This window comes from Bradyrhizobium sp. IC4059 (assembly GCF_020193615.1).
Classification (GTDB): Bacteria; Pseudomonadota; Alphaproteobacteria; order Rhizobiales; family Xanthobacteraceae; genus Bradyrhizobium; species Bradyrhizobium yuanmingense.
This window is the reverse complement of record NZ_JADYVH010000005.1, coordinates 451,434-506,419: the sequence shown is the minus strand read 5'-3', so window position 1 is coordinate 506,419 and position 54,986 is coordinate 451,434. Positions and strand designations below refer to the sequence as shown.

The window sequence follows — 54,986 nt, the reverse complement described above, 5'->3', positions numbered from 1 at the left end:
GCTGCTCCGGCGTCAACTCCTCCCAGTCGCTGGCCCATAAATCGGCCCCGAACACAATGATGCCGCGCGACTGGAGCAGGTCGAGCTGCGCTTGGGTCGACTCGAAATAGGGAAAGCGGAAGAACGGCGTCGAGGGTGTCGTCGTCGAGACTCCGTGTAGCGCCATTTCGTCTGCGGCAATGCCCCGATCGATGTCGGCCATGGCCTTCTCGAACGGAATACGCCCCATGAACGGATGCGAGTAGGAGTGATGCCCGACGGTGTGGCCCTCGCGGGCGATGCGCTTGACCATGTCCGGGTGCTCGGAGGCGTGCTGGCCGATCAGGAAAAAGGTCGCGCGCACGCATTCCTGTGCCAGCGCCGCCAGCACTTTCGACGTCGTCGGCGGGTTCGGCCCGTCGTCGAAGGTCAGCACGACCTCGCGATCGGCCAGCGGCAGCGTCTGCGGAAAGCTCTTCAGGCCCACGCGCGGATAGGTCTTGGGATCGACGCTGAAGACGCGCGAGGTGCCGAGCGCGTCCTTGCGCGGGCACTCGGCGGCCTCCGTCTCGGCGGCGCCGATGACGGTCGCGGCATTGCCGATGACGGTTGCGACAAGCGCGCCCGCCATGGTCGAGGTCCACCTTAGTCGCAGCATCTTTGCCATTGCGCTCGGCTTTGCCTTGTGGGTATTGCCTGAAGCCTCAGCTCACACCACCGGTTCCAACCTGTCAAACGGCGAGGCGCGCCATGGATGAACATCTGGACGTTGCCCCATCGGCTGCGGATTCGGTACTCGACCACGTGCCGATGCGCAATGAAGACGGCGATATCAGGCACGAATTCGTCGAGGAGGTCGCCCGTGCGATCGAGGCCGGGGACAGCGCGGCGCTGCGTGCCTGCGTCGCGGAGCTGCACGAGGCCGATCTCGGCGATCTGATCGGCGCCCTCGAGCCCGACGACCGCGTCCGCCTGGTCGAGCTCACCGGCCGCGATTTCGATTTCTCGGCGCTGAACGAGGTCGATGAGACCGTCCGCGAGGAGATCCTCGAGGAGCTGCCGCCGGAGACGGTCGCCGAGGGCGTCCGTGAGCTCGAATCCGACGATGCGGTCGAGCTCTTGGAAACCCTCGGTGCCGAGGAGCAGGAAGAGATTCTGGAGAAGCTGCCGCTCAAGGAGCGCGTCGCGCTCGAGCGCAGCCTGCTGTACCCGGAGAACTCCGCCGGCCGCCGCATGCAGACCGAGTTCATCGCCGTGCCCCAGGATTTCACGGTCGGCCAGGCGATCGACTACATGCGCGAGACGCCGGATCTGCCCGACCGCTTCTACGAGATCTACGTCGTCGACAAGGAACAGCACTGGCAGGGCGCGGTGCCGCTCGACGTGCTCCTGCGCACGCGCCGGCCGGTGGCGCTGACCGAGCTCACCGACGAGGACCGCCGCCGCGTCTCCGTCCTGGAGGACCAGGAAGAGGTGGCGCGCATGTTCGGCAAATACAATCTCGTCGCCGCGCCCGTGCTCGACACCCAGGATCGCCTCGTCGGCGTCATCACCGTCGACGACGTCGTCGACGTCATCGAGGAGGAGGCGGACGAGGACCTCAAGGCGCTCGGCGGTGTCACCAGCGACGAAGAGCTGTCGGACACGTTCCTCACCATCGCCCGCGGCCGCTTCAACTGGCTGCTGGTGAACCTCGCCACCGCGTTCCTGGCGTCCTCCGTGCTCGGCCTGTTCGAGGGCCAGCTGGAGAAGATGGTCGCGCTCGCGGTGCTGGCGCCGATCGTGGCGAGCCAGGGCGGCAATGCCGCGACCCAGACCATGACGGTGGCGGTGCGGGCGCTGGCGACGCGCGAGCTCGGTTCCTCCAACGCCTGGCGCGTGGTGATGCGCGAGGCCCTGGTGGGCCTCGTCAACGGCCTCGCCTTCGCCGTGATCACCGGCATCGCCGCGGTGGCCTGGTTCAAGATCCCGGGCCTCGGCATCGTCATCGGGCTCGCCATCGTCTGCAACCTCGTGGCCGGCGCGCTCGGCGGCATCCTGATCCCGATGGCGCTGGATCGCGTGCGGGCCGACCCGGCGGTGGCGTCGGGCACGTTCGTGACCACCGTGACCGACGTCGTCGGCTTCTTCTCCTTCCTCGGGATTGCGACGCTCTGGTTCGGGTTGAAGTAGGTCTCACCCCATCGTCATTCCGGGGCGCCACTTGGCGCGAACCCGGAATCCATTTGTCCGCGTCGACGCTGCACAATAGATTCCGGGCTCGGGCTTCGCGCGCCCCGGAATGACGACAACCGTCTTTAATCCGACTTTAAGCGACCTGCCGCATCATCGCCTTTGCTTGGGGGAATGGGCATGCGGTTGCGGCTGAAGGCGGACGGACGGATCGTCGAATTGCGGAATGGGCAGGAATTTCCGGTCCAGCCGCTTTCGGTTCAGCCGACGGCCAATGCCGCCCCGGCTGACAGCGGCCCGCTCGCGGTGCGCGATCTGCGCCGGCGCGCCTGCCTGACCCAGATGGAGTTCGCCGCCAGGCTCGGCGTTCCCGTCGAGACCATCCGCAACTGGGAGCAGGGCAAGCGCGCCCCGCGCGGCCCGGCCCGCGCACTGCTCACGGTGATCGCGCATGCCCCCGACACGGTGTTCCAGGCGCTCGCCAAGACCTGACGCCAAGACCTGACGCCAAGACCTGACGCCAAGGCCTGACGCCAAGGCCTGACGCCGAGGCCTGACGCACAACCTCCCGTTAGGCCTGCATCGAATATTCTGCCTGGCTGCCGCGGCTTCCGTTGGCAGCATCATCGACCGGGTCCATAATGACGTCTGGGGCTGTCGCAACGGAAGAGATTCCTCATGCTGTTCGTCGAGGGCAATGGCGCAAGGATTCCGGCGATCGGTCTCGGAACCTGGGAGCTGAGCGGAAGGCCGGCCGCGCGCGTGGTCGAGCAGGCGCTACGGTTCGGCTATCGCCATATCGACACCGCGCAGGTCTACGACAATGAGCGCGAGGTCGGCGACGGCTTGCGCGCCTCCGGCGTGCGCCGCGACGACGTATTCCTCACCACCAAGGTCTGGACCAACCATTTCGCACCCCATGATCTCGAACGCTCGGTGAAGGAGAGCCTCGCTCGTATGCGGCTTCCCTCGGTCGATCTGTTGTTGCTGCACTGGCCCAATTCTCATGTGCCGCTCGCGGAGACGCTGGGCGCGCTGTCGCATGCAAAGACGATGGGCCTGACCCGCCACATCGGCGTCTCCAATTTCACCGTGGCACTGATCGAGCAGGCGGTCGCGCTGTCGGCGGAGCCGCTGGTCTGCAACCAGGTCGAGTATCACCCCTATCTCGATCAGGCGAAGGTGAGGGCAGCCTGCGACCAGCATGGCCTTGCCCTCGTCGCCTACAGCCCGATCGCCAAGGGCCGCATCAAGTCCGACCAGACGCTGGCCGAGATCGGTCGCGTCCACCGCAAGACGGCGGCGCAGGTCTGCCTGCGCTGGCTGGTGCAGCAGAATGTCGCTGCGATCCCGCGCACCTCGCGCATCGAGCGCCTGTCGGAGAACATCGAGATCTTCGATTTCGAGCTGTCGGAAGACGAGATGGACCGGATCGCCGCGCTCGCCAATCCGAAGGGACGCCTGACCGACTTTGGCTTCGCCCCGAAATGGGATTGAGAGGGACCCGGGGTATGCTAGGACCGCGGCGGCAACCCAAGATCGGTCGATGGAACTGGGGAAGATCATACGGACGGACATTGCCGCCTCGGCAATCGCCCATCTGACGCTGGTGGCGCTGATCATCGTGATCAGCGAGGTCCGTCCGTTTCATAGCCAGCCGCCCGAAACCGTCGCGGTCGACATCGTCACGCCGGAGCAGGTGAAGCAGGAGGAAACCAAGGCCGAGGAGAAGAAGGAAGAGGCGAAGCCGCCAGAGCCGCTCCCCGATCTGAAGCTGCCGAAGCCGGATATCACCGACAAGGCGGAAGCATCGAAGCCTGCGGCCAGGCCGCAGGCGGCAGCACCATCGCCATCACAGCAGGCCTCGCCCGAGCCGCAGCAGAAGCAGCCGCAGGCCTCGAAGGAGCGTGAGGCCAACGCGCAGCCGCCGCCGCAGGCCGCGCCGCCGCCGGCCTATCAGACGCCGCAACCGGACGTCACCATCAAGTACGGGGTCATGCTGGGCTTGCCGCCCGAATTGCCGGTCGAGCCGAAAGGCGCCAAGGACGACGGCGGGGATGCCAACGATTCAATCGCTGCGAAGCTTCCGCCCGAGGTCATCGCGGAGCTTCGCCGTCACTTGCGCGGCTGCGCCAAGCTGCCGCCCGGCGTCGCACCGACCGACAACGTTCATGTCAAGCTGCGCACCGTGTTCGCCACCGACGGCACGCTGGCGCGCGAGCCCATCCTGATCGAGGCGCCGCCGTCCGCCAAGGGCGTGGCCATCGTCAAGTCCGCAACGAGCGCGCTGCAGAACTGCCAACCCTACAAGATGTTGCCGGCCAATCTGTACGGGGAATGGAAGGTGCTGGATCTGCCGTTCAGCCCGAAGGATTTCGGCGGATAGCGCGTCGTCGTGTAGTCGTGTAGCCCGGATGGAGCAAAGCGTAATCCGGGGCTGCTCGCCCGGCAGCTCGAATTGTCCCGGATTACGCTCGCGCTCCATCCGGGCTACGAGAGCAGGGTGTTTCGCTTCTCTGTCAACCTGCCCGCTCTAAAATATTCCGCTTTACCGAAATTCGGAAATGACGTATGTGTCGCCCAACCCGGCTCAATCTCGAGGGGCGACCATGAGGTCGTCATTGTCGCGAGCCGGGCTTGCGGTGGACGCGGCAGCGTCGTGTACGAGAGCTGAGGGCAGGGCGGATTGCTCTCCGTGAGCCCCGAGGCTTCGTACGGACGAGCGGCGCTGTCAGGTTCGTCGCGCCGGCATTTCGATGGCAACGTGCACAACGCCGTCGAACCCTGCGGCGCCAACGAACCGCGCGTACGGCAAAACCGTGTGGTCCTGGCCGTCGTTGCTACGGTCAAGCTCTGGCGAATGCGGCCCTCGCGTCAACCGGCGCGGTGCCGGTGACTTTCGCGGGAGTGAGGGAGGCCAAAGGGAACTCGGCTCCCGGGAGAGCGCGGCATAAGCCGTCCGACCATCGCGCAGGGAAGGCCGTGTGTTGGGCTTCACCTGTATGCTGCTGTGCGGTTCTTCCTGCGTGTGCTCTAGCGCAGCGGACCGCGGGTGCCGCCGGCACCCGGCCTTCCCTGCGCCCTCTTGGCTATGAGGGCGGCGAGACGAAGCAAAGCTCGGGCGAAGCAGCCGCGAGATCGCGAAGGCCTGTCTGTGATCTGATCTCGTGCCCCGGACGCAGCGCAGCGTCCCCCCGGCGATGCGAAGCATCGTCCGGTTCGACGATGCGCTGCAGAGCCGGGGCCCATGCCTCCGAGCAATCCGTGTGGCGCTGGGTCCCGGCTCTGCGCCGCAACGCTTCACGCGTTGCAGCTTGTCCGGGACACGTGGCTCAATGCCCTCGCTTCCTCCCCTCACCACCATCCACCGCCCCGGTGCCATCGCGGCCCAGGCGCTGGACGCGAACTGCCGCCGCCAGGTCACGACCACGACCGCTGCCGTGGTCACGAACAGCACCCAGGGGCTGACGAACCAGCCGAGATAGCCGAGCGCGAAGAAGAAGGCACGCTGGCCGCGGTTGAAGTGGCGGCCGGCGGATTCGAACAGGCGCGAGGTGCGGATGACGTGGGCTTCGGCCTCGGGGGTGTCGCGCTGTGAGGCTGGCGGCATACCGCCGAACAGGATCGCGACATAGTTGAACAGGCGATAGGCCCAGGCGAATTTGAAGAAGGCGTAGACGCAAATCAGCACGAGGCCGACGCATTTCAGCTCCCACAAAGCGGGCGAGCAACGATTGATTGGCGGCAGGCGATGGCGCTAAAAGCGGCTGCAACTGCAGGACTCAACGAAGGACCAGTGACATGGCTGCGCTGAAACTCGCGATCGGCAACAAGAACTACTCGTCATGGTCGATGCGGCCCTGGCTCGCGCTCCGCGCCAACGACATCCCGTTCGTGGAGACGCTGATCCCGCTCTACACCGACGATCCCGCCGACAAGGCGCAGATCCTGTCCTTCAGCCGCGCCGGCAAGGTGCCCGTGCTGGTCGACGGCGACGTCACCGTGTGGGATTCGCTTGCCATCATCGAGTACGTCGCCGAGCGCTATCCGGAAGCGAAGCTCTGGCCTGACGACGTCGCCGCGCGCGCGCATGCCAGGTCGGTATGCGCCGAAATGCATTCCGGCTTTGTGGCGCTGCGCAACGAATGCGGCATGAACCTGCACCGGCCGATCCGCGCCGTGGCGCTGTCGGCGGATGCCAAGGCGAACATCGCGCGCATCGAGGAGATCTGGCGCGAGTGCCGCACCCGCTATGGCGCACAGGGACCGTTCCTGTTCGGCCGCTTCGGTGCGGCGGACGCCATGTATGCCCCCGTCGTGCACCGCTTCCGCACCTATGCGATCGAGGTGGCGCCGGACACCAGGGCCTACATGGAGACCATGATGGCGCTGCCGGCGTTCCAGGAATGGACCCGGGATGGACTGGCCGAAACGCTCGTCATCGCCAAGTTCGAGGACGCCTGAGCGGCAGTCCGACCGGCGCCGGCCGGAGGCGGGGACGCCAGCCGATCGGGAGGAGGGTGCGACAGGCCTGCGACAGGTCGGCGGAATAAGCAGCTCCGCCGGTACCATCGCCCCACCGGCTGTCCCGTTATCATCCTGAAATAACTGCAAAAATTGTGCGCGGGCCATGCCGGCATGGCGCTGGCCAAAAGCATCGGACGCGTGCTATACAGCCGCCCGGGTTTCCGGCCGGCCCTCGCAGTGGGACACTGGGCGAGGCGGGCGCTGTTTGAGTAATGGAGAGGGTGTTGAAGCACAAATTCCCCGTGGGAACGCGCGTCCTATTCACGGCCAGCAATGTCGCGCGTCCGGCTGCGAGCGGCGCGTATGAGGTCATCCGTCTGCTCCCGACCGAAGGCGACGACTGCCAGTATCGGATCAAAAGCTCGACCGAAGCCTTCGAGCGCGTCGCCAAGGAAAGCCAGCTCGCGCTCTCCTGAAGGCCGACGCCGTCAGTGCATAGGCGCCTCCCGGGAATTGTACTCTGCCGCCGTCAAAAGGCCCGCTTCACCTTCACAAGGGTGGGCGGGGCAGTTGCCGACTCGCGGTGCTCGCTTGACCATCCGCTCTTTGCTCGCGTGAGGGGACGTCGCGCATGAACTGGGCATGGGCCACTTCGCTCGACCAAATCTGGCTCTCGCCGGCCTTCCCGATTTGGATGACGCTGGCGGCTGCCGGATTCTTCGGATTGATTCTGCTGATCACGCTGTTGCGCGCCGACAGATCGGTCGCGAACGGCGCGCTGACCGTCATTACCCTGCTATCCATCGCGATCGCCGGCGCAGCCACGGTGCGTCTCTATGGACCGGACGCGCCGTCCGCTCCGGCCGAGGCGCGCGCGCAGGCTGTGGTGAGCGCGAGTCTGCCTGCGCTGTCCTGTCTCGACGATCTCGCCGGCGATGCCGTTGGCGCCGGCTGCGAGAAGGCCCTGTTCGGCGCGCCTGACGCTGCGGCCGCGGCGGTCTCCTACACCGCCGCCAGGATCGACCGCCTGACCGCGCTCGGCGATGTCGCCACGGCGGAGAAGAGCCTGACCCTCGACATGAAGGTGCTGCGCAAGTCGCTCGAGCGAGATCGTTACGGTCTCGTTGCACATGTGCTGGTGGCGCGTGACGGCTGCACGCAGTTCGATTGCGCCGCGTTCCGCTCGCTGACCGACCAGCAGCAGGTTGCCGCCAACATGGACTCCCATCTCTACGAGACCCTGGTCGCGCGCTATGCGCCGACCTGGAACGCGCCCGCAGCAGCCGCAGCGGCGATGCCCGCCAACGCCGCGCTCGCCGGACTGCCGCCGTCAATGCCGACGGGCAGGCCGACCAATGCCGAGTTCCCGAGCGCGTCCTCGACGCCGCCGGTGAGCATCATGAATCCGGAGCCCACGGCGGCGACGCGCCAGGCCGCGCCGGCCGCAAATGCGGTGGCAGCACCGCGTGCGCCGGCCGCGGCCTCCGCACAGGCCGCAGCGCCTCCGGCATCGAGCCCGCCGGCTGCGAAGAAGCCGCCGCCCCAAAAGGCTGCGCGTGCGCCTGCGGCGCCGGTTCCGCTCGCGCCGCCGCCGGCCTCGACCGCCGCTCCCGCGCCTGCGGATAACGAGTAGATCGGCATTCCAAATGCTGGGTTGCCCGGCTAATGCTTGGGCATGCCACTCCATCTGATCAAGCTCGCCGTCGGCTGCGACTCCGTCAAGGAATTGAAGGAGTGGGTGGCCGAACGGATGCAGACCGCCAAGAAGAAGGGTCTGCCGCAACATCACATCCACATCACGCGCATGGTGCCCAAGCGCGACGCCGAGATCCTCGCCGGCGGCTCGCTCTACTGGGTGATCAAGGGCGAGATCGCCGCGCGGGAAAAGATCATCGGCATCGAGCCGTTCCGCGACAAGGACGGCATCGGGCGCTGCCGGATCGTGATGCAGCCGAAAGTGATCTCGGTCTCGCCGCGGCCGATGCGCCCGTTCCAGGGCTGGCGCTATCTGACCGACGATTCCGTGCCGGCCGATCTCGGCAAGTCAGCGGCCGGCTCGATTGCGGCGATGCCGGAGCCGATGCGGCGCGAGCTGCGTGACCTCGGACTGCTCTAAACAGCCATATTGTCGATCAGCCGGGTGGTGCCGAGCTTGGCTGCGACCAGGATCCGCAAGGGGCCGTCCTTGCGCGAGGTGACCGGTGTCAGCGTCTCGGCATGGCGGACCTCGTAATAGTCGAGCACCAAGCCGGCCGCCTTGACCATGTCCGCACCGCCGGCCATCGCCGGTGCGATCGAATCGCCGGCACGGATGCGCCCGGCGCTCTCTCTCATGGCGCGGTAGAGGACAATGGCGGTCTGGCGCTCCTCGGGCGAGAGGTAGACGTTGCGCGAGGACATCGCGAGTCCGTCGCGCTCGCGCACGGTGCGGGAGCCGATCACCTTGACACCGAGGTCGAGGTCGCGCGCCATCTGCGTCACCACGCGCAATTGCTGGAAATCCTTTTCGCCGAAGATCGCGACATCCGGCCGGACTTGCGTGAACAGCTTGCCGACGACCGTGGCGACACCGCCGAAGAAGTGCGGGCGGAAGCGGTCCTCGAGGCCGGCGAGCGCCGGCCCCTCCGGCGCGATGCGGGTGGCAAACCCCTCCGGATACATGGCCGCGACCCTCGGGTGCCAGACGATATCGACGTCCTCGGCCGCGAGCTTGGCGATGTCGGCCTTCCAGGTGCGCGGATAGGCGCCGAAATCCTCGGTCGGAGCGAACTGGGTCGGGTTGACGAAGATCGACACCACGACGCGGCTGGCGCGCCGCTTGGCGAGGCGAACCAGCGACACATGCCCGTCATGGAGGGCCCCCATGGTCGGGACCAGTGCGATCGTGGCCTTTCGCTTGCGGAGATTGTCGACGGCGCGTCGCAGGGCGGGGACCGTGCGGGCGATCAATGGGCTTGCTGACATTGGGACTCGACGATTGGGAAGCGGCGCAGGTGCGGGCGTCGCGCCCGGCGGCTAACCTTAACAAGCGGAGATCGTGGACGCCATGCATCCGGATGCGGCACAGCATCCCGCGCAAGGCGGCGTAGAACGTCGCGACATTGTGGGCTGGATCACAGACGAAAGACGGCGCCGCGACACATCGTGAGAACGGCGCGTTGCAATTTGCATTTCCTGTCACGCATTTCACTTGACCGCTGACGCGGTCAACTCGAAGATATTCGCAAGGGGTGTTGAGGATCGCCATGCTTGTGCAGGCTAGCCAAGGCCAATCCGGCTCGGCGCACGTGGTCGTGCTCGGCAACGAGAAGGGCGGCTCCGGCAAATCGACCACGGCCTTGCACATCGCCGTTGCACTTCTGAAGGCCGGCCAGCGCGTCGCCACCATCGACCTCGATTGTCGCCAGCAGAGCTTCACGCGCTACATCGGCAACCGGTCCGCCTGGGCGCAACGTACCAAGCTCGACCTCGAGCTGCCGGTGCATCGCTGCATCAAGCTCGGCGAGACCATGCAGATTGCCGAGAACGAGAATTCCGAGTTCCAGCAGTTCATGGAAGCCGTCTCCGCGGTCGAGAGCAGCTTCGACTTCATCGTCATCGATACGCCCGGCACCGACAGCTATCTGATGCGGCTCGCGCATTCGATGGCCGACACCCTGGTCACGCCGATCAACGACAGCTTCCTCGATTTCGACGTGCTCGGCACCGTCGATCCCGCGACTTACGCAGTGACGGGCGAGAGCCACTACGCCGAGATGGTTCGTGACGTCAGGCGCAAGCGACGCCAGCTCGACGGCGCAACCACAGACTGGATCGTCGTGCGCAACCGCCTTTCCATGCTCGGCTCGCGCAACAAGCAGCTCGTCGCCGAGGGCCTGAAGGATCTGTCGCTGCGGCTCGGCTTCCGCTACGTCGACGGCTTCGCCGAGCGCGTCGTGTACCGCGAATTCTTCCCACGCGGCCTGACCGCCCTGGACGATATCGACGAGGCCACGCTCGGCATGCGGCCCAATCTCGGCCATCTCACTGCGCGGGAGGAGGTGACGAGCCTGCTCCGCCAGCTCAAGCTCCCGCTCGACGAGCGCGGCCGCCGCCGCGCGGCCAACCGGGCCGAGTGGTTCAGCCAGGTCGACAAGCCGCTCGAGGTCCACGATATCCTCGGCGCCTGACCTCGCGGTATAGCGCTACTCCCGGCCGATCCGGGCCTTCGGCTGGCGCGGGAACCGGGACTGCGCCGCGCGCGTTTTCACCCTGCGCGAGTCGAACCCGATCAAGACCGGTTGCGTCGAATAGGGACCTGCACCCTCACGTAGCGGTATGAGAATGGGGTGCTCACCGAACGAGTGCAACGCACAATGAAAGGGCTGCCGATTCACAACATTTAGCCTTCCTGTCACGCTGCTGTGACATATATTAGGGAATAGGCGACAAGGGGACGAAGAGCCCCGGAGAACACGATTTTCAACAGGGATTCAGGCCGCTTAGGCCTGAGGCTGAGGACGAAAATGAAGCGTGGAATTGCCGTTCTGGTTTCGGTCAGTGCCCTCTGCGGCATCGCCTATTTCACGGCGAGCAAGTGGGCGATCAAGCACGAGACCATCACATTCTACGATGCCTCGCGCGATAACCGTCCGGTGCCTGTTTCCATCGCGGTGCGCCGCGACAAGGAAATGCAGGCCAATGCCGGCATGATCAAGCTGCCCGTCGCGGTGATCAATCACGGCAACACCGTCAAGAACACCGAATACGGCTTCCTCGCCAACATCTTCGCTGCGCGCGGCTACATGGTCATGAGCCCGCAGCACGATCTGCCGACTGATCCTCCGATGGTCACCAAGCCCGGCGAGCTCTATGTCGGCCGGCTGCCGCAGATCCTGCGCGGCGTCGCCAACATCCATCTCGCCGTGCACGAGATGAAGAAGGTTCAGCCCAACGCCGATTACGACAAGGTTACGATGGTCGGCCATTCCATGGGCGGCGACATCACCATGTACTTCGCCAAGCAGTATCCGGATGAGGTCAAGAAGGTCGTCACCCTCGACAATCTGCGCGTGCCCTTCGTTACCGCGGGCAAGTTCAAGATCCTGTCGTTCCGCTCCCAGGATCCGCAGTTCAAGGCCGACGCCGGCGTGATTCCAACCGACGAGGAATGCGAGCAGGCAGGCATTCAGGTCGTGAAGACCGAGTTCCAGCACAACGACATGCGCGATACCGGTCCGGATGTGGCGAAAAGCTCGATCCAGAGCATGCTCGACAAGTTCCTGAGCGCGACCGACAGCGAGATCGCACCGGTCGACACGCAGTCCGCCCCGCCCAAGATCCTGGAGCCGGGCCCGGTCGCCCTGATGGCTCCTGCCAAGAGCTGACGTCCAAGAGCTTACCGAGCTGACGTCGTCGCAAGGCTGCACCAATTGGCAAAGCCTCCGCCGGCGCCCGCCTGCGGAGGCTTTGCGCATTGACCGGGCCGCATGCGCTGACCACATTAGCTGTTGACGCAAGGTGTAGCTGCGATGTCGGGCGAACCCATCAAACCGCGCGGCCGCGATGCCGTCTCGGCGCGAGCAGACGGCGTGCTGCCGCAAGCGCAAACCTCGACCTCGGAAGACATCGCCGCGTTCGTTGCCAAGGCGCGGACCCTCTCGCCGCATGCCCCGGGCGCAAGGGGGCGGCTGATCTTCGCGCTGGATGCGACCATGAGCCGGCAGCCGACCTGGGACTTGGCCTGCGCGCTCCAGGCCGACATGTTTCGCGAGACCGCAGCGCTCGGCAGTCTCGACATCCGGCTGGTCTATTATCGCGGCCTCAACGAGTGCCGAGCCACGGCTTGGATTTCCGACAGCGCCAGGCTGGCGACGCTGATGAGCAAGATCGATTGCCGCGGCGGCGATACCCAGATCGGCAAGGTCCTGAGCGAGGCCAGGCGCGAGGCAGTCGCATCCGGCGTGCGGGCCGTGGTCTTCGTCGGCGATGCCATGGAGGAAGACAGCGACGAGCTCTGCGCCAAGGCCGGCGAGCTCGGCATGCTCAAGGTGCCCGTATTCGTCTTTCAGGAGGGCCATGACGCGGTCGCCGAACAGGCCTTCCGCGAGATGGCGCGGCTGACTGGCGGTGCCTGGTGCCGGTTCGATCCCGGTGCGGCAGCGCAGCTGCGCGAGCTGTTGCGGGCAGCTGCGGCCTATGCCGCGGGTGGACGTGAGGCGCTGTTGAAGCTGGCTGGAAGCGTGAGTGGCGCGGCGAAGCTGATCAGCCAGATGAAATAGGGCCCGGTCGGTGCGGCTTGCGGCGCTGGGCGCCATGCTTTTTGACAACAGCACGACTATATTCCGGCCATGACCCTGATCGCCGGCGCTGTCGCCGTTATCACGCTGTACCTGCTGCTCCAGATGTTCCGCTCCGCCAATCCAGCGGTGCTGGCGCGCACCCTCAAGTTCGGCGGCGGCGTGCTGGCGCTGGTGGTTGCGGCCTTCACCGGCTTGCGCGGCGAGCTGGCGGTTGCGATCCCGCTCGGAATTTTCGGCGCGGGCCTGCTCGGCTGGACACCACTCGCGAATGCCGGCTTCGGCAATGTCGGCGGGCTGTTCGGCGGCGGTGCGACGCGCCCGTCCGGGCAGGCCTCGCGGGTGCGCTCGCAATTCCTGGACATGCGGCTCGACCACGATTCCGGCCAGCTTTCTGGCCAGATCGTTGCGGGGCCTCATGCCGGGCGCAATCTCGACGAATTCGATCTCGCCGGCTTGCTCGCGATGGTCCCGACGTTCGACGCCGAGAGCGTGGCCCTACTTGAAAGCTATCTGGACCGCCGGTTTCCCGCTTGGCGTCAGAACGCGCAGGGCGATACGGCAGGGCGGCAGCGCCGCACGGCGGCGAGCAGCAAAATGACGGCGGAGGAAGCCTATCAGATCCTTGGCTTGCAGCCGGGAGCGGGGCGCGACGACATCAGCCGGGCCCACAAATCCCTGATGAAGAAACTCCATCCCGACCAGGGGGGCTCGACGTATCTCGCTGCCCGGGTAAACGAGGCCAAGGATACTCTGCTTCGCACGCATAACGGCTAACTCCGGCACCAACGCTACAAACGCCCGTACCGCGTGAGCTCCGTTTGCTCTGTCTGCCGTCGCCCGCCCTTGTCGGCGTGGTCGATCCCCTTGAGCAAAGTTTTAACCGTAAATCCTTGACGAGAGGTTGTCGTGGAACAGCCTTGTCCGGAACAGCCTGCGCATCACCGCCGCATCAAAACGAAAATGCCCGCGCAAGGCGCGGGCATTTGGTCTGGAGCGGAGAAGGAAATCAGTTGCGAACGGTGATGCAGGAGATCTCGGCACGCTTCAAGGTGCGGCAGACGGCTTCGGCCTGATCGCGCTCGAGCCCGGCGAAGCGGGCGCGGTAAAGCTTGCGATTGTCCTTGGCGACGACCGCCTCGGTGAACGGGTCCGCCTTGCTGAGCAGGCCGCGGGCCGAGTTGCGGGCCGCATCGATGCGCTGCTGAGCTTCGTTCTCGCTCTCGAGCGCACCGACCTGGACGATCCAGCCGCTGTGGGTGACGGCGGGCTTGGTGGTGGCGCTCATCTGGATCGGGTGCGGCGCCGGGTCGGCCGAGGCGAGCTTCGGAGCGGCGGGAGCCGGTGCGGCGGCGGTTGCCGCCGGCAGCACGCCGAGAATGCCGTTGCCGGTGCCGAAGCCCGCCGGCTGCCGCGGCAGTTCGGTGCGGGCCATCTCGGCCTTCGGCGCGTCCGGCTGGCTCACCGCCTCCGGCTTGTTGATGAGATCTGCCCTGGCGACGACGGCACCTGAGGTTTCCGCGACCTCGGAACGGGGCGGGACGGTGCTGGTGACCGGCGGCGCAACGACCTGGACACCACCCTGGGCCGGAGCCGCGGAGGCTACCTTCACGGCGCCGGCCTTGACCTGAACGGTCTTGACCCGAACCGGCTTCATCGGCTCGGAAGAGCCGGGGATGATGGAGAGCGGCTGGCTCGAGATCACGCCGTTGGTGAGCGGCGCCGGCTCCACCTTGGACTCCGTCGGCCGAGCTTCGGGTTTGGAGTGAGCGGGCGGCATCGCCGCAGTCGCCGCGGCCAGCGTCGACAGACGCGAGGCAAGGCGCGAAGGGGCGGCTTCGGGAGCAGGGGCCGCCGCGGCCTGGACCGGCAGGGCCGGCCGTGCCGGCGTATCCGAGGCATCGGCGACATCGACGTTGGCTTCAGTGCCGTTGCGCTCCGTGACTGCGGCGACGGTGCGGACGGTCGCGCCCTTTTCGATGTTCTCCGCGAGCAGGTTGCGCATGATGGCGTCGCGCGAGCCACCGCTGCGGCCGCCGAGCACCACGCCGATCAGGTGGCGGTTGCCGCGGCGGATCGAGCTGACGAGGTTGAAGCCGGAAGCGCGGGTGTAGCCCGTCTTGATGCCGTCCACGCCTTCGACACTGCCGAGCAGGCGATTGTGGTTGCGGATCGACTGTCCGCGCCAATTGAACGTCGAGGTTGCGAAATAGCGATAGTAGCGGGGGAAGCGCTCCTGAATGGCGCGACCCAGCGTGGCCTGGTCGCGCGCGGTCGTGACCTGCTCGTCGTTGGGCAGGCCGTTGGCATTGCGGTAGACCGTCCTGGACATGCCGAGCGAACGCGCCTTGCGCGTCATCATCCGGGCGAAGTCGTCCTCGTCACCGGCGATCGCTTCCGCAATCACCACGGATGCGTCGTTGGCCGAACGGGTGACTAGGCCCTTGATCGCGTCCTCGACGCGAATGGTCTGGCCGGCACGCAGATTCAGCTTGGTCGGATCCTGGTCGGCGGCGTGCTTGGACACCGGCATTTCGGTGTCGAGCTTCATCTTGCCGGATTCGAGGCGCTCGAACAGCAGATAGAGCGTCATGATCTTGGTCAGCGAGGCCGGGTGGCGGATCGCGTCAGGGCTCGTCGCCTGGAGCACTGCGCCGGAATTGCCGTCGATGATGATGGACGCGAATTTCGAGCTGGAGCTCTCGGACACGTCGTGCTGCACCCGGTGGTGCGCATAATGTCGACGATGGCGCCGCGCCTCGGCTGCGTCGGTGGTGAAGATGACTGCGGTGGTGACCGTAAGAAGCCCGAAAACGCCAACCCGCGCCCAGCGCGAGGCAGACAAGTTTTTACGAAGCATGGAACCCCGTCCCCGTTTCTGACTTGATCACCGGCTCGTGAGGCGAAATTGTGCCCGACGGACCCGGGATCATTACCTGCTCAGGCTGTCCCTCCGCTGGTGTTGACCGCGGGGGACGTTGGACCCGAGCCGCTGTTCTGGCTAAGGTGATGTTCTCAAACGGCTTTTGGCCGCTCGCGGAAGTGACCACGTCCAGGGAATCAAAGTAGGGTGGCCCGGTTTCCAAAAGCTTAAGGAACCCTTGCGGGAAACCCCGGGAGTCTCTGCGATTTGCGCCGGATTTGTGCGACGCACAAGATTCTTGACTTTTTTGTGCGTTGCACTAATTTTGGGCGGAGTCAGGGAGCCGGGGCTTCCCGACGCGAGCCAGGGAAAAGGATTCCGAAATGTTCAAGGTTGAAGACTTCCAGAGCTACGGGAAAGAGCAGTTCGAGCAGTGCGTTGCCTCCGCGACCTCGGTGCAGCACGGCCTCCAGGCGATCGCCAGCGCCTATGGCGACTACACGAAGAAGTCGTTCGAAGACACCAAGTCCTTCGTCGAGAAGCTTTCCGGCGTGAAGTCGCTGGACAAGGCGATGGAAGCGCAGACCGATTTTGCCCGTTCCGCCTATGAGACCTTCGTCGCGGAATCGCAGAAGATCGCCGGCCTCTACAGCGACCTCGCCAAGCAGGCGTTCAAGCCGGTCGAGACCATCGTGTCGAAGTTCACCCCGGCCGCGAACTGACGCACTGGTACGAGCCTGAAAGCAAAAGCCCGGCCGAGTTGGCCGGGCTTTTCATTTGCGGATGCTGATCGGACTATTTCGCGACGCGCAGCTTGGAAATCTGCGTCAGGATGTTCTTGAACGCGTCCGAAGTTTGAGCGGAACTCGTGATCATTTGGAAGTTCCCGTCGGTTGCGCATTTCTCCAATACCTGAGATTTCGCGTCCGCATTGTTGATGTTGACCTGAATTGTAAAGATCGTGATCGGGTTTGCCTTGTCCGCCTTGATATTCTCGCAGAGGATCGCCTGGCGGGCGTCGATCGCGGACTGGGAGGTGCTCCAGCGGTTCTGGGTATTCAAGCCGTCAGACAGCAGCACGATATAATCCTTGTAAACGTAGTTGCTGGCCTTGGCCGGTGCCGCGATCGGCGGGTTGGTCGTGCTGAGGGATTGCCAACCCCAGGCAAGACCAATGGCCTGGTTGGTATTGCCGCTCGGCGACATCGCCGTGATCTGATCCTTGAGCGTCTGCCACTGATTGCTCATCGGAAACACGGTGGCTGGAAGGCAACCCGACCACTGCTCGGCATAGAACTGCGAGGAGGGGCTCCCGCTGCCCGAACCGGGTGCGGAGTTCTTGGTGTCGTAGTCCTGATCACGGTCGTTCACGCAGCCGGTCCAGGTGTTGTGACCCGGTGCTGCCGCAGCCGTTGCTGTGGTCCCGTCGCCGCGCCAGAGATGGCAGATCTTGCCCGAGCCGCTCCCTGTGCAGGTGCAACTCGTGCTCGATCCACAGCTTGCGCTCGCCCCGGTGGCGGTGGTGTAGCAGCCGTTGTAGTAGATGCCGGACTTGCCTGAGATCTTGCTGCCATTGTCTCTGCTCGGACAGATGTAACCGGCATAGGTGCCGGTCGACGGTATCTTGCTGGTGGTGTTGGCGCCGCTCAACGTGGCCGGCCGATCCATGCAGACAAAGCCGTGGGTGGAGTACGAAAAGGGGCAGTTCGATCCGCCGATGGCCGAATTGAAGGCGCTGGACTTGTTGTTGACGAGGATCGGAGGCTCGGCCTCCCATTCAGTCCAGTTGATCCATGAGGCATTGACATTGGTCGTGCCGACGTTGACGTCTTTCGAGAATGGAATGATCGAGATGTAAACGTCGCCCGTCTGCTTGTTGTAGTTGGACAAGGTGGTGATCATGTCCTTGGCCGCGGCTTGCATGGCCGTCATTTTGCCGTTCTGGGCCATCGATCCCGTGTTATCCAGGACCATTGCCACCCGCATGCGCGTATTTCCCCACGCCGCAGTCGAACTGCCATTGTATCCAAGCGTCGGAAAGCCCGCGATCTTCATGAAATCGGTCGGCATGGCGCCCGATCCGGTGACCACGACGTTCGAAATTCCATTGGAATCCTTCGGGGTGTAGGTGGCATGGATGTCTGCGGTCGAGACCAAACCGGGGCGACCCGTATAGAGACCGCTAAAATAGGATTTTGCCTTGGCCTCAACTTCGGACTCCGAGATGATGCCGTTGGTGAGGTCTTTGGAGACCATCAATGCTGCGGAATCGAGCGCAGACTGCAGCGAGGTGCGTGCGTGGACGGCCCGGCTGTAGTCCAGCGCGGCGCCGACAAAACCCAGCACTGGAACGAGCGCAATGGCGAAGATCACTGCGATATTGCCTTGCTCGGCCGCTGCGAAACGGGCGAGTTGTCGACCAAGGCGGCTGACGAGGGGCAGACCAGACATGACGATCCCCGAAATCTGTGTTTTGCCCGATTTCGCGCCATGCCATTGAATGGCAGGTAAATTGGACCGTAGAAAAACGGAGCGTTTTGCGGAAAACCGTCGCAGCCGGGTTAACGGCCGGGTTCCTGGTCAACACGTTCCAAACGTGCCGGGCGGAAATTTTTGTCAAATCGCTCCGGATTGATTAACCTGATCAGGATCGCCCGGATCGGGAATCGGGACTGCTGCGACCGCATGGGCTGAACCCCCGCGTGCTTGCGGCGGGCCGGGGGCAGGGCCATATTGCTGGCGAGCGATCCGGCCTCGACCGCATTTGCCGGGAGCGGCGATCCAAGGCGGCGCGCCTGCGCCAGGCTCCGAAGGGTGGGGTCGCGCGGTGACCGCCATTCGCTTCCGTGGGGAATTTGAACGCCTGTGCCATGCTGCAATTGACTTCCAGCCTCGATCTGTCCGCGCCAGCCGCTGCCGACGCGCCTCGCATGAGCAATGACGACAATCGTTCGGGTACTCCCTCGGGTCCGAGCACGTCGGTCATCACCAAGGTCAAGCCCAAGACCAAGCGGCCGAACCTGTATCGCGTGCTGATCCTGAACGATGACTACACGCCGATGGAGTTCGTCGTTCACGTGCTGGAGAAGTTCTTCAACAAGGACATCGAAGCTGCGACCAAGATCATGCTGCACGTCCATCATCACGGGATCGGCGAGTGCGGTGTGTTCACCTACGAGATCGCCGAGACCAAGGTGACGCAGGTGATGGATTTCGCCCGCAAGCACCAGCACCCGCTGCAGTGCGTGATGGAAAAGAAGTAAGACGGCTTGCGGCGCGTTTGAAGCCGGCTCTTGTACAAGCCGCAGTGTGATTGTCGCGTTGCGGCTGCGCGCGGTGGGCTGCAGCCGGCAGAACTACGGAATTCTGCGCCGGCGCCGATCCCGCCCAAATCGGAACGGGTTTTGCATCGAAAATGCCGCAAGTGTGTCGCCGCCGAGTCGCGGAACCGGTCTTTCGCCGCGGTCTTGTATAACTATATGTGACAAAGGTTGTTGTTGCCTGACCGGGCGATGACGATCATGATGGTGGGGGCCATAGAGGACGCGAATGCCGACTTTTTCCCAAAGCCTTGAACAATCCCTGCATCGTGCGCTGGCGATCGCAAATGAGCGTCATCACCAATACGCGACGCTCGAGCATCTCTTGCTCTCCTTGATCGACGACTCCGATGCAGCCGCCGTCATGCGCGCCTGTAGCGTCGATCTCGACAAGCTCCGTACGAGCCTCGTCAACTACCTTGAGACCGAATTCGAGAACCTGGTGACGGATGGCGCCGACGACGCCAAGCCGACCGCCGGTTTCCAGCGCGTGATCCAGCGCGCGGTGATCCATGTGCAGTCGTCCGGTCGCGAAGAGGTGACCGGCGCCAACGTGTTGATCGCGATCTTCGCCGAACGCGAGAGCCATGCCGCGTATTTCCTGCAGGAGCAGGACATGACGCGTTACGACGCTGTCAACTACATCAGCCACGGCATTGCCAAGCGGCCGGGCGTCTCCGAGGCGCGGCCGGTGCGCGGCGTCGACGAGGAGACCGAGACCAAGGGTAACGAGGACGCCAAGAAGAAGGGCGAGGCGCTCGAGACCTATTGCGTCAACCTCAACAAGAAGGCGCGCGACGGCAAGATCGATCCGGTGATCGGACGCAATTCCGAAATCAACCGCGCGATCCAGGTGCTGTGCCGCCGGCAGAAGAACAACCCGCTGTTCGTCGGTGAAGCCGGCGTCGGCAAGACCGCGATCGCAGAAGGGCTCGCCAAGCGCATCGTCGACAGCGAAGTGCCGGAGGTGCTGGCGGCGGCCACCGTGTTCTCGCTGGACATGGGCACGCTGCTTGCCGGCACGCGCTATCGGGGCGACTTCGAGGAGCGCCTGAAGCAGGTGCTCAAGGAGCTCGAGGCGCATCCCAACGCCATCCTGTTCATCGACGAGATCCACACCGTGATCGGTGCGGGCGCGACGTCGGGCGGGGCGATGGATGCCTCGAACCTGCTCAAGCCCGCGCTCGCCTCGGGCACGATCCGCTGCATGGGCTCGACCACCTACAAGGAATATCGCCAGCACTTCGAGAAGGACCGCGCGCTGGTGCGGCGCTTCCAGAAGATCGACATCAACGAGCCGACGGTCGAGGACGCCATCGCGATCCTCAAGGGCCTCAAGCCGTACTTCGAGGACTATCACCGGCTGAAGTACACCAATGAGGCGATCGAGGCGGCGGTGCAGCTCTCATCGCGCTACATCCACGACCGCAAGCTGCCCGACAAGGCGATCGACGTGATCGACGAGTCCGGCGCGGCGCAGATGCTGGTCGCCGAGAACAAGCGCAAGAAGACCATCGGCATCAAGGAGATCGAGACCACGATCGCCTCGATGGCTCGGATCCCGCCGAAGAGCGTGTCGAAGGACGACGCCGAGGTGCTCAAGCATCTCGAGCAGACCTTGAAGCGCACCGTGTTCGGGCAAGATAAGGCGATCGAATCGCTCGCCGCCTCGATCAAGCTGGCGCGCGCCGGCCTGCGCGAGCCGGAGAAGCCGATCGGCTGCTATCTGTTCTCTGGCCCCACCGGCGTCGGCAAGACGGAGGTCGCCAAGCAACTCGCGGCGACGCTCGGCGTCGAGCTGCTGCGCTTCGACATGTCCGAGTACATGGAGCGGCACACCGTATCGCGCCTGATCGGCGCGCCTCCCGGCTATGTCGGCTTCGACCAGGGCGGCCTGCTCACCGACGGCGTCGACCAGCATCCGCATTGCGTGGTGCTGCTCGACGAAATCGAGAAGGCGCATCCCGACCTCTACAACGTGCTCCTCCAGATCATGGACCACGGCCGGCTCACCGACCACAACGGCAAGCAGGTCAACTTCCGCAACGTGATCCTGATCATGACCACGAATGCCGGCGCGGCGGATCTCGCCAAGCAGGCGTTCGGCTTCACCCGGTCGAAGCGGGAAGGCGACGATCACGAGGCGATCAACCGGCAGTTCGCGCCGGAATTCCGCAACCGTCTCGATGCCATCGTCTCGTTCGGCCATCTCAGCGTCGAGGTGATCGGCACCGTGGTCGAGAAGTTCGTGCTTCAGCTCGAGGCGCAGCTCGGCGACCGCGATGTGACCATCGAGCTGTCCGAGCCGGCGAAGGCCTGGCTGGTCCAGCACGGCTACGACGAGCAGATGGGCGCACGTCCCATGGCGCGCGTGATCCAGGAGCACATCAAGAAGCCGCTGGCCGACGAGGTGCTGTTCGGCAAGCTCAAGGGTGGCGGCCACGTTCGCGTCGTCCTTGTCAAGGACGAGGCCGACGAGACCAAGGAGAAGATCGGCTTCGAATTCGTCGAGGGCCCGGTCACGCCGAAGCAGGAGAAGCTGCCCGGCACCCGCAAGCGCCCGCCGGGCAAATCCAAGCCGGGTGGCCCCGGCGGCTCAAAGGGGCCGACCTCCAAGGGGCCGCTGGTCAAGGTTTGATCGGCAGTGATGAAATCGAAAAGGCCGGCTGCAAAGCCGGCCTTTTTGTTTGCACCGATGTCTGCGCGAGGAGGCCTTACGTTCCGGCCTGCGGTTCGCGCGGTGGCCGCGGCTTTCTCGGTGCGCGCGGTGCTGCGTGCGGGACCGACGGCTGCATCGTCACGATGACCGGATTCGGCTTGTGATCGGTCGCGGCTCCGGTCGCTGCGTCGACGCCCATGCCGACGATACCGCCCAACAGGAGATTGCCCGCAAAACCCGCGGCTCCGCCCGTCTGGACGTCCCGGCTGAGCGGAACGATTTGCGGCTGATAGCCTTCCTTCTGGAAGGTGATCGAGATGTCGGCGTTCCGCTTGACGACCACGGAGCAAGGGGTCGTGCAGGTGGTCGGAACGTCCATTCCGCTGACGACGGCTTCCACGCCTGATGGTGTCGATGAAATGCTGATATTCTCCGTCGTACCGCGCGTGACCGACGCGCAGCCGCCCAGCATGACGCTGAGCGCCACAATTCCAAATGAACGCATGAAATGCCCCTTGTCCCACCGCCACTATGCGCAACCGGGGCGGGAGGGCAATAGGCCATTGCTCCGAATAGTTAAGCCACGCGGAGGTTGTGCACGACTACGCGCGAACCGGGTCGGGTCCGGCTATTCACCCCGCAGGCGCTGATCGTCCTGCACTCGGACGTGCTCGGCACCGCGCGCGCCGGCAGTGGAAAGCCGCAGCATGCTCAGCATCGCGCCGCACAGCGCAAATCCAACGCCGACAAGGAGCGCCAGCCTGGTCCCCTCAAGCGGATACCGTCCGAGCAACAGCGCCACCAGCGCCGCTCCGGTGGTCTGGCCGAGCAGGCGCGCCGTCCCCAGCATGCCGCTGGCGCCGCCGGCGCGCTCGCGCGGGGCGGCTGCGATCATGGTGCGGTTATTGGGGGTCTGGAACAGACCGAAGCCGGCGCCGGCGAGCGCCATCCGCCAGATCACGTCGAGCGGCGTTGGCGTCGCCGGCAGGAAGGCCAGCGCGCCAAGGCCGCAGGCGAATAGCGTGAGCCCAATACCGCCGAGCAGGCCGGCCGGATAATGCTCGACCAGGCGGCCGGCGAGAGGGGCCGCAAACGCCAATGCGATCGGCCATGGCGTGATCAACAGGCCCATATGCACGGCCGAATAGCCGAAGCGGCTCTGGAGATAGAAGGGGATCGCGACGAAGGCCAGCATCTGCCCGCAGAACGATGCGATCGAGGTCGCAATCGACAGCGCGAAAACGGGGATGCGCAGCAGGTCGATTGGCAAGAGTGGCGAGGTCATGTGAGTCTCGCGATAGATCAGCAGCGCACCCGCGGCGATCGCGATGGAAAACTGCACGAGACAGGTGATCGCGGCCTCGCCATGACCGACGTTGTCGACCGCCGCGATGCCGACGCCGAACGTGATCGCCGACAGCCCTGCACTCTGCCAGTCGAAGGAGCGGCTCGCGGGCTTGGTGTGCGGCAGGCTGCGCAGGCCCAGCACCAGTGTCACCACGCCGAGCGGCACGTTGATCGCGAACAACCAGGGCCAGCTTCCGACCGCGAGGATGCCGGCGGCGAGCGTCGGGCCGATCGCAGCCGAGAAGGCGACGACGAGCGCGTTGAGCCCGATGCCGCGGCCGAGCAGGCTGCGCGGATAGGTGAAACGCACCAGCGCCGCGTTGACGCTCATGATGCCGGCCGCGCCAAAGCCCTGGAGGATGCGCGCGATCGTCAGCAGCGGCAGCGTGTGGGCCAGCGCACAGAAGGCCGAGGCCAGCGTGAACAGCGCCAACCCGACCAGATAGACGCGGCGATAGCCGACGATCTCGCCGAGCGAAGCCAGCGGCAGCAGCGAGATCGTGATCGCGAGCTGGTAGCCGCTGACGATCCAGATCGACAAGGCCGGGGTCGCATCGAGATCGGCCGCGATCGTCGGCAGCGCCACATTGACGATGGTGCTGTCGACCACCGCCATGACGATGCCGAGCGCAATGGTCAGCACCGCCTGATTGCGTTGCGGCTGCGGCAGGCCGTCGGCATGCTCAATGGTGACTGTCGACATCGTGAGCGGCGTATCGTTGGCGAATCGGACTCGGCCACATGCCGAGTATTGCGCCAACAGGGCAGGGCCGCGATAGTTCCGGAACCGGCCGCCAGCGCGCCGGCTTACCCAAGCGCGCTTGGTGCAGCTGTCCTACACCGCCGGTGGATTGCGGTCGCTGAAGGTCACGCGCTGGTGCCAGTAGGGATAGGGCAGCGTCACCGTGCTCGCGGCATCGAGCTTTGCGACCTGGTCCTTGGTCAAGGACCAGCCAACCGCGCCGAGATTTTCGCGCAGCTGGGTCTCGTTGCGTGCGCCGATGATCAGCGTCGAGACCGTCGGACGCTGCAGCAGCCAGTTCAGCGCGATCTGCGAGACGCTCTTGCCGGTCTCCTTCGCGATCTCGTCGATCGCATCGACGACACGGTAGACGTGCTCGTCCGAGACGGGCGGTCCGAATTCGGCCGTCTTGGGCAGGCGGCTGACTTCCGGTTTCGGCTGACCGCGGCGGATCTTTCCGGTGAGGCGCCCCCAGCCGAGCGGCGACCAGACCACGGCGCCCAACCCCTGGTCGAGGCCGAGCGGCATCAACTCCCATTCGTAGTCGCGCCCGATCAGGGAATAGTAGGTCTGGTTGGCGACGTAACGCGGAAAACCGTGCTTGTCGGCGACGCCGAGCGACTTCATCAGGTGCCAGCCCGAGAAATTCGAGACGCCGACATAGCGGATCTTGCCGGCGCGCACGAGCACGTCGAGAGTCGAGAGCACCTCTTCGGACGGCGTGAAGGCGTCGAAGCCGTGGAGCTGGAAAAGATCGATATAATCGGTGCCGAGCCGGCTCAACGAACCGTCGATGGCTTTGAGCAGGTGCTCACGCGACGAGCCGATATCGTTGGGACCGTCGCCAAAGCGGAAGGTCGCCTTGGTCGAGATCAGGACCTTGTCCCGGCGACCCTTGATGGCCTCACCGAGCACCCGCTCGGACTCGCCGAGCGAATAGACATTCGCGGTGTCGAACATCGACACGCCGGCCTCGAGGCAGATGTCCAGAAGACGCCGCGCCTCGGTCGCGTCCGTCGTGCCCCATGCCGCAAGGCGGCCGACGCCGCCGAACGTGCCCGTTCCCAGGCTCAAGGCAGGCACCATAAGGCCGGACCGGCCCAAGCGTCGGTATTCCATCGATCTGCTCCTCGGCTGGCCGCTGATGATCGTGGCGGCCTTGGCGGCGGAAGATACTGCAAGCAGGCGCCGTGTCCTATCACCTGCTCACATACCGGCCCTGCTCGGCATGACCTGATCGTGCAGATGACAGCCGACTGGAATGCACCTCAATGCCGCAACTGGCTCTGCCGGAAGTCGCGCGGCGACATCCCGAAATGCTCGCGGAAGACGCGGCCGAAATGCGAGAGGTCGTTGAAGCCCCAGGCGAAGGCGATCTCGCTGATGTGGCGATGGGCGAGCAGAGGCGAGGCGAGATCCCTCCGACATCGGGCGAGGCGTTCGGCAAGGACATGACGCTGGAAGGAGGTGTCCTCGTCTGCGAGAAGATCGTTGACATAGCGCGGCGAGATGCCGAGCGCGGCTGCGGTTTCAGCGACCGAGAGATCGGGATCGGCGAGGTGCGCGCGGATGTGCGCCTTCACTCGGTAGAGCAGGGCCGAGCGGTGGGTCGAGGACGGCAGCGATGACTTGCCGAGCCGCTCGCTCAATGCCATCGCAAGCAGATCAACTGCCTGCTCCGACAGCGCCGTAGCCGTATCCAGAGCCAAGCTATCCGCATTTTGGCAGAGCCGGACAATGAAATCATAGGCGAGCCGCTCGAGCGGTGCGTCGGCGCCAAATGACATTGCTGTCAGCGTCTCGGTGCCGCCGAGCCGCCGCTGCAGCATCTCGCGTGGGACCTTGAAGATGGTCTGCGTAAATCTGTCGTTGAACTTCAGCTCGTACGGGCGCGTCGTGTCGTAGAGCGCGAACTCGCCGGGGTGGATCACGGTCTCGCGGCCGTCCTGTACAACGCCACCGTTGCCGCGATTGCCGAGTGCGACTAAGACGAAACCCTGATCCGAGCGCGCGATGCGCGACGGTGTGCGGAAGACGTGCTGGCGGTCCGAGCAGACCTCGGAGCACACGGCCTTGCCGAGCGAGGCCTGCGTGACCGAGCCATGAAAGGCGCTGCCGAGGTCGGACTTGCAGTCGAGCCCGACGAAGACGTCGCAGACGATGTCCTGCCAGAGCGCGAGCCGCCGGTAGCCGGGACTGCCGTCTGTCGTGAACTGGATTGGCATCAGGACAGCCTCCCTTTCACATCCTGCAAAACCGCATGTTGGCGCAGATCGAGCCTGACCGGAGGCAAATTCCGTACCGGGCGATCCCTTCCAGTCGAGTTTTTGTTCCGCCGTGGTCGAGCGCCTGGCCGCCCAGCTTGGCCAAATAGACTGCATCGGACGTGGCTTGCGATCAACCGGCAATGGAGGCGGCAATGGGCATCGAACATCCGAAATACAAGGTTGCGGTGGTGCAGGCGGCACCGGCCTGGCTCGATCTCGACGCCTCGATCGACAAGTCGATCGCGCTGATCGGGGAGGCCGCGGAAAAGGGCGCCAAGCTGATCGCCTTTCCTGAAGCTTTTATCCCCGGCTACCCCTGGCACATCTGGCTGGACTCCCCGGCCTGGGCGATCGGGCGGGGCTTCGTGCAGCGCTATTTCGACAATTCGCTGTCCTATGACAGCTCGCAGGCCGAACGCCTGCGCGAGGCCGTGCGCAAGGCAAGGCTCACCGCCGTGATCGGCTTGTCCGAGCGCGACGGCGGCAGCCTTTACCTCGCGCAATGGCTGATCGGCCCTGATGGCGAGACCATCGCAAAGCGCCGCAAGCTGCGGCCGACCCATGCCGAGCGCACGGTCTATGGCGAAGGCGACGGCAGCGACCTCGCCGTGCATGCGCGGCCCGACATCGGCCGGCTCGGCGCATTGTGCTGCTGGGAGCATCTGCAGCCGCTGTCGAAATATGCGATGTACGCTCAGAACGAGCAGGTCCATGTCGCGGCCTGGCCGAGCTTCTCGCTCTACGATCCCTTCGCGCCGGCATTAGGGGCCGAGGTCAACAACGCGGCTTCGCGCGTCTATGCGGTGGAAGGCTCCTGCTTCGTGCTCGCGCCTTGCGCCACCGTCTCGCAGGCCATGATCGACGAGCTCTGCGACCGGCCGGACAAGAATGCGCTGTTGCATGCGGGCGGCGGCTTTGCGGCCATCTACGGCCCCGATGGCAGTCAGATCGGGGACAAGCTGGCACCCGATCAGGAAGGCCTGCTGATCGCCGAGATCGATCTCGGCGCCATCGGCGTTGCCAAGAATGCTGCCGATCCCGCCGGACATTATTCGCGGCCCGACGTCACACGGCTGCTGCTCAACAAGAAGCGATACCAGCGGGTCGAGCAGTTCGCGCTGCCGGTCGACACCGTCGAGCCCATGGACATTGCGGCGGCGGCAAGCTGATCGCGGCGATCACGGGGAGGGCATGGCTATGGAATCCGCTATTCCTGCGCATCTCGAAACTCCACGCGCGCGCCACAAGCGCGTGCCGGACGATTACCAGCCGCCATATCCGTCCTTCGTGGCGCGCTACAAACCTTCGGTCAGCCGCGTCGTAATGGCCTATTTCGGTGTCCAGCATGGCGGTGCGGCAACGGCGGCAATGGAGGCGTTGAAAGAACTCGCAGGACTGTTCGCAATGGATGGCGGTCCGTCGCATTGGGACCGGGCAAGTTATACAGATCAGTTTGGGTCTGAGAATGTTGTCACGGTCGCTTATTGGGACGATCTCGCGCGCTTTGATGCCTGGTTCGCGGGGGCTCGCGAGATGTGGACCGGGCGGCAACGCGACGGCATCGGTACCTTCATCGAGGTGCTGCGTCCCGTTGTGGCCCGTCACGAGACGCTGTTCTCCTCGCCCGATCGGCCAGAAGGTATCGCCGTCGTTGCGGAAGGCATGAGCGGCGAGGTGCAGGAGCACGCCTATTGGGGCGGGATGCGCGACCGTATCCCGCTGTCGCAGACTGATGCGATGGCGCCTGGTGGCGCGCCTGAGCTGATTTGCGACGGCCCGCGGCTGAGAGTCGTGGCGCACGATAATCTCTGCCTGATCCGCTCCGGGCAGGACTGGAGCGATACCGCAGCATCCGAGCGAAAGCTCTATCTCGACGACGTCGAACCGGTGCTACGCGAGGGCATGGATTTTCTGCGCGATGATGGCCTCGCGATTGGCTGCTATGCCAACCGCTACATGCAGGTGCTGACGGCCGACGGCAGCGTCAACGAGAAGTCCTACGGGCAGAGCTGGTGGAAGAGCCTCGCCGCGCTCGAACGCTGGGCGGAGTCGCATCCGACCCATGTCAGGATCTTCGGCGCGGCTATGAAATATCTGTCGACGCTCGGGCCGTCAGCCAAGCTGCGGCTCTATCACGAGGTGACGGTGGCGGCCGCCGACGAACAGTTCTTCGAATATCTGAACTGTCACCCGAAGACAGGCATGCTGGCGGCGGTCGAAACTGTCAGCACCTAAGCGACACAATGGCCGAGCAGCTCGGGATGTGCCGCGCAGATGTGATGCGCGCCGGCCTCCCGCAACTCGGCCTCGCTGCCGTAGCCGTAGAGCACGCCGATGGCGATCATCCCGTTGGTCCTGGCGCCGACCACGTCGTGGCTGCGGTCGCCGATCATGATCGCGCTGGTCGCATCGACCTTGGCCTCGTCGAGCGCGTAGCGGAGCAAGTCGCGTTTGTCGACGCGCGTGCCGTCGAGCTCGGAGCCGAACACGCGTTCGAAATACGGCTTCAAGCCGAAATGATCGACAATGCGGCTGGCGTAGACGGCGGGCTTGCTGGTCGCCACGAACATGCGCTGACGTGTCGCTGCGAGCGAAGATAACGTGTCCGTAATTCCGCTGTAAGCCTCGTTCTCGAACAGGCCGATATCGCTAAAGCGCTCGCGATAGAGCTGCAGTGCTCGGTCGGCGAGCTCATCGGCTCCGGTGAGCTTGCGAAGGCTGGCAAGCAGCGGAGGGCCGATGCACCAGGTCAGTTCGTCCTCGCTCGGCACGGGAACGCCGAGCCGTTCCAGCGCATATTGGATCGAGCGGGTGATCCCGGGCTTAGGGTTCGTCAGCGTGCCGTCGAGATCAAAAAAGATTGTCACCATCGGGCATGACCGGTGTTGATACTGCCGTCTGTTGCTAGTTGGCTCTGGTTCCAAGTCAAGGTCCGATTTGTCCGATAGCGTCAATGCCATGCGAATTGCTCGGGTCATTGCTGTGTTGTGCCAGGTCGTCCTGCTGTCGCCGGCGCTCGCGGAGGAGGCGCCGCCCACCGATGCGCCTGCGAAGGCCGCGGAACCCGAGAAGCCGGCGGAGAAACCGAACGACGCGCGCGAGAGCGACACGCGGGAGTCGATCTGCCTGATCGTGGAGGCGGCCGCGCGCGACAATAGCCTGCCGCTGGAATTCTTCGCGCGCGTGATCTGGCAGGAAAGCCGCTTCCAGGCCGATGCGGTCGGGCCCATGACGCGCAGCGGCCAGCATGCGCAGGGGATCGCGCAGTTCATGCCGGGCACTGCCAGCGAGCGCGGTCTGCTCGATCCGTTCAATCCGGTGCAGGCTTTGCCGAAGTCGGCCGAATTCCTGAATGAGCTGCGCAACCAGTTCGGCAATCTCGGCCTTGCCGCGGCCGCCTACAATGCCGGCCCCCGGCGCGTGCAGGAATGGCTCGCCGGCACCGGGCCGATGCCGGAGCAGACCCGCAATTACGTGTATGCCATCACCGGCACCAGCGTCGATGCCTGGGCCAAGGCGGGGAGCACCGGCAAGGGACCACCGAGCTCGCCGACGACGAGCTGCCGTGATCTGATCGCGCTGCTCAAGCGTGCTCCCAATCCATTCGTCGCCGAGCTCGAGCAGCATGTCGAGCTTGCAGCCGCAAAGATCTGGGGCGTGCAGCTCGCGGCCGGCTTCGACCGCAACAGGGCGCTCGCGATGTATTCCCGGGCCGTGACGAAACTGAGCACCGTGATCGGCGAGCGTGATCCGAGCCTGCTCTCCTCGGTGATGCGCAGCCGTGGCACGCGCGCGTTCTATCAGGTCCGCATCGGCGCGGATACGCGCGCCGAGGCTGATGATCTGTGCAACCGCATCCGCAAGGCGGGCGGGGCGTGTTTCGTGCTGAGGAACAGGGGTGTGGCGGGGTAGGATGAGCCGTCATTCCGGGTTCGCGCCAAGTGCAGCGCCCCGGAATGACGGCGGTGAGCCTGGCTGTCATGCATGCCAGCCCCGCCGCGCCTTTCCTTGACGCGCGCACCCGTCTCGCCCGTTATGCGGGCACGATTCCTTACCGGCCAAAGCTCCCGTGGCGCTTCCTCCGCTCGATTCACCGCAATGGAATAGTCCCTGGCGCGCCTTCGCGTGGGGACTGCGCTCGATCACGCAGACGATCCTCACCATCGTGCTGTTCGTGACCTATCTCGGCATCGGTGCGCTCGCTCACGACACCCATTTCAGCCTGCTCTGGGCATTGTGCTCGACGCTGTTGGTCTGGGCAGGTCCGGCGCAGATCATCCTGATCACCACGCTCGGCTCGGGCGCCACCATCATCCAGTCGGCGATCGCGGTGACCGTCAGCGCCATCCGCCTGTTTCCAATGGTGGTCTCGGTGCTGCCGCTGATGCGCACACCCACGACCAAGCGGCGCGAGCTGATTTTCGCCGCGCATCTCACCGCAGTGACGCTGTGGGTCGAATGCCACCGCTTCCTGCCGCAGGTGCCGCGCGAACGGCGGATCGCCTTCGTCCACGGGCTCGGCTGCGGGCTCGTCTCCGTGTGCCTTGTCGCCAATATCGTCGGCTATTTCCTCGCCGCCAACCTGACGCAGACGCTTGGTGCGGCGATCCTGTTGCTGACGCCGCTGTCGTTCCTGTTCTCGACGGCGCGCAACAGCCGCGAGGTCGCCGACGTCGTCGCGCTCGTGCTGGGCATCGTGCTCTATCCGCTGGCGGCGAAGATGAACTCCGGCCTCGATATCCTCGTCAGCGGCGTGGTCGCCGGGACGATCGCTTATGGCGTGCACTGGTGGCGGGAGGTACGCGCATGAGCTTTGCGCAAGCGATCGGCGACTGGCACGCGCTGGCGGTGCTGTTCGTCGCCGGCGTCGTTCCCAACCAGATCTGGCGCATGCTGGGCCTGTGGTTCGGCGGCGGCATCGACGAGGGCTCGGAGCTGCTGGTCTGGGTCAGGGCGGTCGCCACCGCGATCCTGGCCGGCGTCATCGCCCAGATCGTGGTCCAGCCGCCGGGGGCGCTGGCCAGCGTGCCTGATGTCCTGCGTTATGGTGCGGTCGGTGCCGGTCTCGTCGTTTTCCTGCTGACCCGCCGTTCGATCTTCGCAGGCGTGGTCACGGGCGAAGTCTTCATGCTGGCCGGCAAGTGGTGGTTGGGCTAAAACCGCCAGCGAACAGCCAGGGAACAGGACATATGGTTCGCGAACAGGAGCTCCGCGAGGGCGAGGTCGCCATCGAGCTGCCGCCGACGCAAGATGCCGGCCTCGTCTTCATCGGCCGGATCCGCACGCCCTGGTCGTCGCGGCTGGAGACGCCGCGGCAGGGACGTCAGGACGGTCCGATCTGCCGCCTCGAGATCTTCGAGCCGTTCGTGCCGGCCATCAAGGGCGTCGACTTCTACAGCAACCTCGAAGTGCTCTATTGGCTCGACCGCTCGCGCCGCGACATCGTCCTGCAGAGCCCGAAGAACAACGAGAAGACCCGCGGCACCTTTTCGCTGCGCTCGCCGGTGCGGCCCAATCCGATCGGCACCTCGATCGTCAAGCTGGTCGGCATCGAGGGCAATGCCATCCTGGTGCGCGGCCTCGATTGCATCGACAACACGCCGCTGATCGACATCAAGCCCGACCGCTGCGAGTTCACGCCGCTGGCCGCGCCGCAGACGGGCGATTTCGAGACGGAGTGAGGGGCCTCCGCTCCAACCTCGTCATTGCGAGCGCAGCGAAGCAATCCAGGATCCCTCCACCGAGGCAGTCTGGATTGCTTCGTCGCAAGAGCTCCTCGCAATGACGAGGATGCAGCGCCGGCTACCCCTTCAACGCCGCCATCAGCTTCGCCGCGTGCTCTTGCAGCACCTTGTCGTCTTCCTTGCGGCTCGCAGGCGGCAGCATGGCGACGCCGTCGTGGCGCGGCATCACGTGCATGTGCAGGTGAAACACCACCTGTCCGCCGGCAGGCTCGTTGAACTGCTGCACTGTGATGCCGTCGGCATTGAACGCCTTCATTGCGGCGGCCGCGATCTTGTGCGCGCCTCGGGCGACATGGGCGTAATCGTCGGGCTTGATGTCGAGGATGTTGCGGGCAGGAGCCTTCGGGATCACCAGCGTGTGACCGGGCACGCGCGGCATGATGTCGAGGAAGGCGAAGACGTGCTCATCCTCGTAGACCTTGTAGCAGGGCAGCTCGCCGCGCAGGATTTTCGCGAAGATGTTGTTAGTGTCGTAGGCGGTCATGGCGGCGGCTCCTCGAACGATTTGCGCTTACTGTCACCAGCCGTGGCGAGGCGTCAAGGCGCCTCGTCGGCCGCTTTGCGGAACGGGCCGAGCTCGGCGAGCTCTCGTCCGGCTTCCGCGACATAGGCGCGCTCGCGCTTGAGGTAATCGTCGATGGCGCGGCGCAGGCCGGGATCGGCGATGAAGTGGGCGGAATGCGTGGTCCGGGGTAGGTAGCCGCGCGCGATCTTGTGCTCGCCCTGCGCGCCGGCCTCGACGTGTTTGAGGCCGCGCTTGATCGCGAAATCGATCGCCTGGTAGTAGCAGACCTCGAAATGCAGGAACGGGTGATGCTCGACCGCGCCCCAGTTGCGGCCGAACAGCGTGTCCGAGCCGATGAAGTTGATCGCGCCCGCAATCCAGCGATTGTTACGGCGGGCCATCACCAGCAGCACGTCCTCGCTCATGGACTCGCCGATCAGCGAGAAGAACTCGCGCGTTAGGTACGGCCGGCCCCATTTGCGCGAGCCGGTCTCCATGTAGAATGCGAAGAAGGCATCCCAGGCATCCTCGGTGATGTCCTTGCCGGTGAGCCAGTGGATCGTGATGCCGGCCGCGAGCGCATCGCGCCGCTCGCGCTTGATCGATTTGCGATGGCGCGAGTTCAGCGTCGCCAGGAAGTCGTCGAAGCTCGCAAAGCCCTCATTGTGCCAGTGGAACTGCTGGTCGGTGCGCTGGAGGAAGCCGTGCTCGGCGAGCAGCTTCCATTCCGACTCCCGCGCGAAGGTGACGTGGACGGAGGAGGCCTTGCTGACGCCGCATAGCGCTATGAGCCCACTCGCCAGCGCCTCGGTGATGCGCTCGCGATCGACGCCATCACGCACCAGCAGCCGCGGCCCCGTGGCCGGTGTGAAGGGAACCGAGACCTGGAGCTTCGGGTAGTAGCGTCCCCCGGCACGCTCATAGGCATCCGCCCAGCCGCGATCGAAGACGTATTCGCCTTGGCTGTGCGATTTCAGATAGCAGGGGACGATTCCGGCGACGCGGCCGCCGAGCTTGGCGACCAGATGCCGGGGTCCCCAGCCAGTCCGGACCGTGGCCGAGCCCGATTTCTCGACCGCAGAGAGAAAGGCGTGGGAGACGAACGGGTTATAGGCGGGTCTTGAGAGGTCGAGGGAATCGCTTGGAAGAGCGGATGAGGTTCTGGTGCCAGCCCCATTGCACCGTCCGCCGGGATTGGCGCAGGCGTCCCAATCCTCCGGTGACACGTCGCCAATCGAAGGTACGGCCTCGAGCGTGATTTCCGATGATGCCATCGTGCCCAAGATCGTGCATTGCAGCAGCGACTTCAAGAGGGCGGGGGAACACAGGTCTCGTGCCCCGGACGCGGCGCAGCACTCCCGGCGATGCGAAGCATCGTCCGGTGTGGTGCGCCGCTGAGCCGGGCTCATGTGGCCGCGCGCTCGCGGAGAGATGGGTCCCGCCTCAGCGCTGCGACGCTCACCCGTCGCAGCTTGTCCGGGACACGGGCAAGCCCTACGGCACGAACCCCTCGAAGATCATCTGGTCCGCATACCGCCCGACCCGGCTCCGCTGCTCCGGGGTGCGGACGGTCCAGCCGAGCAGGGCGCAGCCGAACAGGTTGCGGGCGATCCAGGGGGCGGGGGCCGGCAGGTGGTCGGCCTTGAAGGCGACGAAATGCGGCCGGGTTTGCAAGCCGTGGCGCAAGTACAGCATGCTGTCACGCTGCTCTTGGGTGAGGTTGGCCCAGTACTCGTCCTCATAGCTCCGCTGCGCGACGATGCCGCGCGGACGATTGGGCAACAGGTCACGTAGCGCCAGCACCTGGTCGGGATCGAAGGACATGCCGACGGCGGGGCCGTCATACGAGGCCAACACCTCGGCCATCCGCTTCACCAGCTTGCGATCGCCGCCGAAATGGCTCTTCACCTCGATTACCAGGGGCACACGTCCGGCGACCATGGCGCAGAGGTCGGCGAGCGACATCATCCGCTCGTCGGTGTCCTTGAACCTGACGGCCTTCAGCTCGGTCGCGGTCTTTGCGATCACCTCGCCGGTGGCCTCGGTGAGTCGGCCCAGGGCATGGTCGTGATGGACCATGGCCTCGCCGTCGGCCGAGAGCTGGATATCGACCTCGATCGCAAAACTACCAGCAATCGCAGCCTGCACCGCGCCCGGCATGTTCTCGACGATGCCGCGCGAAATGTCATGCAGGCCGCGATGGGCGACCGGCCGCGCTGTCAGCCAATCCGGAGCGCGCATTTGGCGTCAGGCGACCTCGAACACGCCTTCGACCTCGACCGCCGCATCCGCGGGCAGCGAGGCGACGCCGACGGTGGTGCGGGCGTGGCGGCCCTTGTCCCCGAAGGCGGCAACCATCAGGTCGGAGGCGCCGTTGAGCACCTTCGGCCCATCCAGGAAATCCGGGGCCGAGTTGATGAAGCCGCCGAGGCGCACCACGCGTACGACCTTATCGAGATCGCCGAGCGCCGCCTTGACCTGGGCCAGCAGGTTGACGGCGCAGCCGCGCGCGGCTGCGGCGCCGTCCTCGATCGAGACGCCGGCCCCCAGCTTGCCCTTGGCGATCAGCTTGCCGGCGGGGTCGAAGCAGACCTGGCCGGAGACGAAGAGGAGGTTGCCCGTGCGCACAAAGGGCACGTAGTTGGCGACGGGGGAGGGGGCCTCGTGCAGCTTGATGCCTTGCTCCGCCAGTTTCTGCTCGACCGTGCCCGCCATGTCCGACCTCGTTGTCCAAAAATCCTTCGCTCCGGCGCGTCCCCTGGATGGCCGGGCGCGCCCTGTTTCGCCCATCATGCCGCCACATGCAAGCAACCGGAGGGGCTGCATTTTGTTGAGGCTGGCCGGCAGGTTCAACGTGGAGGGGCAATTTTACGTGGACGGCCTCAGTTGCGGCGCAATGGAACGGTCATTAAAATGTCGAATCTGCGCTTTCCTCAGGGAACAGACATGGTGCATCTTTTCCGGACTTCGCTCGGTGTGATGGCGCTTGCCGCGGCCAGTGTCGGCCTTGGCGGCGTAGCCGAGGCCGCCAACGGTCCGTTTCTCGCGCACCAGGCGCTGTATGATCTCCGCCTCGTCAAATCGCGCACCAATTCGGTCAATAGCGCCCGCGGCCGGATCCTCTACAATTTCACGGGGAACGCCTGCGAGGGCTATACCTCGGAATTCCGCCAGGTCTCCGAGCTCGACAGCGGCGAGGGCAAGGTCACGCTCAGCGACCTCCGCTCCAACTCCTGGGAGGACGCCGCCGGCAAGAGCTACCGTTTCAAGATCGAGACGCGCATGAACGAGGCGGATGCCGGCCGCGTCGATGGCTCGGCCGAGCGCGACGGCGACCACATCAACGTCAAGCTGAAGCTTCCGGCGCCGAAGACGTTCACGCTCGACGGCAAGATCGTGTTCCCAACCGAGCAAATCCAGCGCATCATCGCAGCGGCGAGGGAAGGCAAATCGCTGCTCGAACTCTCCGTCTATGACGGCTCCGATGACGGCCAGAAGGTCTACAACACGCTGACCGTGATCGGTCAGCCGATCCCCGCCGACCGTGCCACCTCGTCCGATCCGTCGACTGCGGACGAGCACATGAAGTCGCTCAAGCGCTGGCCAGTCACCGTCAGCTATTTCGACCGCGACGCCCAGCAGAAGGAGGGCGAGCAGACGCCGGTCTATGCGATGGCGTTCGAGCTCTACGAGAACGGCGTCTCGCGCCAGCTCGTGCTCGACTACAACGATTTCGTCATCTCCGGCGCCATGGGCAAGTTCGACGTGAAGGACAGCAAGCCCTGTAATTGAGGGCTAGGTCTCTCGTCGCGAGCAGCGTCGTAGGGTGGGCAAAGCGGATCGTGCCCACGCTTTCTCTCGATAATCGTTGATGGATGGTGGGCACGGCGCAAGTGCGCCTTTGCCCACCCTACGAGATCTCTCTTGGTCGCTTCGCTCCTCGCAATGACGGGGCTAGCTCTCGTCACACTCTCCCGCTACGCTCCCTCCCAACCACAAATTCGGGGAGCCAGCCCATGCCGAAGCTCGACCATCTCCGCCCCAGCGGCCTGCATCACAATCCAGCCTATTCCCACGTCGTCACCGCGACGGGGGCGCGCACGATCTACATTTCCGGCCAGGTCTCGACCGACGAGGAGGGCCGGATCGTCGGCGAGGGCGATATCGCTGCGCAGACCACCCAGGTGATGCAGAATCTCGGCCTCGCGCTGAAGGCCGCGGGGGCAAGCTATTCCAACATCGTCAAGATCACGACCTTCGTGGTGAACTACAAGCCGGAGCTGCGGCCCATCATCGGCAAGGCCCGCTCGGCCTTCTTCGAAGGCATGGAGCCGCCAGCCTCGACGCTCGTCGGCGTCTCCGCGCTCGCTGCGCCGGAATGGCTGATCGAGATCGAGGCGGTCGCGGTTGCGGATTGAGGTTTTCCTGTAGCCCGGATGAAGCGCAAGCGTAATCCGGGAAGCCTGTCGCCACGGAGCACTGTCCCGGATTGCGCTCCGCTCCATCCGGGCTACAGCTGCTATGAGTGCTTCGCCTCTGACAGCTCTTGTAGAGCCGCCATCGCTTCGTCGGCTCTGTCGGACGGTACGAAGAGATGGTCGTGGTGGAACGCCGACACGGCATTCACGCTGATGCCGGCGTCGGCGAGGCGCGCCGTGATTGCCGCCAGGAAGCCGACCGCATCGAGCGCGGAGTGAACCGTGAGCGTGATCAGGCGTGAGGCGAATTCGTAGCGCAGTCCTGCGCGTTCGGCATCCTCCAGCGGTGCTACGACCGTTGTGCCCTCCGGCTCGCGGAAGATCAGGAGCGGATCGACTGCTGCGGGAATAGTCTCGTCTGCCGCGATCGTGCAAAATACGAAGGTGCCCGGTCGCAGCTCCGGCTTCATCAGTCTCAGCAGCGCATTGAGATCGCGTTCACCCGTCATCACTCCTGCGCCTTCTCCGGGCCCTCATAGGCAATGCCGCGGATCACCGCGGCGCTGCCGAACTTCTTGCGCAGGCTGTCGACCGCGCGTTCGGCGTGGGCGGCGCGCCGGTCGAGCATGTCGGTGTCATCGATCGCCGAGCCCTCGCGCAGCGCGCTGACGCCGGCGCCCATCAGGCGGAAGGCGGTGCCGTCGATTTCCTTGGCCAGCATCTCGCGGCAGATCGAGAAGATCTTCGCGGCCAGCTGCGTCGGGGCGGCGATCGATTGCGAGCGCGTGCGCTGGCGGAAATCGGCGGTCTTCAACTTCAGCGTCACGGTGGAGCCGGCGAGTTCGCTGCTCTTCAGGCGCGACGACGTCTTCTCGCAGAGTCGCCACAGGATCTTCTCCAGCGTCGCGAAATCGCGGATGTCGGTCTCGAACGTCGTCTCGCTTGAAATGGTCTTGGCGCCGCGGTCAGGCTCGACGCGGCGGTCGTCGATGCCGCGTGCGAGCCGCCACAGCCTGCGGCCCTCGCTCGGAAACTGCCGCATCATCTCGATCTCGTCGGCCTTCTGCAGATCGGCGATGATGCGGAAGCCGCGCTGCACCAGGCGTTCCTGCGTCGCGGGACCGACGCCGAAGATGAAGCCGACCGGCTTTTCCGCCAGCATCAACCGCGCTTCCTCCTGGTCGAGCGCGGCAAAGCCTCTGGGCTTGTCGAGGTCGGAGGCGATCTTGGCCAGGAACTTGTTGCAGGACAGGCCGACCGAGACGGTGATGCCGATGTCGCGCTCGACGTCGCGGGCAAAGCGCGCCAGCACCTTGGCGGGGATCATGCCGTGCACCCGCTCGGTGCCGGAGAGATCGAGGAAGGCCTCGTCGATCGAGAGCGGCTCGACCAGCGGCGTCAGCGCCTGCATGGCCTGGCGGACCTCGCGGCCGACCCGGACGTACTTTGCCATGTCCGGGCGGATCACGGTCGCATGCGGGCAGGCTTCCAGTGCCTTGAACATCGGCATCGCCGAGCGAACGCCATAGGTGCGCGCGATGTAGCAGGCCGCCGACACCACGCCGCGCTTGCCCCCGCCGATGATGACGGGCTTGTCGGCGATGTCAGGGTTGTCGCGCTTCTCGACCGTCGCATAGAAGGCGTCGCAGTCGATATGGGCGATGGTCAGGCCGGCGAGCGAGCGGTGGCGGACGAGGCGGGGGGAACCGCAGGCCGAGCAGCGCCGCAGGCCCATATCCAGATCGGCCAGACAATCCCGGCAGAAGCAGCGGGGCCCGGCCGGCTCTGGGACGCTCACGGCACGTCGCGCTCCCAGGAGGGGTCACCGAGCGCATCGCCGAGGACCTGCCGCGCCGCGGCAACGTTGGTCGGGTGCAGTTCCGCCACCTTGGCAAAGGCCTTCACCGTGGCATCGTCCCGCATCACGAAATCGAGCACGCTGAGGAGGAAATTCGGGTCCGCGGCGGCGTTGCGCAGGGTCTCCGGACCGACCCCCGTCTCGGCCAGGAACAGGCCCAGCCGCTCAGGCTCGCCCGCGACGAAGGACAGGGCCTGAATCGCAACGATTTCAGCGACTTCGCGGGGGTTGTGAACAGGCTTTTTCACGGGGACGGTTTGCCTTTCCGTTAACTTTCAGTCTCTAATTTGGAATCATCATGCCCGAGTCTCGTGCTCAAGTCTTCCGGCCCCGGACAAGCAACTGGAAACCACATCGCAGAAAGTGGACCCTCGGGTTTAACGAAACTCAAGCGAATCTGAGGCTAGTTTGAATCCAGTTTTCGAAACGCCGGGAAGCGGCGTCTGAGGCGTCACATGTACCGGTCCTTCGGACCAATCAGGAGGGCGGGATGGCTAAGACCGTCCTGATCGTGGAAGACAACGAGCTCAACATGAAGCTCTTCCGCGACCTGTTGGAGGCGCACGGGTACCAGACCTCCGGCACCAGCAACGGCTACGAGGCGCTCGACCTCGTGCGCAAGATGCGGCCCGACCTCGTGCTGATGGACATCCAGCTGCCGCAGGTCTCCGGCCTCGAGGTGACGCGCTGGATCAAGGACGATCCGGAGCTGCGCGCCATTCCAGTCGTCGCGGTCACGGCGTTCGCGATGAAGGGCGACGAAGAGCGCATCCGCGAGGGCGGCTGCGAAGCCTATTTGTCCAAGCCGATCTCGGTCGGCAAATTCATTGAGACGGTCCGGCGTTTTATCGGATAGGAAGTGAGTTCACAGTGTCCGCGCGTATCCTGGTCGTCGACGACGTCCCCGCCAACGTCAAGCTGTTAGAGGCCCGCCTTTCCGCCGAATATTTCGACGTGATGACCGCCGCGAACGGCACCGAGGCGCTCGCGATCTCAAGGCGTGCCGAATGCGACATCATCCTGCTCGACGTGATGATGCCCGACATGGACGGCTTCGAGGTCTGCCGCCGCCTCAAGACCGATCCGGCGACGCACCACATTCCCGTCGTGATGGTCACCGCGCTCGACAGCCCCGCCGACCGCAATCGCGGGCTCGAGGCCGGTGCCGACGACTTCCTGACCAAACCCGTCTCCGACGTCGTGCTGATCGCGCGGGTGCGCTCGCTGACGCGGCTGAAGATGATGACGGATGAGCTGCGCATGCGCGCCATCACCTCGCTCGAGATCGGCATGCAGGCGCCCGAGCGCAGTGCGATCGCCGACACCGGCAAGGGCGGCCGCATCCTCCTGGTCGACGACCGCCAGTCCTCCTACGAGCGGCTGGCGACGATCCTCGCTGCCGAGCACACCATCGACGTCGAGCCGAACCCGACGGAGGCGCTGTTCCACGCCGCCGAGGGCAACTACGATCTCCTGATCGTCTCGCTCGACCTCAACAATTTCGACGGCCTGCGCCTGTGCAGCCAGGCGCGCTCGTTGGAGCGCACGCGCCATGTGCCGATCCTGGCGATCGCCGACCCCGAGAACTCGACACGGCTGCTGCGCGGCCTCGAGATCGGCGTCAACGACTACCTGCTGCGCCCGATCGACAAGACCGAGCTCTTGGCGCGCGCCCGCACCCAGATCCGCCGCCGCCGCTACACCGATCATTTGCGCGACAATGTGCAGAACTCGATCGAGATGGCGATCACCGACGCGCTGACCGGCCTGCACAATCGCCGTTACATGGAGAGCCATCTGGCGACGCTCGCCGAGCAGGCCGCGACCCGCGGCAAGCCGCTGGCGCTGATGATCCTGGACATCGACTATTTCAAGTCGATCAACGACAATTACGGCCACGATGCCGGCGACGACGTGCTGCGCGAGTTCGCGGTGCGCGTGCGCAAATCGATCCGCGGCATTGATCTCGCCTGCCGTTACGGCGGCGAGGAATTCGTCATCGTGATGCCCGAGACCGATCTCCATGTTGCCGGCATGGTCGCCGAGCGCCTGCGCCGCTCGATAGCGGGTGAGCCCTTCGCGATCCACAAGGGGGCCAAGCGCATCGAGGTCACGATCTCGATCGGCCTCACCACGCTCGAGCGAAAGGGCGAGGCGGTGGCCGACGTCCTCAAGCGCGCCGACACCGCGCTCTACCGCGCCAAGCACGACGGCCGCAATCGCGTGGTCTCGCAGGCGGCGTGAGGGCCGTCCGCGCAAAGTTGCGAAAACAACCCCATGCACAGTAGCCGGCGCGAGCGGGATCAATGGGTTACGCGGGTGGCGAGATAATTTGCGCCGGCAGCGGCGTCGTTTGACCCGTCGGGCAAAACAGGAGCATATTGGTAGGGTCGCGAAATGGTCCTGACGGGTAGTCAGGCGCCCGCGCTTTCTCCACAAATCCCGGTGTCATTCCCCGCCTTGTGCGCAGTCGCGCACTGGAGCGGGGAATCCAGTACGCCGCAGCGTCTCGGGTCTAGCTTCACTGTCTCTGGAATACTGGATCACCCGCTTTCGCGGGTGATGACAGCGAGCGATCAGGCGACAGCGGTTAGTCTGGAGCGCGCTTGCTCCGTTTCTCCGCCGGGTTCGCATCCTCGCCCACATCCACCCCCGCATTCCGCAACAACACCTTCGCCGCTTCCTTCGCGGCTCTGGCCATCGCCGGATCATCGCGCACGAGGTCCTGCGCGATGGAGCCGTCGACCAGCAGCACCAGCTGCGTCGCGAGCGCGTCCGCTTCGGCAACGCCGAGCTCGGTCAGGCGGTCGCGAAACCAGAGGCGGCGGCTTTCCTTGAAGGCGATCGCGATCTTCTTCACGGCGCGGTCGCCGGGGCCGAGCTCGGCGACCGCATTGACGAATGGGCAGCCGCGAAAGTCTTTCGCCGCGAAGCGCCGCTCCAGCGAATCGAACGTCGCGAGGATCTGCTCGGCGGGCGGCTTGTCGGAGGGGCGTGCGCTGACGAAGCGGCGCTCGAGATAGGCCGCGATCAGCGCGTCCTTGGACGGGAAGTGATTGTAGAGCGTGCGCTTACTGATGCCGACCTCGGCCGCGATGGTATCGACGCCGATGGCGCGAATGCCTTGCAGATAGAACAGCTTGTCGGCGGTCTGAAGGATCCGCTCTTTCATCGTCTGTGGGGCAGGCGGGGGAGCCATGCGGAGCTAAGCGTCCTGTTCGCTTGACAGCCGCTTCCATCTATAGCCTAAGTGCACAGGTCTGTGTACCCAAAAACATCGGCAAAAGCAGACGACGGCACGCGTGCCGCGCCCAAAAGGGAGAAGAAAAATGCCCCTGCTGCAGGTTCTGCGTCCCACCTTGCCGATCCTGATCGGCGCCTCGATCATGCTGACCTTGAGCATGGGGCTGCGGCAGTCGCTCGGTATCTTCATGCAGCCGCTGACGCACGACATCCACATTTCGATCTCGGATTTCACGCTTGCACTGGCCGTGCAAAACCTCGCCTGGGGCTTCCTGCAGCCGCCCGCCGGTGCACTCACCGTGCGCTACGGCTTCCGCCCGATCATGATCGCCGGCGCGCTGATGTACATCGCGGGCCTCGCGCTGATGGCGACGGCGAATGGGCTTCTCAGCATCATGATCGGCGCCGGCGTGCTGATCGGGACCTCGCTCGCCTGCACCGCGGCGGCGATCGCGATGTCGGTGGCGGCACGTGCGGTGCCGGAGACGGTGCGCTCGACCGTGCTCGGCATCGTCTCCGGCGCGGGCTCGCTCGGCGCGCTACTTTCGGCGCCGATCGGACAGATGCTCAACGAGGGCTTTGGCTGGCGCGTCGGGCTCGCGGGCTTCGTCATCATGTCGGTGCTGATGATCCCTGCGGCCTGGTATGCCGGGCGCGTCGACAAGATTCCGTTGCCGAAGCCGGCGGCCGACGAGATCGATGATGCCACGGCTGCAGCCGCGGCGAGGACCGCGTTCGGCAATGCCTCCTTCGTGGTGATGACCTGCGCCTATCTCGTCTGCGGCATGCAGCTCGTGTTCCTCACCACGCACCTGCCGTCATATCTCGCGATCTGCGGCCTCGATCCGATGCTGAGCGCGCAGACGCTCGGCATGATCGGCGGCTTCAACGTGCTGGGCTCGCTGTTCTTCGGCTGGGCCGGCCAACGCTGGAACAAGCTGGCGCTCTTGGGCGGGATCTACATCCTGCGCTCGCTCGCACTCGCCTGGTACTTCATGCTGCCGGCAAGCCCGTTCTCGACGCTGCTGTTCGGCGCGATCATGGGCTTTCTGTGGATGGGCGTCGGCCCGCTGGTCGCGGGCGCGGTCGCCGAGATGTTCGGCCTGCGCTGGCAGGCGATGATCCAGGGCCTCGCCTTCATGAGCCACCAGATCGGCAGCTTCCTCGGCGCTTACGGAGGCGGGCTGCTCTACGACGCGCTCGGCTCCTACACCATGGCCTGGCGCATCGGCGTCGCGCTCGGCCTTGCCGGCGGGATCGTGCAGGTCGCGTTCGCGCTTGTCAGGCCGTCGCAGCCGCCCACGCCAGTGCTGCGGACAGCGTAGGGCGGGGCGGGTGGTCGTTTTCCTTGGCCTTGCACCGCTGCCGTTCTCACAAATTTGCATTTGCCTCAAAGCGCTCGGTTGCTGACGTGCGAGAGAACTTTTCGTCGACTCGGCAGGCGGTCGTTCATGGGCTTGCCAATTTCGCGTTTGGGTCGTGTCAGGCTGTGGTCAGCCTTCTCAGATTGAAAATGGGCTTGAGTTGCAGAGTGTTAGCCAGTTCATAATCCTAATCGCGCCGGCCAGCTTAAGCTTTCGAGACAACCGCTCGGGAGGCAACGATGACGCCCGGCTGGCTCATTTTCCCTGCGACTATCGCCTGTGTCTACTTCCTGGTCATTGTGAGTTTGATCATGCTTGGCGCTTGGTAGGCGGCTGAGGGAAGAGAATCTTGAAAGAGCGCGCTTTCAAGATTCGCCCATAGACCGACGCGAACTCATGTCGGTCGGAATTCGATCGGGTGCGGCCATGGATTGCGCGAATTGCGGCAGAGTCAACCCGGAGGGAACGAAGGTCTGCGGCGATTGCGGCGCGCCGCTGTTCTTTCGCTGCCCTGCGTGCGGGGGCGACAATCCGACAGGCAAGAACTTCTGTGGCGACTGCGGTGCCGCGCTCACGCCGACCGTACCGCCGCAAATGACGAGAGGGGCCGGCGCAGCGACGTCCATCGTGCCACCGGTCACGGAGCGCGCAGGCTTGTTGGCCGCACCAAGTTCTTCCGCCGAGCGTCGTCAGCTCACAGTGATGTTCTGCGATCTCGTCGGCTCGACGGCACTTGCGACAAAGCTCGATCCGGAAGATCTACGGGACATAATTGCTGAGTACCGCGATAGCGTAGCGGCGGTCGTCCGCAAATACGGTGGCACCGTCAGCCGTTACATCGGCGATGGCATGCTCATACTATTCGGTCATCCTTCAGCGCATGAGGACGATGCCGAACGCGCAGTGCGCGCTGCGCTTGAGATCGCCGCGACCAGGCACGCGCCGGGAGCCCCAGCCGAGTTCGAGCTGCGGGTTCGTCTTGGGCTCGCGACTGGCCTCGTCGTCGTAGGTGACCTTATCGGCAGCGAAGCGGCGGAGGCGCAGGCCGTGCTTGGCGAGACGCCGAACCTTGCCGCTCGACTGCAAGCGCTCGCCGAACCGGATGGGGTAGTCATCCCTGAGGACACGCGGCGGCTCATCGGCGGGCTCTTTGACTACGAGAATCTCGGCGCCGTGACGCTGAAGGGCTTCGCCGCACCGGTGCAAGCCTGGCGGGTGCTTCGTGAGGGAACAGCGGAGAGCCGGTTCGAGGCGTTGCACCCTTCGGTCCTCGCCCCGCTGGTTGGGCGTGAGGAAGACCTCGCGCGGTTGGAGCGGAGCTGGCGCCATGCGCGGGCGGGTACCGGTCAAGTCATGCTGCTTGTCGGCGAGGCGGGGATCGGCAAGTCGCGCCTCGTTGCGGCTCTTCAGGAGCGTATCGAGCGAGAGCCGCACACCTGCTTGCGCTACTTCTGCTCGCCTCATCATCAGGAAAGCGCGCTTTACCCCTTCATCGCACAACTCCAGCGAGCGGCTGGCTTCGATCGTGAGGACACACCGACGACCAAGCTCGACAAACTTCGAGCGCTCCTGTCGCCTGCATTGTCGCCCAACGAGGACGCGGCGATCCTGGCCGAGTTTCTGTCGATCCCCAACGATAATCTATACTTACCGGTTACGAGTACGCCGCAACAAAAGAAGGAGAGAAGCTTCGCCGCTCTGGTTCGCCAGCTTGAAGCTCTCGCGCAAAGACGTCCAATCATGATCGTGTTCGAGGACATGCAATGGATAGATCCAAGCTCGCGCGAGCTGCTGGACCGAACCGTCGATCGCGTAGCAAGCCTGCCGGTTTTGGTCTTGATCACCTACCGTCCCGAGTTCCAGTTAGTATGGACCGGAAAGCCGCATGTCAGCTTGCTCGTGCTGAACCGGCTCGACCAGAATGCGGGCGCTGCGCTCATCCGGAGCGTGGCAGGTGGCCAGACGCTGCCGACCGAAATCGTCAATGAAATTGCTGAACGTACGGATGGTGTGCCGCTGTTCGTTGAGGAGTTGACCAAAGCGGTGCTCGAAACAAGCCCCCAGAGTATCGCGCGAGCGATCTCCTTCGCGCCGCTGCCCGGACTTGCCGTACCGGCCACGCTACATGCTTCGTTGATGGCGCGGCTCGACCGGATTGGGCCGATCGCCAAGGAGGTGGCACAAATCGGCGCAGCTATTGGCCGCGAGTTCTCCTATGATCTGCTGGCCTCGGTCGCACAGCGGTGCGACAACGAGTTGCGGGCGGCGCTTGACCGGCTGATCAACACCGGCCTCGTGTTTGGGAGTGTCGAGCCGCCCGACGCCAATTTCTTGTTCAAACATGCACTGGTCCAGGATGCGGCATACGGCACAATGTTGCGCGGCCAACGCCGCGAGCTGCACGCTCGGATCGCTGGCGCACTCGAGGAGAGGCTCGCTAGAGGCATCCAAGAGCAGCCGGAAATCCTCGCCCACCACTGCGGACATGCGGGCTTGGCCGAAAAGGCGATTTCCTATTGGCAGGAGGCTGGTGAGCGTTCAAAGGCTCGATCGGCAATGACAGAAGCAATCGCGCAGATGCGAAAGGCGCTTGATTTGCTATCTCAACTGCCGGATGCTCCCGGGCGCCAGCGCACCGAAACTGAACTTCAACTCGCGCTCGGCGGTGCACTGATCGCCGCGAAGGGCCACGCGGCCGAAGAGACCGGCAGGGCCTACGCCCGGGCGCGTTGCCTCTGCGAGGCACTCAACGACACGCCGAATCTGCTCAAGGCACTCTGGGGCGAGTTCGTGCATTATCACGTCCGTGGTGAAACGGACCGATCGCATCGCATCGCCGAGAATCTGCTCGATTTGGCCGGGCGACAGAACGATGCGGCCATTCTTGTCGCCGGTCATCGGGCAGTCGGCGATAGCTGGCTTCATCGCGGACAATTGGCCTTGGCGCGCACCCATCTCGAGCGGGGGCTCGCCCTTTACGATCCGGCGCAGCAGCGCTCTCTGACGGCCCTGTTCGCAGAAAACGCCCGCGTGGCGATGCTTTCGTTCCTTTCGCTTACGTGTGGCCTTCTTGGCTTCGCCGATCAGGCGCGCGTGCAGAGCAGTGACGCTCTGGCAGAGGCCCGCGATTCGTCGCACCCGATCAGCCTCGCATTCGCGCTGAGCGTTGCCTGCCGGTTGCATTTCGTGCTCGAAGACGCGGGCATGGTTGGGCAACGGGCGGACGAGCTGGTTGCGCTCACCACCGAGCAGCGCTTTGCCTTCTTTCTCGCGATGGGGACGGCATATCGCGGCTGGACGCTGGCCGAAGCCGGCGACCCCGAGGCCGGGGTGGACTTACTGCGGCGCGGCATCGAGGGATTCCAGGCGTCCGGCGCAGCATGGACTCTTCCGTTCTACCTTGCGCAGCTCGCAGCAGCCGAGGCAAAGAGAGCACGATATGAAACGGGGCTCGGCCAACTCTCCGACGCCTTGGCACTAACCCAGAAATCGGGGGTGCGGTGGTTCGAGGCCGAGCTGCATCGGCGCCGAGGCGAGTTGATGCTAAGGGCTCGGCCAGGCGCGGAGGCCGATGCGGAGGCCGAGTTTCGCCACGCCATTGCGATTGCTCACCAGCAGGAGGCGAAACTCTGGGAACTTCGCTCCGCCGTCAGTCTCGCCCGGCTCTGGCGTGATCAGGACAGGGGTGATGAAGCACGCGGTCTTCTCGCGCCGGTCTACGGTTGGTTCAGCGAGGGCTTCGACGTTCGCGACTTGAAGGAAAGCAAGGCGCTGCTGGAAGAACTCTGAGTGTAACGTGGAGCTTGTCGTAAGCGCGCTCCATTGGAGCTCCGTAACGTTCTCGGGTTTCGCGACTCCGCTGCACCCTAAAGAAACGTAAGGGCAACGGTGACCTGCTCGGCGCCGTCAATTCTCGGGTCGGCCCCGTCGCTCCGGTTCGCAGCTGGAGTTGGTCCGCGCTGCTGGTCGCGCTTCGGGTTATTCGCATGACCTCTCCCGGCTTCGCACTTTGTGCTGACCCGGTCCGGATCAGGTACTCGACCGCAACCACTGCGAAAAGACCCGAATGGTCCGCGCGCGCGGGTGGCTTGGCCTGCTGACCACATAAAAGCTGTAGCCGGGTAGGTTCAACGAGAATGCCTTCACGAGCGTGCCGGCGGCGAGGTCGTGTGCCACGAGCACATCACTGAAGATCCCGACGCCCTGCCCACTGATCACCGCCTCGATGGCGTGCAGTTCTTCCCGGAAACTCAAGTGCTGCAGGTCCTTGTATTGGGGCACCTCGCGCCACCGGCGCTGGGCCAAACCGAGCCATCTCTGCCACGTCGGTGGCTCACGATCGGCCGGCGACCAATAGGAGTGGATCAGAACGTGCTTTGCGAGGTCGACTGGTCTCTTCAGCCGTCCGGTTGAAAGCAAATCCGGATTGCAGATCGGCCAGAACGTATCGCTAAAGAGTTCATCGACGATTCCGTCTGTCGGCGGTACGCGGCTGGTCGCATAACGGATGGCAACGTCACTGTCTCCGGCCTGCAGATCGAGCACCGTGTCAGTGCCGATCACTTCCAATGGCACGTCAGGATGCAACTTCCGCCACAGGGGCAGGCGGGGCACGAGCCAGCGGCTAGCGAAGGCGTTGGTCGTCGTAACCCGGAGCGGCTGCTCGTCACCTTCCTGCTTGAGGGACGCAATGGCAGCGGCAAACGCCTCGAGTCCGCCGCGAATGGCGGGAAACAGCCGCGCGCCGGCATCGGTCAACGAAAGAGGGCGTGGTCTGCGCCGGAATAGGGCGCGGCCGCAATACTGCTCGAGCAATCCGATCTGGTGGCTGATCGCGGTCGGCGTGACGCCGAGTTCTGCCGCGGCTTTCTTGAAGCTCAGATGACGCGCGGCAGCCTCAAAAGCGCGGAGCTCGATCAGGGGCGGCAGCTTGTGCATGCGGCGAGTGTAGGTGAAATCAGTTCATCGTCACCTGAATTCTTCGGATTTGCTCTGAGACAGCCCGCGATCGAGGATGTGGCGGGCCAAGCTAGGGAGCTCGTGTCATGTCCATCGCATCTGTTGCCAGCGCTGCCGCCGAACTTAGCGCCTCCTTCGGAGGAGAACTGCTCAAGCCAGCGGACGAGGGCTACGACGAGGCGCGCAAGGTTCACAATGGGCTGGTCGACAAACGGCCAGCATTGATTGCCAGATGTCGCAGTGCGGCTGATGTCGTGGATGCCGTGGCACTTGCGACCAAGCTCGGCCTCGAGGTCGCGGTTCGCGGCGGCGGCCACAATGTGGCCGGGCGCGCAACCATCGACGGCGGGATCATGATCGACCTCTCACCCATGAAGGGGGTCCGGGTCGACGCGATCGGCAAGACCGTATGGGCGCAGGGCGGGGTCACCTGGGGCGAGCTCAATCGAGAAACGCAGCTTCACGGACTTGCGGTGACCGGCGGCGTGGTCTCGACCACCGGCATCGCGGGCCTGACGCTCGGCGGAGGACTGGGCTGGCTGATGGGCAAGTACGGCCTCGCGTTGGATAATCTGCGGGCTGTCGAACTCGTCACCGCCGATGGCAAGGTTGTGCGGGCCAGCAAGCAAGAGCAGCCGGATCTATTTTGGGCCGTGCGCGGCGGCGGCGGAAACTTCGGGATTGCCACCAGTCTTGAATACGACCTCCATACGGTAGGGCCGATCATCACCGGCGGCCCGATCGTTCACCCTATCGAGCGTTCCCGCGACGTGCTGGAATTTTTCCGGACCAGCACGCGATCGCTCACGGACGAGCACATGCTGTTCGCATCCCTGACCCATGCGCCCGACGGGTCCGGCAGGGAGGTCGCGGCCCTGGTTACCAGCCACTGCGGTCCAGTCGCCGAGGCCGAACGAGCGATGCAGCCGCTGAAACAGTTCGGGCCTCCCATTCTGGATGCGGTCGGACCGATGACCTATTGCGAGCTCAACCGCATGCTCGACGCCAACTATCCGAAAGGCGCGTTCAACTATTGGAAGTCGAACTTCCTCACGGAGCTGAGCGATGGTGCGATCGCGACGATGATCGAATGCTTCGCCCGCTGCCCGACTCCGATGGGGCAGCTGCTGCTCGAGCACATCCACGGTGCCGCGGCCCGCGTGGGTGCCGGGGATACGGCATTTGTGCATCGGCAGGAGGGCTACAATTTCCTGATCCTCGCGCAATGGACGCAGACCAGCGATACCAGCCGCAGCATCTCGTGGGCACGCGCAACCTATGAAAGGATGCGGCCCTTCTTTGCCTCAGGACGCTATGTCAATTATCTCGACGACGATGAGACAGGCGATCCGGTTGCCGCTGCTTATGGGCGGAACTACAGGCGCCTGCAGCAGATCAAAGCGAAATACGACCCTACGAACTTCTTCCGGATGAACCAGAACATCCGGCCGCTCGCCTGATTGCCGGCTGACGATTTCTCGCTCTCATCAAGATGTGAGTAGAAACTAAGCCGCGACCCGATGCATCGTGGGCGGGGCGAGCTGACGCCCGGGAGGGACTAGAGAATGGCGGTCGTGTGCAGGCCCGCTCGCATCGACGACTTGAAGCAGGCCGATGACATCGTGGTCGCCAGCATCAATGAGCTAACCGAACGGCGGGGGTTCGGGAAGATGGCATCCTCTCGTCCGCCGAATTTTCAGGCCTTCTCGCTCGCGGATGATCCCGAGGGCTTATGGGTGGCCGATGACGACGGAGAAATAGTCGGCTTCGCGTGGAGTTGGGTCTGTGGCGAGCTTTGGTTCCTGGCCCAATTGTTCGTCGCGCCTGATCGTCAGAGCGACGGCATCGGCAATCAACTCATCAACAAGGCATTCGCGCATGCAGAAATGCGCGGAGCACCCATCAAGGCACTGATCACCTTCACGTTCAACAACGTATCTCAAGGCCTCTACATCCGCCACGGACTGTTCCCGCGCTTTCCGATCTACATGGTCAGCGTCCCTCGTGACCGCCTGGCGCCACGGTTGGCTGCGCCGCGGCTCCGTCTTGAATCTCTCACGGCCGACGCGATCCCATACGACAGGCTGGCGCAGATCGATGTCAGCGCAGTCGGCGTTTCCAGGGAGAAGCATCATCGATTTCTCCTTGGCGACAGCACGACGCGCGGATTCACCATCCACGCCGGCAATGAGTGCGTCGGGTACGTCTACATTTCGGGTGGACACATTGGTCCGCTTGCAGTCCACAGGCCAGATCTGGTTGAGTCCGCTTTCGCCGCTGCGTTGTCGTTCGCGGCACAGAGCGATTGTCCGGCCATTTCGGCTTTTGTGCCGGGCGCGAGCGAGCCGGCGCTCAAGGCGGCAATCGACCACGGGATGCGGCTGACGTTCCCGATGCTGCTGATGTCAAATCGACCATTCGGAGATTGGGGTAGCTATTTCCCGCGCAATCCGGGTTTCATGTAGGGGATTCAACCGAGAAGGTCGACGTTGCGGGGCAGGCCGGACGGCACGGAATGATGGCTGGATCGGCGCTCGTCACGGGCCGATCATGCTCTAGCCCTACCGGGGACGCGCGCTGCGGCCTGGAGGGGACGCCCGCTGCACATATGGGTTTTCCAGGCACATCGCCGAACGGCCCGCCGCGCTGGCTCTGCATTCGTCAAATGAACGATACTGGCAAGAGATGTAGGTGCCGCCGCCCCATTCCCACTCCTGCAGACATACCGGAAAATTGCCGCCGAACCGCTGCGCTGCCGCTGGACCGGGCGCGGACATGGTGATCAGGACGAAGAGCAGACAGGCAAGCGCGCGCATCATGATCAGCGCGGCCGCTGCGGAGCGTGCTGCTTGAACCTCACGCGCGGGTTCACATCGCAATAGGTGTTCGATCGCCCGGATGCCGAGGCCAGGCACTGTTCCCGCGTCGAATACATGCAGTCTCCGGAAGCGCCGAGCCCTCCGCCAAATACGCACCAGGGATAGTCATACTGAGCGTTTGCTGCGGAAGAAAATCCGATGACCATAACGACAATGAGCAGAGCGATGCGCATGCGATTCTCCCATCAAGTCAGTTGAGCGGCAACGCAAGAGGTTCGCTCCGAAAGATAGCCGCTTGACGATGCTGGCTCAACAACCACGACTCAAGCGAGTTCCTCTCGTCACGCCGGAGTGTCCCAGTGTGATCTCGCAGAGCCGGTCCGGATTTGCTTCGCTGCGCTAAGCAGCGCAGCGCTGGGTAGCAGGGTACATGAGCAGGGACACGCGAGCCGAAACGACAACGGGGCCCGCAAGGGCCCCGCAAAAATCCTTAGCGCGCTACGCCGCGATCTTACTTGATCTTGGCTTCGCGGAATTCGACGTGCTTGCGCGCGACCGGGTCGTACTTCTTCTTGACCAGCTTGTCGGTCATGGTGCGCGAATTCTTCTTGGCAACGTAGTAGAAGCCGGTGTCGGCGGAGGACACGAGCTTGACCTTGATGGTGACCGCTTTGGCCATGTTCTGAACCTCAGAATATCAGGGGAATCTGGAGCCGGCCAAACGGCCCGCGTTGGCCGGCAACCTAGTCAGAAACGGCGGGAAGTCAAGGTTTCAGGCGGCGGAAACCGCTCAAATCGGGCCCATTAGGCCTCAAAGAACCGGTTTTTCGGCCGCGGCAGGCCCAGATTCTCCCTCAAAGTGGGCCCTTCGTACTCTTTGCGGAAAATCCCGCGCTTCTGCAGCTCCGGGACCACCTTGTCGACGAAATCGTCGAGGCCGGCAGGCAGGAACGGGAACATGATGTTGAAGCCGTCGGAGCCGCGACCGACCAGCCATTCCTCCATCTGGTCGGCGATGGTCTTGGCGGTGCCGACGAAGGACAGGCCGCCATAGCCGCCGACGCGCTGGGCGAGCTGGCGCACGGTGAGCTTCTCGCGGGCGGCGAGATCGACCAGGCGCTGCCGGCCGCTCTTGCTGGCATTGGTCTCGGGAATCTCGGGAAGCGGCCCATCGGGATCGAAGCCGGAGGCATCGGTGCCCAGGATGACGGAGAGCGAGGCAATGGCGCTGTCGTAGTGCACGCGGCTGTCGAGCAAAGCGCGCTTCTCCTTGGCCTCATCGACACTGTCGCCCACAACGACGAAGGCACCGGGGAGGATCTTCAGGTGCTCGGGGTCACGGCCGATCTTCTCCATGCGGCCTTTGATGTCGGCATAGAGTTTCTGGCCGTCGGCGAGGCTGCCGCCGCCGGTGAACACCGCTTCCGCGGTCTCGGCGGCGAGCTGCTTGCCGTCGTCGGAGGCGCCGGCCTGCACGATCAGGGGCCAGCCTTGCACGGGGCGGGCGATGTTGAGGGGGCCGCGCACTTTGAAGTATTTGCCCTTGTGGTCGAGGGTGTGCATCCTGGCGGGATCGAAGAACAGGCCGCTCTCGACGTCGCGCATGAAGGCATCGTCGGCGAAGGAGTCCCAGAGGCCGGTGACGACGTCGTAGAACTCGCGGGCGCGCTTGTAGCGCTCGGCGTGCTCCATGTGATCGTCGAGGCCGAAATTCAGCGCCGCGTCCGGGTTCGAGGTGGTGACGATGTTCCAGCCGGCGCGGCCGCCGCTGAGATGGTCGAGCGAGGCGAAGCGGCGCGCGACGTGATAGGGCTCGTCGAACGTGGTCGAGCCGGTCGCGATCAGGCCGATGCGCTCGGTCACGGCTGACAAAGCCGACAGCAGCGTGAACGGCTCGAACGAGGTTACGGTGTGGCTGCGCTTCAGCGCGTTGATCGGCATGTTCAGGACGGCGAGGTGATCGGCCATGAAGAAGGCGTCGAACTTGCCGGCCTCGAGCTTTCGGATCAGCGTCTTGATGTGCGAGAAGTTGAAATTGGCGTCGGGCCAGGCCCCGGGATAGCGCCAGGCGCCGGTGTGGATGCTGATCGGGCGCATGAACGCGCCAAGCTTGAGTTGCCTTTGTGCCATCGCCCGGTGTCCGTTCTTGGTGACGCTCGCAAAGACATAGGCATGAGTGGGAACTCCGCCATTGGGGGAGGCGGGAAGAATTTTTTGTTTTTCGTAGCTCTCTCAGCACGTCATTCCGGGGCGACGCGGATCGGCGAGCCCGGAATCCATAACCACCATCCGGAGTATGGATTCCGGGCTCGCGCCAAGAGGCGCACCCCGGAATGACGGAGGATAGACTTGATCGAACTACGCCCCAGCGCGCCAACTAGCTCAAAACGTCCTTCTGCATCTTGCCGGCGTAGAAGTGGAAGAACGGCACCGGCGCGTCGTGACGGAGCGGGCCGGTGGCGAGGCGGGTGTCGAGCTCGTTGAGCACGTTGCGCGTCATCGGATGCAGATCGGCGAGCGGCTTCGAGCCGAGCTCGACCCAGACCAGCTCGACCAGCTCCGCATCGGCATGGATCACGCCTTCGACGCGGTGGGTGATCGCGGAGGCATCGGCGGTGAAGAAACGCGTGTCGAAGCGCTTGACGCGGCCGGGCGGGGTGATCGCGCGCGCGATCAGGAACAGGCTGGAGGGATCAGGCAGCAGGCCCGCATCCGCGAACGGCTGCCAGGGACCTTCGAGCTTCGGCACTTTGCCTTCGGCCTTGCGGCCGAGGCAGAGGCCGGTCTCCTCGCAGGCTTCGCGGATGGCGGCAATGGCGAGCGATTTCGCGCGCGAGGCCGGCGTCTTCGGGCTGCCCTTGGCGAGATTGGCTTCCAGTTCGGCGGTGATGGGCGCGGCGCAGGGCACGCGATAATCGGCCTTGTCGACGCGCCCGCCCGGGAAGACGAATTTTCCCGGCATGAACACCACCTTGTCGTGGCGCTTGCCGACCAGCACTTTCGGAATGGCGCCGCTGCGGTCGACCAGGATCAGCGTCGCCGCATCCTTCGGGCGGAAGTAAGGATGATGATCGGCTTCCTTCTCCTCGTGAACCCTGGTCTTCTCCTCGGCCTGCGAAATATCGGTCATGTCCTCACCCGAACTGTTCTTTTACGTGTTTACACAGGCGGAATACCATCGGGAGGGTTGTCGTCAAACCCGTGCATGCGCAGAGCCCATTGCAAGCCGACCACAGCTCCCTTCACGGGCTGCAGCAGCGCGAGCGAGGCGACGAAGGTGAAGGGCAGATAGGCTGCGAAGCTGAGCCAGACCGGCGTCGAATAATTGGTCTCGATCCAGAGGATGGCCGGCACCACGATGTGGCCGACGATGACGATGACGAGATAGGCAGGCAGATCGTCGGCGCGATGCGGGGTGAAGTCGAGGCCGCATTTGGCGCAATGGTCGGCGGTCTTCAGGAAGGCGCGGAACAGCTTGCCTTCGCCGCAGCGCGGGCAGCGGCCGCGGAAGCCGCGCTTCATTGCTGACCAGACGTCGCGCTTCTCGACGAGACCGTTCTCGCGCGTCCAGATCTTTGGTGCCGTGCTCATCGTCACCATGCCTTGCCCTTCTTGCCCTTACCCTTGTTCTTTCCTTTGGCCTTCCTTCCCTTGCCGGACTTTTTCTTCTCCGGCTTGCGTTTTCGCTCCGGGCTGCGTCCGGGCTGCGGCTTGGACGATTTGCGCTGCGGACGGAGCGGCCTGCGCTGGCGCGGGCCGCTGTCGGTCTCGGACGACAGCAGCTCGAAACGCAGCGCGCCCGCGATGGGAGCGGCCTCGATCAGGCGGACGTCGACGACGTCGCCGAGCTGGTACATGGTGCCGCTGCGCGTGCCGACGAGGGCATGGCGGCTTTCGTCATAGTTGAAATATTCCGTGCCGAGGGATCGGATCGGGATCAGCCCGTCAGCGCCGGTCTCGCTGAGCTTCACGAACAGGCCGG

At 64.6% G+C, this 54,986-nt stretch carries 54 protein-coding genes and 1 pseudogene (2 of these 55 cut by a window edge); 29 read left to right on the top strand and 26 right to left on the bottom strand.

Annotation, left to right across the window (positions count from 1 at the left end):
* Positions 1-646: the 5' portion of a polysaccharide deacetylase family protein gene (locus I6F12_RS18965; protein WP_081494628.1), read on the bottom strand. The gene continues 182 nt to the left of window position 1, outside the view; 646 of the gene's 828 nt are visible here — the first part of the coding sequence; the start codon lies at positions 644-646; the stop codon falls past the left edge of the window.
* A gap of 83 nt (positions 647-729) precedes the next feature.
* Between I6F12_RS18965 and mgtE the strand changes: the two genes are divergently transcribed.
* From mgtE to I6F12_RS18945, 4 genes are all read left to right on the top strand, one after another.
* The gene (gene mgtE, locus I6F12_RS18960; RefSeq protein WP_036025625.1) at positions 730-2,151 is read left to right on the top strand and encodes a magnesium transporter; all 1,422 of its coding nucleotides are present in this window, start codon (positions 730-732) and stop codon (positions 2,149-2,151) included.
* A gap of 174 nt (positions 2,152-2,325) precedes the next feature.
* Positions 2,326-2,643 carry a helix-turn-helix domain-containing protein gene (locus I6F12_RS18955; protein WP_225156990.1) on the top strand — a complete coding sequence of 106 codons (318 nt, stop codon included), beginning with the start codon at positions 2,326-2,328 and terminating at the stop codon, positions 2,641-2,643.
* Between the two features lie 186 nt (positions 2,644-2,829).
* Complete coding sequence (locus tag I6F12_RS18950; RefSeq protein WP_225156989.1) at positions 2,830-3,648, top strand: aldo/keto reductase; 819 nt, start codon at positions 2,830-2,832, stop codon at positions 3,646-3,648.
* 49 nt (positions 3,649-3,697) lie between these two features.
* Entirely contained in the window at positions 3,698-4,537 is an 840-nt protein-coding gene (locus tag I6F12_RS18945; RefSeq protein ID WP_225156988.1) for a hypothetical protein, read from the top strand.
* 946 nt (positions 4,538-5,483) lie between these two features.
* Here I6F12_RS18945 and I6F12_RS18940 read toward each other — a convergent pair.
* Positions 5,484-5,878 (bottom strand): annotated as a pseudogene (locus I6F12_RS18940) (DUF599 domain-containing protein); the annotation flags it as partial.
* Between the two features lie 74 nt (positions 5,879-5,952).
* On the opposite strand from I6F12_RS18940, the gene I6F12_RS18935 reads away from it, so the two are divergent.
* The 4 genes from I6F12_RS18935 to I6F12_RS18920 all read left to right on the top strand — a co-directional run bounded on the left by I6F12_RS18935 (position 5,953) and on the right by I6F12_RS18920 (position 8,734).
* Positions 5,953-6,615 (top strand): glutathione S-transferase family protein, encoded by a 663-nt coding sequence (locus I6F12_RS18935; RefSeq protein WP_036025622.1) that lies wholly within the window; start codon positions 5,953-5,955, stop codon positions 6,613-6,615.
* 275 nt (positions 6,616-6,890) lie between these two features.
* Positions 6,891-7,094: a hypothetical protein gene (locus I6F12_RS18930; protein WP_085969273.1), complete on the top strand. Its 204-nt coding sequence runs from the start codon at positions 6,891-6,893 to the stop codon at positions 7,092-7,094.
* Positions 7,095-7,249: 155 nt separating this feature from the next.
* Positions 7,250-8,251 carry a hypothetical protein gene (locus tag I6F12_RS18925; RefSeq protein ID WP_225156987.1) on the top strand — a complete coding sequence of 334 codons (1,002 nt, stop codon included), beginning with the start codon at positions 7,250-7,252 and terminating at the stop codon, positions 8,249-8,251.
* 42 nt (positions 8,252-8,293) lie between these two features.
* The gene (locus I6F12_RS18920; RefSeq protein WP_036015220.1) at positions 8,294-8,734 is read left to right on the top strand and encodes a DUF1489 domain-containing protein; all 441 of its coding nucleotides are present in this window, start codon (positions 8,294-8,296) and stop codon (positions 8,732-8,734) included.
* Here the strand turns inward: I6F12_RS18920 and panC are convergent.
* Positions 8,731-9,582 (bottom strand): pantoate--beta-alanine ligase, encoded by an 852-nt coding sequence (gene panC / locus I6F12_RS18915; protein WP_225156986.1) that lies wholly within the window; start codon positions 9,580-9,582, stop codon positions 8,731-8,733. The two genes, I6F12_RS18920 and panC, sit on opposite strands and share 4 nt — an antisense overlap.
* A gap of 281 nt (positions 9,583-9,863) precedes the next feature.
* Between panC and I6F12_RS18910 the strand changes: the two genes are divergently transcribed.
* The 4 genes from I6F12_RS18910 to I6F12_RS18895 all read left to right on the top strand — a co-directional run bounded on the left by I6F12_RS18910 (position 9,864) and on the right by I6F12_RS18895 (position 13,673).
* Complete coding sequence (locus I6F12_RS18910) at positions 9,864-10,787, top strand: division plane positioning ATPase MipZ (RefSeq protein WP_036015216.1); 924 nt, start codon at positions 9,864-9,866, stop codon at positions 10,785-10,787.
* 336 nt (positions 10,788-11,123) lie between these two features.
* A complete protein-coding gene (locus I6F12_RS18905; RefSeq protein ID WP_036015213.1) occupies positions 11,124-11,984 on the top strand; it encodes an alpha/beta fold hydrolase in 861 nt (286 codons plus the stop codon).
* 144 nt (positions 11,985-12,128) lie between these two features.
* On the top strand, positions 12,129-12,878 hold the full coding sequence (locus I6F12_RS18900; RefSeq protein WP_109143483.1) for a hypothetical protein: 750 nt from the start codon (positions 12,129-12,131) through the stop codon (positions 12,876-12,878).
* A gap of 69 nt (positions 12,879-12,947) precedes the next feature.
* Positions 12,948-13,673, top strand: a complete 726-nt coding sequence (locus I6F12_RS18895; protein ID WP_109143484.1) for a DnaJ domain-containing protein — start codon at positions 12,948-12,950, stop codon at positions 13,671-13,673.
* A 232-nt stretch (positions 13,674-13,905) separates the two neighbouring features.
* Here the strand turns inward: I6F12_RS18895 and I6F12_RS18890 are convergent, their stop codons facing one another.
* Complete coding sequence (locus I6F12_RS18890) at positions 13,906-15,756, bottom strand: D-alanyl-D-alanine carboxypeptidase (RefSeq protein ID WP_225156985.1); 1,851 nt, start codon at positions 15,754-15,756, stop codon at positions 13,906-13,908.
* A gap of 386 nt (positions 15,757-16,142) precedes the next feature.
* On the opposite strand from I6F12_RS18890, the gene I6F12_RS18885 reads away from it, so the two are divergent.
* Positions 16,143-16,481, top strand: coding sequence for a phasin family protein (locus tag I6F12_RS18885; RefSeq protein WP_011087913.1), 339 nt, complete (start codon positions 16,143-16,145; stop codon positions 16,479-16,481).
* 73 nt (positions 16,482-16,554) lie between these two features.
* On the opposite strand, the gene I6F12_RS18880 is transcribed toward I6F12_RS18885, so the two are convergent.
* Entirely contained in the window at positions 16,555-18,210 is a 1,656-nt protein-coding gene (locus I6F12_RS18880) for a TadE/TadG family type IV pilus assembly protein (protein ID WP_225152419.1), read from the bottom strand.
* Between the two features lie 479 nt (positions 18,211-18,689).
* Between I6F12_RS18880 and clpS the strand changes: the two genes are divergently transcribed.
* Complete coding sequence (clpS, locus tag I6F12_RS18875; protein ID WP_036015195.1) at positions 18,690-19,022, top strand: ATP-dependent Clp protease adapter ClpS; 333 nt, start codon at positions 18,690-18,692, stop codon at positions 19,020-19,022.
* Positions 19,023-19,308: 286 nt separating this feature from the next.
* Positions 19,309-21,717 carry an ATP-dependent Clp protease ATP-binding subunit ClpA gene (clpA, locus tag I6F12_RS18870; protein WP_036015184.1) on the top strand — a complete coding sequence of 803 codons (2,409 nt, stop codon included), beginning with the start codon at positions 19,309-19,311 and terminating at the stop codon, positions 21,715-21,717.
* 76 nt (positions 21,718-21,793) lie between these two features.
* On the opposite strand, the gene I6F12_RS18865 is transcribed toward clpA, so the two are convergent.
* The 4 genes from I6F12_RS18865 to I6F12_RS18850 form a co-directional block, all read right to left on the bottom strand.
* The gene (locus I6F12_RS18865; RefSeq protein WP_036025610.1) at positions 21,794-22,243 is read right to left on the bottom strand and encodes a PEGA domain-containing protein; all 450 of its coding nucleotides are present in this window, start codon (positions 22,241-22,243) and stop codon (positions 21,794-21,796) included.
* Between the two features lie 123 nt (positions 22,244-22,366).
* Entirely contained in the window at positions 22,367-23,788 is a 1,422-nt protein-coding gene (locus tag I6F12_RS18860; protein WP_225156984.1) for an MFS transporter, read from the bottom strand.
* 132 nt (positions 23,789-23,920) lie between these two features.
* Complete coding sequence (locus I6F12_RS18855; RefSeq protein WP_036015181.1) at positions 23,921-24,946, bottom strand: aldo/keto reductase; 1,026 nt, start codon at positions 24,944-24,946, stop codon at positions 23,921-23,923.
* A 149-nt stretch (positions 24,947-25,095) separates the two neighbouring features.
* Positions 25,096-26,052 carry a helix-turn-helix domain-containing protein gene (locus I6F12_RS18850; RefSeq protein WP_036015180.1) on the bottom strand — a complete coding sequence of 319 codons (957 nt, stop codon included), beginning with the start codon at positions 26,050-26,052 and terminating at the stop codon, positions 25,096-25,098.
* A gap of 194 nt (positions 26,053-26,246) precedes the next feature.
* Here I6F12_RS18850 and I6F12_RS18845 point away from each other — a divergent pair, with 194 nt between their 5' ends.
* Together I6F12_RS18845 and I6F12_RS18840 are read left to right on the top strand one after the other, a co-directional pair.
* The gene (locus I6F12_RS18845; protein WP_225156983.1) at positions 26,247-27,263 is read left to right on the top strand and encodes a carbon-nitrogen hydrolase family protein; all 1,017 of its coding nucleotides are present in this window, start codon (positions 26,247-26,249) and stop codon (positions 27,261-27,263) included.
* A gap of 28 nt (positions 27,264-27,291) precedes the next feature.
* The gene (locus I6F12_RS18840; RefSeq protein WP_225157016.1) at positions 27,292-28,329 is read left to right on the top strand and encodes a phenylacetaldoxime dehydratase family protein; all 1,038 of its coding nucleotides are present in this window, start codon (positions 27,292-27,294) and stop codon (positions 28,327-28,329) included.
* On the opposite strand, the gene I6F12_RS18835 is transcribed toward I6F12_RS18840, so the two are convergent.
* Complete coding sequence (locus I6F12_RS18835) at positions 28,326-28,964, bottom strand: HAD family hydrolase (RefSeq protein WP_036025601.1); 639 nt, start codon at positions 28,962-28,964, stop codon at positions 28,326-28,328. The genes I6F12_RS18840 and I6F12_RS18835 overlap by 4 nt on opposite strands.
* Before the next feature lie 88 nt (positions 28,965-29,052).
* Here I6F12_RS18835 and I6F12_RS18830 point away from each other — a divergent pair, with 88 nt between their 5' ends.
* From I6F12_RS18830 to tsaA, 4 genes are all read left to right on the top strand, one after another.
* On the top strand, positions 29,053-30,006 hold the full coding sequence (locus I6F12_RS18830; RefSeq protein ID WP_036015176.1) for a lytic transglycosylase domain-containing protein: 954 nt from the start codon (positions 29,053-29,055) through the stop codon (positions 30,004-30,006).
* Positions 30,007-30,163: 157 nt separating this feature from the next.
* Positions 30,164-30,904, top strand: coding sequence for an AzlC family ABC transporter permease (locus I6F12_RS18825; protein WP_225156982.1), 741 nt, complete (start codon positions 30,164-30,166; stop codon positions 30,902-30,904).
* Positions 30,901-31,251, top strand: coding sequence for an AzlD domain-containing protein (locus tag I6F12_RS18820; RefSeq protein ID WP_036015173.1), 351 nt, complete (start codon positions 30,901-30,903; stop codon positions 31,249-31,251). Before I6F12_RS18825 ends, I6F12_RS18820 begins: the two co-directional genes overlap by 4 nt.
* Before the next feature lie 32 nt (positions 31,252-31,283).
* Entirely contained in the window at positions 31,284-31,775 is a 492-nt protein-coding gene (gene tsaA, locus I6F12_RS18815) for a tRNA (N6-threonylcarbamoyladenosine(37)-N6)-methyltransferase TrmO (RefSeq protein WP_057029795.1), read from the top strand.
* A 121-nt stretch (positions 31,776-31,896) separates the two neighbouring features.
* Here the strand turns inward: tsaA and I6F12_RS18810 are convergent, their stop codons facing one another.
* The 4 genes from I6F12_RS18810 to I6F12_RS18795 all read right to left on the bottom strand — a co-directional run bounded on the left by I6F12_RS18810 (position 31,897) and on the right by I6F12_RS18795 (position 35,058).
* Positions 31,897-32,322, bottom strand: coding sequence for an HIT family protein (locus I6F12_RS18810; protein WP_057029794.1), 426 nt, complete (start codon positions 32,320-32,322; stop codon positions 31,897-31,899).
* A 53-nt stretch (positions 32,323-32,375) separates the two neighbouring features.
* On the bottom strand, positions 32,376-33,617 hold the full coding sequence (locus I6F12_RS18805; protein ID WP_225156981.1) for a GNAT family N-acetyltransferase: 1,242 nt from the start codon (positions 33,615-33,617) through the stop codon (positions 32,376-32,378).
* A gap of 220 nt (positions 33,618-33,837) precedes the next feature.
* A complete protein-coding gene (locus I6F12_RS18800; protein WP_225156980.1) occupies positions 33,838-34,584 on the bottom strand; it encodes a glycerophosphodiester phosphodiesterase in 747 nt (248 codons plus the stop codon).
* A gap of 6 nt (positions 34,585-34,590) precedes the next feature.
* On the bottom strand, positions 34,591-35,058 hold the full coding sequence (locus tag I6F12_RS18795) for a RidA family protein (RefSeq protein ID WP_036015166.1): 468 nt from the start codon (positions 35,056-35,058) through the stop codon (positions 34,591-34,593).
* 231 nt (positions 35,059-35,289) lie between these two features.
* Between I6F12_RS18795 and I6F12_RS18790 the strand changes: the two genes are divergently transcribed.
* Both I6F12_RS18790 and I6F12_RS18785 read left to right on the top strand, forming a co-directional pair.
* Positions 35,290-36,135 carry a cell envelope integrity EipB family protein gene (locus I6F12_RS18790; protein WP_225156979.1) on the top strand — a complete coding sequence of 282 codons (846 nt, stop codon included), beginning with the start codon at positions 35,290-35,292 and terminating at the stop codon, positions 36,133-36,135.
* A 224-nt stretch (positions 36,136-36,359) separates the two neighbouring features.
* Complete coding sequence (locus tag I6F12_RS18785; protein WP_018646938.1) at positions 36,360-36,761, top strand: RidA family protein; 402 nt, start codon at positions 36,360-36,362, stop codon at positions 36,759-36,761.
* A gap of 101 nt (positions 36,762-36,862) precedes the next feature.
* Here I6F12_RS18785 and I6F12_RS18780 read toward each other — a convergent pair whose 3' ends face one another.
* Genes I6F12_RS18780 through I6F12_RS18770 form a run of 3 tightly spaced genes read right to left on the bottom strand, consistent with a single transcriptional unit; the run spans position 36,863 to position 38,867 of the window.
* Positions 36,863-37,270, bottom strand: a complete 408-nt coding sequence (locus I6F12_RS18780; RefSeq protein ID WP_036015159.1) for an ACT domain-containing protein — start codon at positions 37,268-37,270, stop codon at positions 36,863-36,865.
* Entirely contained in the window at positions 37,270-38,559 is a 1,290-nt protein-coding gene (locus tag I6F12_RS18775) for a DNA polymerase IV (RefSeq protein WP_109143495.1), read from the bottom strand. The genes I6F12_RS18780 and I6F12_RS18775 overlap by 1 nt, the downstream gene beginning before the upstream one ends.
* Entirely contained in the window at positions 38,556-38,867 is a 312-nt protein-coding gene (locus I6F12_RS18770) for a DUF3572 domain-containing protein (RefSeq protein WP_036015155.1), read from the bottom strand. The genes I6F12_RS18775 and I6F12_RS18770 overlap by 4 nt, the downstream gene beginning before the upstream one ends.
* Before the next feature lie 242 nt (positions 38,868-39,109).
* On the opposite strand from I6F12_RS18770, the gene I6F12_RS18765 reads away from it, so the two are divergent.
* Positions 39,110-39,475, top strand: a complete 366-nt coding sequence (locus I6F12_RS18765; protein WP_008566616.1) for a response regulator — start codon at positions 39,110-39,112, stop codon at positions 39,473-39,475.
* A gap of 14 nt (positions 39,476-39,489) precedes the next feature.
* Entirely contained in the window at positions 39,490-40,863 is a 1,374-nt protein-coding gene (locus tag I6F12_RS18760) for a PleD family two-component system response regulator (RefSeq protein ID WP_036025582.1), read from the top strand.
* Between the two features lie 346 nt (positions 40,864-41,209).
* Here the strand turns inward: I6F12_RS18760 and I6F12_RS18755 are convergent, their stop codons facing one another.
* Entirely contained in the window at positions 41,210-41,818 is a 609-nt protein-coding gene (locus I6F12_RS18755) for a TetR/AcrR family transcriptional regulator (protein WP_109143496.1), read from the bottom strand.
* Positions 41,819-41,948: 130 nt separating this feature from the next.
* Here I6F12_RS18755 and I6F12_RS18750 point away from each other — a divergent pair, with 130 nt between their 5' ends.
* Both I6F12_RS18750 and I6F12_RS18745 read left to right on the top strand, forming a co-directional pair.
* On the top strand, positions 41,949-43,187 hold the full coding sequence (locus I6F12_RS18750; RefSeq protein ID WP_036015149.1) for an MFS transporter: 1,239 nt from the start codon (positions 41,949-41,951) through the stop codon (positions 43,185-43,187).
* Between the two features lie 435 nt (positions 43,188-43,622).
* Positions 43,623-47,015: an adenylate/guanylate cyclase domain-containing protein gene (locus I6F12_RS18745; protein WP_225113847.1), complete on the top strand. Its 3,393-nt coding sequence runs from the start codon at positions 43,623-43,625 to the stop codon at positions 47,013-47,015.
* A gap of 240 nt (positions 47,016-47,255) precedes the next feature.
* Here I6F12_RS18745 and I6F12_RS18740 read toward each other — a convergent pair whose 3' ends face one another.
* On the bottom strand, positions 47,256-48,164 hold the full coding sequence (locus I6F12_RS18740; RefSeq protein WP_057029787.1) for a LysR substrate-binding domain-containing protein: 909 nt from the start codon (positions 48,162-48,164) through the stop codon (positions 47,256-47,258).
* Positions 48,165-48,271: 107 nt separating this feature from the next.
* On the opposite strand from I6F12_RS18740, the gene I6F12_RS18735 reads away from it, so the two are divergent.
* Together I6F12_RS18735 and I6F12_RS18730 are read left to right on the top strand one after the other, a co-directional pair.
* Entirely contained in the window at positions 48,272-49,645 is a 1,374-nt protein-coding gene (locus I6F12_RS18735) for an FAD-binding oxidoreductase (RefSeq protein ID WP_225125077.1), read from the top strand.
* Between the two features lie 105 nt (positions 49,646-49,750).
* Positions 49,751-50,650 (top strand): GNAT family N-acetyltransferase, encoded by a 900-nt coding sequence (locus I6F12_RS18730; protein ID WP_036015145.1) that lies wholly within the window; start codon positions 49,751-49,753, stop codon positions 50,648-50,650.
* A 96-nt stretch (positions 50,651-50,746) separates the two neighbouring features.
* Here I6F12_RS18730 and I6F12_RS18725 read toward each other — a convergent pair whose 3' ends face one another.
* The 7 genes from I6F12_RS18725 to rnr form a co-directional block, all read right to left on the bottom strand.
* Entirely contained in the window at positions 50,747-51,001 is a 255-nt protein-coding gene (locus I6F12_RS18725; RefSeq protein WP_225157015.1) for a DUF3551 domain-containing protein, read from the bottom strand.
* A gap of 5 nt (positions 51,002-51,006) precedes the next feature.
* On the bottom strand, positions 51,007-51,237 hold the full coding sequence (locus I6F12_RS18720; protein ID WP_074448008.1) for a DUF3551 domain-containing protein: 231 nt from the start codon (positions 51,235-51,237) through the stop codon (positions 51,007-51,009).
* Positions 51,238-51,515: 278 nt separating this feature from the next.
* Entirely contained in the window at positions 51,516-51,683 is a 168-nt protein-coding gene (gene rpmG, locus I6F12_RS18715) for a 50S ribosomal protein L33 (RefSeq protein WP_007603295.1), read from the bottom strand.
* A gap of 125 nt (positions 51,684-51,808) precedes the next feature.
* Positions 51,809-53,134, bottom strand: a complete 1,326-nt coding sequence (locus I6F12_RS18710) for an LLM class flavin-dependent oxidoreductase (protein ID WP_225140124.1) — start codon at positions 53,132-53,134, stop codon at positions 51,809-51,811.
* A 247-nt stretch (positions 53,135-53,381) separates the two neighbouring features.
* Entirely contained in the window at positions 53,382-54,134 is a 753-nt protein-coding gene (locus tag I6F12_RS18705) for an NUDIX domain-containing protein (protein WP_036015119.1), read from the bottom strand.
* 29 nt (positions 54,135-54,163) lie between these two features.
* A complete protein-coding gene (locus I6F12_RS18700; protein WP_036015117.1) occupies positions 54,164-54,604 on the bottom strand; it encodes a DUF983 domain-containing protein in 441 nt (146 codons plus the stop codon).
* A protein-coding gene (rnr, locus tag I6F12_RS18695) for a ribonuclease R (protein WP_225156978.1) crosses the window boundary here: on the bottom strand, positions 54,598-54,986 show its 3' end. It continues 1,960 nt past the right edge of the window; the window shows 389 of its 2,349 coding nt (coding positions 1,961-2,349); the start codon falls outside the window, past its right edge; the stop codon is at positions 54,598-54,600. Before rnr ends, I6F12_RS18700 begins: the two co-directional genes overlap by 7 nt.

What these genes read in the sequence shown, in the direction of transcription:
- I6F12_RS18800 (WP_225156980.1), bottom strand. Translation starts at nt 34,584, where the DNA reads ATGCGCGCTCCGGATTGGCTGACAGCGCGGCCGGTCGCCCATCGCGGC.
- I6F12_RS18865 (WP_036025610.1), bottom strand. Translation starts at nt 22,243, where the DNA reads ATGCGTTCATTTGGAATTGTGGCGCTCAGCGTCATGCTGGGCGGCTGC.
- I6F12_RS18805 (WP_225156981.1), bottom strand. Translation starts at nt 33,617, where the DNA reads ATGGCATCATCGGAAATCACGCTCGAGGCCGTACCTTCGATTGGCGAC.
- I6F12_RS18730 (WP_036015145.1), top strand. Translation starts at nt 49,751, where the DNA reads ATGGCGGTCGTGTGCAGGCCCGCTCGCATCGACGACTTGAAGCAGGCC.
- I6F12_RS18945 (WP_225156988.1), top strand. Translation starts at nt 3,698, where the DNA reads ATGGAACTGGGGAAGATCATACGGACGGACATTGCCGCCTCGGCAATC.
- I6F12_RS18920 (WP_036015220.1), top strand. Translation starts at nt 8,294, where the DNA reads ATGCCACTCCATCTGATCAAGCTCGCCGTCGGCTGCGACTCCGTCAAG.
- I6F12_RS18845 (WP_225156983.1), top strand. Translation starts at nt 26,247, where the DNA reads ATGGGCATCGAACATCCGAAATACAAGGTTGCGGTGGTGCAGGCGGCA.
- panC (WP_225156986.1), bottom strand. Translation starts at nt 9,582, where the DNA reads ATGTCAGCAAGCCCATTGATCGCCCGCACGGTCCCCGCCCTGCGACGC.
- tsaA (WP_057029795.1), top strand. Translation starts at nt 31,284, where the DNA reads ATGGTTCGCGAACAGGAGCTCCGCGAGGGCGAGGTCGCCATCGAGCTG.
- I6F12_RS18895 (WP_109143484.1), top strand. Translation starts at nt 12,948, where the DNA reads ATGACCCTGATCGCCGGCGCTGTCGCCGTTATCACGCTGTACCTGCTG.
- I6F12_RS18950 (WP_225156989.1), top strand. Translation starts at nt 2,830, where the DNA reads ATGCTGTTCGTCGAGGGCAATGGCGCAAGGATTCCGGCGATCGGTCTC.
- I6F12_RS18780 (WP_036015159.1), bottom strand. Translation starts at nt 37,270, where the DNA reads ATGACGGGTGAACGCGATCTCAATGCGCTGCTGAGACTGATGAAGCCG.
- I6F12_RS18785 (WP_018646938.1), top strand. Translation starts at nt 36,360, where the DNA reads ATGCCGAAGCTCGACCATCTCCGCCCCAGCGGCCTGCATCACAATCCA.
- I6F12_RS18720 (WP_074448008.1), bottom strand. Translation starts at nt 51,237, where the DNA reads ATGCGCATCGCTCTGCTCATTGTCGTTATGGTCATCGGATTTTCTTCC.
- I6F12_RS18910 (WP_036015216.1), top strand. Translation starts at nt 9,864, where the DNA reads ATGCTTGTGCAGGCTAGCCAAGGCCAATCCGGCTCGGCGCACGTGGTC.
- I6F12_RS18860 (WP_225156984.1), bottom strand. Translation starts at nt 23,788, where the DNA reads ATGTCGACAGTCACCATTGAGCATGCCGACGGCCTGCCGCAGCCGCAA.
- I6F12_RS18890 (WP_225156985.1), bottom strand. Translation starts at nt 15,756, where the DNA reads ATGCTTCGTAAAAACTTGTCTGCCTCGCGCTGGGCGCGGGTTGGCGTT.
- I6F12_RS18885 (WP_011087913.1), top strand. Translation starts at nt 16,143, where the DNA reads ATGTTCAAGGTTGAAGACTTCCAGAGCTACGGGAAAGAGCAGTTCGAG.
- I6F12_RS18955 (WP_225156990.1), top strand. Translation starts at nt 2,326, where the DNA reads ATGGGCATGCGGTTGCGGCTGAAGGCGGACGGACGGATCGTCGAATTG.
- I6F12_RS18810 (WP_057029794.1), bottom strand. Translation starts at nt 32,322, where the DNA reads ATGACCGCCTACGACACTAACAACATCTTCGCGAAAATCCTGCGCGGC.
- I6F12_RS18820 (WP_036015173.1), top strand. Translation starts at nt 30,901, where the DNA reads ATGAGCTTTGCGCAAGCGATCGGCGACTGGCACGCGCTGGCGGTGCTG.
- I6F12_RS18830 (WP_036015176.1), top strand. Translation starts at nt 29,053, where the DNA reads ATGCGAATTGCTCGGGTCATTGCTGTGTTGTGCCAGGTCGTCCTGCTG.
- I6F12_RS18765 (WP_008566616.1), top strand. Translation starts at nt 39,110, where the DNA reads ATGGCTAAGACCGTCCTGATCGTGGAAGACAACGAGCTCAACATGAAG.
- I6F12_RS18900 (WP_109143483.1), top strand. Translation starts at nt 12,129, where the DNA reads ATGTCGGGCGAACCCATCAAACCGCGCGGCCGCGATGCCGTCTCGGCG.
- I6F12_RS18905 (WP_036015213.1), top strand. Translation starts at nt 11,124, where the DNA reads ATGAAGCGTGGAATTGCCGTTCTGGTTTCGGTCAGTGCCCTCTGCGGC.
- I6F12_RS18740 (WP_057029787.1), bottom strand. Translation starts at nt 48,164, where the DNA reads ATGCACAAGCTGCCGCCCCTGATCGAGCTCCGCGCTTTTGAGGCTGCC.
- I6F12_RS18790 (WP_225156979.1), top strand. Translation starts at nt 35,290, where the DNA reads ATGGTGCATCTTTTCCGGACTTCGCTCGGTGTGATGGCGCTTGCCGCG.
- I6F12_RS18840 (WP_225157016.1), top strand. Translation starts at nt 27,292, where the DNA reads ATGGAATCCGCTATTCCTGCGCATCTCGAAACTCCACGCGCGCGCCAC.
- clpA (WP_036015184.1), top strand. Translation starts at nt 19,309, where the DNA reads ATGCCGACTTTTTCCCAAAGCCTTGAACAATCCCTGCATCGTGCGCTG.
- I6F12_RS18795 (WP_036015166.1), bottom strand. Translation starts at nt 35,058, where the DNA reads ATGGCGGGCACGGTCGAGCAGAAACTGGCGGAGCAAGGCATCAAGCTG.
- I6F12_RS18725 (WP_225157015.1), bottom strand. Translation starts at nt 51,001, where the DNA reads ATGCGCGCGCTTGCCTGTCTGCTCTTCGTCCTGATCACCATGTCCGCG.
- mgtE (WP_036025625.1), top strand. Translation starts at nt 730, where the DNA reads ATGGATGAACATCTGGACGTTGCCCCATCGGCTGCGGATTCGGTACTC.
- rpmG (WP_007603295.1), bottom strand. Translation starts at nt 51,683, where the DNA reads ATGGCCAAAGCGGTCACCATCAAGGTCAAGCTCGTGTCCTCCGCCGAC.
- I6F12_RS18925 (WP_225156987.1), top strand. Translation starts at nt 7,250, where the DNA reads ATGAACTGGGCATGGGCCACTTCGCTCGACCAAATCTGGCTCTCGCCG.
- I6F12_RS18930 (WP_085969273.1), top strand. Translation starts at nt 6,891, where the DNA reads ATGGAGAGGGTGTTGAAGCACAAATTCCCCGTGGGAACGCGCGTCCTA.
- I6F12_RS18735 (WP_225125077.1), top strand. Translation starts at nt 48,272, where the DNA reads ATGTCCATCGCATCTGTTGCCAGCGCTGCCGCCGAACTTAGCGCCTCC.
- I6F12_RS18755 (WP_109143496.1), bottom strand. Translation starts at nt 41,818, where the DNA reads ATGGCTCCCCCGCCTGCCCCACAGACGATGAAAGAGCGGATCCTTCAG.
- I6F12_RS18710 (WP_225140124.1), bottom strand. Translation starts at nt 53,134, where the DNA reads ATGGCACAAAGGCAACTCAAGCTTGGCGCGTTCATGCGCCCGATCAGC.
- I6F12_RS18745 (WP_225113847.1), top strand. Translation starts at nt 43,623, where the DNA reads ATGTCGGTCGGAATTCGATCGGGTGCGGCCATGGATTGCGCGAATTGC.
- I6F12_RS18705 (WP_036015119.1), bottom strand. Translation starts at nt 54,134, where the DNA reads ATGACCGATATTTCGCAGGCCGAGGAGAAGACCAGGGTTCACGAGGAG.
- clpS (WP_036015195.1), top strand. Translation starts at nt 18,690, where the DNA reads ATGAGCAATGACGACAATCGTTCGGGTACTCCCTCGGGTCCGAGCACG.
- I6F12_RS18935 (WP_036025622.1), top strand. Translation starts at nt 5,953, where the DNA reads ATGGCTGCGCTGAAACTCGCGATCGGCAACAAGAACTACTCGTCATGG.
- I6F12_RS18750 (WP_036015149.1), top strand. Translation starts at nt 41,949, where the DNA reads ATGCCCCTGCTGCAGGTTCTGCGTCCCACCTTGCCGATCCTGATCGGC.
- I6F12_RS18835 (WP_036025601.1), bottom strand. Translation starts at nt 28,964, where the DNA reads ATGGTGACAATCTTTTTTGATCTCGACGGCACGCTGACGAACCCTAAG.
- I6F12_RS18855 (WP_036015181.1), bottom strand. Translation starts at nt 24,946, where the DNA reads ATGGAATACCGACGCTTGGGCCGGTCCGGCCTTATGGTGCCTGCCTTG.
- I6F12_RS18850 (WP_036015180.1), bottom strand. Translation starts at nt 26,052, where the DNA reads ATGCCAATCCAGTTCACGACAGACGGCAGTCCCGGCTACCGGCGGCTC.
- I6F12_RS18700 (WP_036015117.1), bottom strand. Translation starts at nt 54,604, where the DNA reads ATGGTGACGATGAGCACGGCACCAAAGATCTGGACGCGCGAGAACGGT.
- I6F12_RS18880 (WP_225152419.1), bottom strand. Translation starts at nt 18,210, where the DNA reads ATGTCTGGTCTGCCCCTCGTCAGCCGCCTTGGTCGACAACTCGCCCGT.